General features: G+C 41.2%; 52 protein-coding genes and 2 pseudogenes (1 of these 54 only partly in view). 8 read left to right on the top strand and 46 right to left on the bottom strand.

The window, feature by feature from the left end; genetic code table 11:
* The 31 genes from flhF to sigK form a co-directional block, all read right to left on the bottom strand.
* Nucleotides 1-825, bottom strand: partial view of a flagellar biosynthesis protein FlhF gene (gene flhF / locus DWX96_RS10010; RefSeq protein ID WP_118057395.1) — the 5' portion only. The gene continues 411 nt to the left of window position 1, outside the view; the window shows 825 of its 1,236 coding nt (coding positions 1-825); its start codon is at nt 823-825; its stop codon lies off the left edge, out of view.
* Nucleotide 826: 1 nt separating this feature from the next.
* Complete coding sequence (gene flhA / locus DWX96_RS10015; protein ID WP_022243294.1) at nt 827-2,860, bottom strand: flagellar biosynthesis protein FlhA; 2,034 nt, start codon at nt 2,858-2,860, stop codon at nt 827-829.
* Between the two features lie 30 nt (nt 2,861-2,890).
* On the bottom strand, nt 2,891-4,018 hold the full coding sequence (gene flhB, locus DWX96_RS10020) for a flagellar biosynthesis protein FlhB (protein ID WP_118057396.1): 1,128 nt from the start codon (nt 4,016-4,018) through the stop codon (nt 2,891-2,893).
* 25 nt (nt 4,019-4,043) lie between these two features.
* Nucleotides 4,044-4,826, bottom strand: coding sequence for a flagellar biosynthetic protein FliR (gene fliR / locus DWX96_RS10025; RefSeq protein ID WP_118057397.1), 783 nt, complete (start codon nt 4,824-4,826; stop codon nt 4,044-4,046).
* A gap of 20 nt (nt 4,827-4,846) precedes the next feature.
* Nucleotides 4,847-5,116 (bottom strand): flagellar biosynthesis protein FliQ, encoded by a 270-nt coding sequence (fliQ, locus tag DWX96_RS10030; RefSeq protein WP_197420812.1) that lies wholly within the window; start codon nt 5,114-5,116, stop codon nt 4,847-4,849.
* A 20-nt stretch (nt 5,117-5,136) separates the two neighbouring features.
* Nucleotides 5,137-5,994: a flagellar type III secretion system pore protein FliP gene (gene fliP, locus DWX96_RS10035; protein ID WP_117841165.1), complete on the bottom strand. Its 858-nt coding sequence runs from the start codon at nt 5,992-5,994 to the stop codon at nt 5,137-5,139.
* A complete protein-coding gene (locus tag DWX96_RS10040; protein ID WP_118082998.1) occupies nt 5,987-6,385 on the bottom strand; it encodes a flagellar biosynthetic protein FliO in 399 nt (132 codons plus the stop codon). The genes fliP and DWX96_RS10040 overlap by 8 nt, the downstream gene beginning before the upstream one ends.
* A gap of 1 nt (nt 6,386) precedes the next feature.
* A complete protein-coding gene (locus DWX96_RS10045; protein WP_117699050.1) occupies nt 6,387-6,749 on the bottom strand; it encodes a response regulator in 363 nt (120 codons plus the stop codon).
* A 20-nt stretch (nt 6,750-6,769) separates the two neighbouring features.
* Nucleotides 6,770-7,924 (bottom strand): flagellar motor switch phosphatase FliY, encoded by a 1,155-nt coding sequence (fliY, locus tag DWX96_RS10050; RefSeq protein ID WP_117699051.1) that lies wholly within the window; start codon nt 7,922-7,924, stop codon nt 6,770-6,772.
* A 3-nt stretch (nt 7,925-7,927) separates the two neighbouring features.
* Nucleotides 7,928-8,908, bottom strand: a complete 981-nt coding sequence (gene fliM / locus DWX96_RS10055) for a flagellar motor switch protein FliM (RefSeq protein WP_117699052.1) — start codon at nt 8,906-8,908, stop codon at nt 7,928-7,930.
* Nucleotides 8,909-8,950: 42 nt separating this feature from the next.
* Entirely contained in the window at nt 8,951-9,463 is a 513-nt protein-coding gene (locus tag DWX96_RS10060; protein ID WP_117699053.1) for a flagellar basal body-associated FliL family protein, read from the bottom strand.
* Nucleotides 9,464-9,474: 11 nt separating this feature from the next.
* A complete protein-coding gene (locus tag DWX96_RS10065) occupies nt 9,475-10,308 on the bottom strand; it encodes an OmpA/MotB family protein (RefSeq protein WP_118057398.1) in 834 nt (277 codons plus the stop codon).
* On the bottom strand, nt 10,308-11,108 hold the full coding sequence (locus tag DWX96_RS10070) for a motility protein A (RefSeq protein ID WP_117841168.1): 801 nt from the start codon (nt 11,106-11,108) through the stop codon (nt 10,308-10,310). Before DWX96_RS10070 ends, DWX96_RS10065 begins: the two co-directional genes overlap by 1 nt.
* Nucleotides 11,109-11,362: 254 nt before the next feature.
* Nucleotides 11,363-13,069 (bottom strand): flagellar hook protein FlgE, encoded by a 1,707-nt coding sequence (locus DWX96_RS10075; RefSeq protein ID WP_118057399.1) that lies wholly within the window; start codon nt 13,067-13,069, stop codon nt 11,363-11,365.
* A gap of 81 nt (nt 13,070-13,150) precedes the next feature.
* Nucleotides 13,151-13,549 (bottom strand): TIGR02530 family flagellar biosynthesis protein, encoded by a 399-nt coding sequence (locus tag DWX96_RS10080; RefSeq protein ID WP_022243307.1) that lies wholly within the window; start codon nt 13,547-13,549, stop codon nt 13,151-13,153.
* 30 nt (nt 13,550-13,579) lie between these two features.
* Entirely contained in the window at nt 13,580-14,302 is a 723-nt protein-coding gene (locus tag DWX96_RS10085; protein WP_118057400.1) for a flagellar hook capping FlgD N-terminal domain-containing protein, read from the bottom strand.
* 13 nt (nt 14,303-14,315) lie between these two features.
* Nucleotides 14,316-15,791 carry a flagellar hook-length control protein FliK gene (locus DWX96_RS10090; RefSeq protein ID WP_118057401.1) on the bottom strand — a complete coding sequence of 492 codons (1,476 nt, stop codon included), beginning with the start codon at nt 15,789-15,791 and terminating at the stop codon, nt 14,316-14,318.
* Between the two features lie 35 nt (nt 15,792-15,826).
* Nucleotides 15,827-16,651 (bottom strand): MotE family protein, encoded by an 825-nt coding sequence (locus DWX96_RS10095; RefSeq protein WP_118057402.1) that lies wholly within the window; start codon nt 16,649-16,651, stop codon nt 15,827-15,829.
* Between the two features lie 15 nt (nt 16,652-16,666).
* Entirely contained in the window at nt 16,667-17,113 is a 447-nt protein-coding gene (gene fliJ / locus DWX96_RS10100; RefSeq protein WP_117698273.1) for a flagellar export protein FliJ, read from the bottom strand.
* Between the two features lie 9 nt (nt 17,114-17,122).
* Nucleotides 17,123-18,430, bottom strand: coding sequence for a flagellar protein export ATPase FliI (gene fliI / locus DWX96_RS10105; RefSeq protein WP_118057403.1), 1,308 nt, complete (start codon nt 18,428-18,430; stop codon nt 17,123-17,125).
* A gap of 10 nt (nt 18,431-18,440) precedes the next feature.
* Nucleotides 18,441-19,232, bottom strand: a complete 792-nt coding sequence (locus DWX96_RS10110) for a FliH/SctL family protein (RefSeq protein ID WP_158561847.1) — start codon at nt 19,230-19,232, stop codon at nt 18,441-18,443.
* Nucleotides 19,225-20,232 (bottom strand): flagellar motor switch protein FliG, encoded by a 1,008-nt coding sequence (fliG, locus tag DWX96_RS10115; RefSeq protein ID WP_022243314.1) that lies wholly within the window; start codon nt 20,230-20,232, stop codon nt 19,225-19,227. Before fliG ends, DWX96_RS10110 begins: the two co-directional genes overlap by 8 nt.
* Nucleotides 20,233-21,840, bottom strand: coding sequence for a flagellar M-ring protein FliF C-terminal domain-containing protein (locus DWX96_RS10120; RefSeq protein ID WP_022243315.1), 1,608 nt, complete (start codon nt 21,838-21,840; stop codon nt 20,233-20,235).
* Nucleotides 21,841-21,861: 21 nt separating this feature from the next.
* Entirely contained in the window at nt 21,862-22,173 is a 312-nt protein-coding gene (fliE, locus tag DWX96_RS10125; protein ID WP_022243316.1) for a flagellar hook-basal body complex protein FliE, read from the bottom strand.
* 27 nt (nt 22,174-22,200) lie between these two features.
* Nucleotides 22,201-22,644, bottom strand: coding sequence for a flagellar basal body rod protein FlgC (gene flgC / locus DWX96_RS10130; RefSeq protein WP_117698275.1), 444 nt, complete (start codon nt 22,642-22,644; stop codon nt 22,201-22,203).
* 22 nt (nt 22,645-22,666) lie between these two features.
* The gene (gene flgB, locus DWX96_RS10135; protein ID WP_117698276.1) at nt 22,667-23,056 is read right to left on the bottom strand and encodes a flagellar basal body rod protein FlgB; all 390 of its coding nucleotides are present in this window, start codon (nt 23,054-23,056) and stop codon (nt 22,667-22,669) included.
* Nucleotides 23,057-23,282: 226 nt separating this feature from the next.
* Nucleotides 23,283-24,056: a GTP-sensing pleiotropic transcriptional regulator CodY gene (codY, locus tag DWX96_RS10140; RefSeq protein ID WP_022243319.1), complete on the bottom strand. Its 774-nt coding sequence runs from the start codon at nt 24,054-24,056 to the stop codon at nt 23,283-23,285.
* Nucleotides 24,057-24,147: 91 nt separating this feature from the next.
* Nucleotides 24,148-26,238 (bottom strand): type I DNA topoisomerase, encoded by a 2,091-nt coding sequence (topA, locus tag DWX96_RS10145; RefSeq protein WP_118057405.1) that lies wholly within the window; start codon nt 26,236-26,238, stop codon nt 24,148-24,150.
* Nucleotides 26,239-26,272: 34 nt separating this feature from the next.
* Nucleotides 26,273-27,367 carry a DNA-processing protein DprA gene (gene dprA, locus DWX96_RS10150; protein ID WP_118057406.1) on the bottom strand — a complete coding sequence of 365 codons (1,095 nt, stop codon included), beginning with the start codon at nt 27,365-27,367 and terminating at the stop codon, nt 26,273-26,275.
* 5 nt (nt 27,368-27,372) lie between these two features.
* Nucleotides 27,373-28,911 carry a YifB family Mg chelatase-like AAA ATPase gene (locus DWX96_RS10155; RefSeq protein WP_118057407.1) on the bottom strand — a complete coding sequence of 513 codons (1,539 nt, stop codon included), beginning with the start codon at nt 28,909-28,911 and terminating at the stop codon, nt 27,373-27,375.
* Nucleotides 28,912-29,130: 219 nt separating this feature from the next.
* Nucleotides 29,131-29,766 carry an RNA polymerase sporulation sigma factor SigK gene (sigK, locus tag DWX96_RS10160; protein WP_118057408.1) on the bottom strand — a complete coding sequence of 212 codons (636 nt, stop codon included), beginning with the start codon at nt 29,764-29,766 and terminating at the stop codon, nt 29,131-29,133.
* A 119-nt stretch (nt 29,767-29,885) separates the two neighbouring features.
* Here sigK and DWX96_RS10165 point away from each other — a divergent pair, with 119 nt between their 5' ends.
* The gene (locus DWX96_RS10165; protein ID WP_118057409.1) at nt 29,886-30,854 is read left to right on the top strand and encodes an RluA family pseudouridine synthase; all 969 of its coding nucleotides are present in this window, start codon (nt 29,886-29,888) and stop codon (nt 30,852-30,854) included.
* Here the strand turns inward: DWX96_RS10165 and trpS are convergent.
* From trpS to DWX96_RS10180, 3 genes are read right to left on the bottom strand one after another with little or no spacing between them, the layout of a single operon-like run.
* The gene (trpS, locus tag DWX96_RS10170; RefSeq protein WP_118057410.1) at nt 30,851-31,855 is read right to left on the bottom strand and encodes a tryptophan--tRNA ligase; all 1,005 of its coding nucleotides are present in this window, start codon (nt 31,853-31,855) and stop codon (nt 30,851-30,853) included. The two genes, DWX96_RS10165 and trpS, sit on opposite strands and share 4 nt — an antisense overlap.
* Nucleotides 31,856-32,404, bottom strand: a complete 549-nt coding sequence (locus DWX96_RS10175) for a DUF5662 family protein (RefSeq protein WP_022243326.1) — start codon at nt 32,402-32,404, stop codon at nt 31,856-31,858.
* A gap of 6 nt (nt 32,405-32,410) precedes the next feature.
* On the bottom strand, nt 32,411-34,258 hold the full coding sequence (locus DWX96_RS10180; protein ID WP_118057411.1) for a glycogen operon protein GlgX: 1,848 nt from the start codon (nt 34,256-34,258) through the stop codon (nt 32,411-32,413).
* Nucleotides 34,259-34,389: 131 nt separating this feature from the next.
* Between DWX96_RS10180 and DWX96_RS10185 the strand changes: the two genes are divergently transcribed.
* Both DWX96_RS10185 and DWX96_RS10190 read left to right on the top strand, forming a co-directional pair.
* Nucleotides 34,390-35,484, top strand: a complete 1,095-nt coding sequence (locus DWX96_RS10185; protein ID WP_118057412.1) for an HD-GYP domain-containing protein — start codon at nt 34,390-34,392, stop codon at nt 35,482-35,484.
* A 15-nt stretch (nt 35,485-35,499) separates the two neighbouring features.
* Entirely contained in the window at nt 35,500-35,808 is a 309-nt protein-coding gene (locus tag DWX96_RS10190) for a DUF1292 domain-containing protein (protein WP_022243329.1), read from the top strand.
* A 7-nt stretch (nt 35,809-35,815) separates the two neighbouring features.
* On the opposite strand, the gene DWX96_RS10195 is transcribed toward DWX96_RS10190, so the two are convergent.
* The 5 genes and pseudogenes from DWX96_RS10195 to feoB form a co-directional block, all read right to left on the bottom strand.
* Nucleotides 35,816-37,651 (bottom strand): ATP-dependent helicase, encoded by a 1,836-nt coding sequence (locus DWX96_RS10195; RefSeq protein WP_118057413.1) that lies wholly within the window; start codon nt 37,649-37,651, stop codon nt 35,816-35,818.
* Nucleotides 37,652-37,668: 17 nt separating this feature from the next.
* Nucleotides 37,669-39,132, bottom strand: a complete 1,464-nt coding sequence (gene gltX / locus DWX96_RS10200) for a glutamate--tRNA ligase (RefSeq protein WP_118057414.1) — start codon at nt 39,130-39,132, stop codon at nt 37,669-37,671.
* A 23-nt stretch (nt 39,133-39,155) separates the two neighbouring features.
* The gene (locus tag DWX96_RS10205; RefSeq protein ID WP_118057415.1) at nt 39,156-40,664 is read right to left on the bottom strand and encodes a 4Fe-4S dicluster domain-containing protein; all 1,509 of its coding nucleotides are present in this window, start codon (nt 40,662-40,664) and stop codon (nt 39,156-39,158) included.
* A 147-nt stretch (nt 40,665-40,811) separates the two neighbouring features.
* Nucleotides 40,812-40,985, bottom strand: a complete 174-nt coding sequence (locus DWX96_RS10210; protein ID WP_117698287.1) for a FeoB-associated Cys-rich membrane protein — start codon at nt 40,983-40,985, stop codon at nt 40,812-40,814.
* 12 nt (nt 40,986-40,997) lie between these two features.
* Nucleotides 40,998-43,236, bottom strand: a pseudogene (feoB, locus tag DWX96_RS10215) (ferrous iron transport protein B).
* Nucleotides 43,237-43,377: 141 nt separating this feature from the next.
* Here feoB and DWX96_RS10225 point away from each other — a divergent pair.
* The 3 genes from DWX96_RS10225 to DWX96_RS10235 are packed head-to-tail and all read left to right on the top strand — an operon-like array spanning nt 43,378 to nt 44,471.
* Nucleotides 43,378-43,593 carry a spore coat associated protein CotJA gene (locus tag DWX96_RS10225; protein WP_022243335.1) on the top strand — a complete coding sequence of 72 codons (216 nt, stop codon included), beginning with the start codon at nt 43,378-43,380 and terminating at the stop codon, nt 43,591-43,593.
* Nucleotides 43,593-43,859 (top strand): spore coat protein CotJB, encoded by a 267-nt coding sequence (locus DWX96_RS10230; protein ID WP_117698289.1) that lies wholly within the window; start codon nt 43,593-43,595, stop codon nt 43,857-43,859. The genes DWX96_RS10225 and DWX96_RS10230 overlap by 1 nt, the downstream gene beginning before the upstream one ends.
* Nucleotides 43,860-44,471 (top strand): manganese catalase family protein, encoded by a 612-nt coding sequence (locus DWX96_RS10235; RefSeq protein ID WP_022243337.1) that lies wholly within the window; start codon nt 43,860-43,862, stop codon nt 44,469-44,471.
* Nucleotides 44,472-44,653: 182 nt separating this feature from the next.
* Here DWX96_RS10235 and DWX96_RS10240 read toward each other — a convergent pair whose 3' ends face one another.
* Genes DWX96_RS10240 through DWX96_RS10255 form a run of 4 tightly spaced genes read right to left on the bottom strand, consistent with a single transcriptional unit; the run spans nt 44,654 to nt 51,410 of the window.
* Nucleotides 44,654-45,832: a hypothetical protein gene (locus DWX96_RS10240; RefSeq protein WP_117698290.1), complete on the bottom strand. Its 1,179-nt coding sequence runs from the start codon at nt 45,830-45,832 to the stop codon at nt 44,654-44,656.
* A 2-nt stretch (nt 45,833-45,834) separates the two neighbouring features.
* On the bottom strand, nt 45,835-46,599 hold the full coding sequence (locus DWX96_RS10245; protein ID WP_118057416.1) for a hypothetical protein: 765 nt from the start codon (nt 46,597-46,599) through the stop codon (nt 45,835-45,837).
* Nucleotides 46,600-46,610: 11 nt separating this feature from the next.
* The gene (locus DWX96_RS10250; RefSeq protein ID WP_118057417.1) at nt 46,611-47,840 is read right to left on the bottom strand and encodes a DUF5716 family protein; all 1,230 of its coding nucleotides are present in this window, start codon (nt 47,838-47,840) and stop codon (nt 46,611-46,613) included.
* A 30-nt stretch (nt 47,841-47,870) separates the two neighbouring features.
* On the bottom strand, nt 47,871-51,410 hold the full coding sequence (locus DWX96_RS10255; protein WP_147337981.1) for a DUF5717 family protein: 3,540 nt from the start codon (nt 51,408-51,410) through the stop codon (nt 47,871-47,873).
* A 134-nt stretch (nt 51,411-51,544) separates the two neighbouring features.
* On the opposite strand from DWX96_RS10255, the gene DWX96_RS10260 reads away from it, so the two are divergent.
* Nucleotides 51,545-52,636 carry a pyridoxal phosphate-dependent aminotransferase gene (locus DWX96_RS10260; RefSeq protein WP_022243342.1) on the top strand — a complete coding sequence of 364 codons (1,092 nt, stop codon included), beginning with the start codon at nt 51,545-51,547 and terminating at the stop codon, nt 52,634-52,636.
* Nucleotides 52,637-52,776: 140 nt separating this feature from the next.
* On the opposite strand, the gene DWX96_RS10265 is transcribed toward DWX96_RS10260, so the two are convergent.
* The 3 genes from DWX96_RS10265 to DWX96_RS10275 are packed head-to-tail and all read right to left on the bottom strand — an operon-like array spanning nt 52,777 to nt 54,661.
* A complete protein-coding gene (locus DWX96_RS10265; RefSeq protein ID WP_118057419.1) occupies nt 52,777-53,601 on the bottom strand; it encodes a hypothetical protein in 825 nt (274 codons plus the stop codon).
* Entirely contained in the window at nt 53,595-54,293 is a 699-nt protein-coding gene (locus tag DWX96_RS10270; protein ID WP_022243344.1) for an ABC transporter ATP-binding protein, read from the bottom strand. Before DWX96_RS10270 ends, DWX96_RS10265 begins: the two co-directional genes overlap by 7 nt.
* Nucleotides 54,290-54,661, bottom strand: a complete 372-nt coding sequence (locus tag DWX96_RS10275) for a GntR family transcriptional regulator (RefSeq protein WP_022243345.1) — start codon at nt 54,659-54,661, stop codon at nt 54,290-54,292. Before DWX96_RS10275 ends, DWX96_RS10270 begins: the two co-directional genes overlap by 4 nt.
* 162 nt (nt 54,662-54,823) lie before the next feature.
* On the opposite strand from DWX96_RS10275, the pseudogene DWX96_RS14610 reads away from it, so the two are divergent.
* A pseudogene (locus DWX96_RS14610) lies at nt 54,824-55,283 on the top strand (transposase); the annotation flags it as partial.
* Between the last annotated feature and the right edge of the window lie 141 nt (nt 55,284-55,424).

Below are 55,424 nucleotides of genomic sequence, written 5' to 3' on the forward strand. Positions count from 1 at the left end.
TGTCAGCGGTGTATCTAAGATATTCGCATAAGTACGTAACTGTTCTGCCGCAGCAATCCGATAAGTATCTGCTGTTAAAAGTGCTACTTTTTTGCCATAATCCACTTTAAATCTGGAAGCCACTTTTGCAATGGTTGTTGTCTTGCCAACACCGGTTGGTCCAATAAAAAATACGATTTTAGGCTGTCCCGGTACCAGTTCAATCTTTTGAGGCTGTCCGAATTTTAATACCATTTTCTGGTAAACATTGGATAAGATAATGTCCATGCTTGCACTGCCTCTTAAATTCTTCTCCACATCATCTAATATCTGGTTGACATATCTTTCATTCACTTCATTATCCAGTAATGTTTCATAAATCATGCGGATACAACGGAAAGCCTCAGACTGCTGATGCTTCATATCCTTTGGAGCATCAGTTTCCTTTTCCGGCTTTTCCTCTTCTTTTGGTTCTTCTTCTTTTTCCGGTTTTAACTTCTTTTCTAATAAATTAGAAAGACTTTCTATCTTTTCTTCCAAATCATGACTGCTTTCCGGATGAATGGCTGCTGGTTCCGGTGCCGGAATTTCAATTTTTTCATTTGCTGCAAAATTTATGCTGTCATGCATCTTTAATGGAGCATGTAACGCAGGAAGAGGATTAACTGTCTGTTCCTTTTCCTCTAATGCTGCCGTCACTTCATAAGTTGTGCTCTTTAATGCCCGGAATAAACCCTTCGGTTTGATTTCCTTTACATTCATAATCACAACGGCTTCTCCCATTTCCTTTTTCGCCTTATCAACTGCCTCTTCTCTTGTTCTGCCCTGAAATTTATTAATCGTCATTTTATGCTGTCACCATCCCTACTGATTGTAATTCCACATTTGATTCCACTTCATTATAAGACACCACAATGAGGTCTTTGAAATAGTCCTCGGTGAGTTTCTTAAAATACATCCGCACAATTGGCGAAGTAATGACAATCGGATTCTTTCCAATATTCTCTAACTTCGCCACTTCCTGCTTCAAGGATTCCATAATATTCTTGGTCTTCTCCGGATCTAAAGTCAGATAAGCCCCCTGCTCAGTCTGTTTTACAGAACCCATGATTTCCTGTTCCACCTTCGGATCTAATGTTACCACGCTGGTTGTCTCATTTGCCGGAAAGTATTTACTTGAAATTGCACGTTTTAATCCCTGACGCACATATTCTGTCAATACATCGGTATCCCTGGTTGTTACCGCATGGTCTGCTAAATTTTCAAAAATCGTAAGCAGATCACGGATAGAGATGCCCTCCTGTAAAAGATTCTGTAAGACTTTCTGAATCTCACCAATACTAAGAAGCTTTGGTGTAAGCTCATCCACAAGTGCAGGATTGTTTTCCTTGATATTACTAATAAGATTAGATACATCCTGTCTGGTAAGAAGTTCTGCAATATGGGAACGGATTACCTCTGTCAGATGGGTGGCAATAATAGATGGCGGATCTACTACGGTATAGCCAAGACTCTCCGCACGCTCTCTCTGTCCCTCTGTAATCCAGATTGCCGGCAGATGGAAGGATGGCTCAAAGGTCGGAATACCGGTGATTTCCTCTTCCACATATCCCGGATTCATTGCCATATAGTGGTCAAAAAGGATTTCCCCTTCTGTTACCTGAATTCCCTTTATCTTAATAATATACTGGTTAGGATTTAACTGAATATTATCACGCAGACGAATAATCGGAACCACTGTTCCAAGTTCCAGTGCAATCTGTCTACGGATCATTACTACACGGTCCAAAAGGTCTCCACCCTGATTTACATCTGCCAGTGGAATAATACCATAACCAAACTCCAGTTCAATAGGATCAACCTGAAGCAGTGAAACCACATTCTCCGGCCGCCGGATTTCTTCTGCCGCCGTTTCATCTGCATTGGTTTCCTCTTCGATTTCTTCCACCTTTACATCCTTTTGTATCTTCCGTCCGGCAGCTAAAAATGCAATGCCAAGCGCACAGAAAAGTACCGGATTCAGCGGAGTTGCAATTCCAAGAAAGGTTATCGTTGCACCTACAATATACAATACCTTGGGAATTCCAAAAAGCTGTTTTACCAGCATGGATCCAAAATCCGCTTCACTGGATGCTTTTGTTACCAGAATACCTGTTGCCAGCGAAATCAAAAGAGACGGAACCTGGCTGACCAGTCCATCACCAATGGTTAATATACCATATTTCTGAAGTGCCTCCATGGCAGACAGTCCGCCATTCATGACTCCCATAATTGTTCCACCAATCAGGTTGATGAATGTAATAATAAGGCCGGCCGTTGCATCTCCTTTTACATACTTGGTTGCACCATCCATAGAACCAAAGAAGTTAGATTCCTGCTGAATCTTAGTTCTCCGTTCTCTTGCTTCCTTCTCTGTGATGGCACCAGTATTTAAATCTGCGTCAATTGCCATCTGTTTTCCAGGCATTGCATCCAATGTAAAACGTGCAGTTACCTCAGATACACGCTCAGAACCTTTATTGATAACGATAAACTGTATCAGAATCAGGACAATAAATACAATTGCTCCGATTACAAGATTACCACCACCTACAAAGCCCCCAAAGGTCTCTACTACATTTCCTGGTTCACCGGTAGATAAAATCAATCGGGTGGAAGAAACATTTAATGAGATTCGGAATATGGTGGTAAACAATAACAGTGTCGGGAAAAATGACATATCCAGCACTTCTTTTGCAAATAATGCATTAAAAAGAATAATCATTGCCAGTGAAATATTAATCGCCAGCATGACATCCAATAAAATAGAAGGAATCGGAATAATAAAGAATATGACTGCAGCAAGAAGATAGATTGCTACACCAAAATCCGCTTTTTTCATTCCGGTTTCCTCCTTTCATTTAAATTCGTATTAATTTCTGCCTTTTAGATTGTAAACCATCGCAAGCACTTCTGCAACTGCCTGATACAATTCTGGTGGAATTTCTGCTCCGACATTTACATTTGCATAAAGCATACGCGCCAACGGTTTATTCTCTACAATTTCCACCTGATTTTCTCTTGCCACTTCCTTAATCTTTGCAGCCAGAAAATCTTCACCCTTTGCAACCACAACCGGTGCTTTGGATACTTCCGCATCATACCTTATCGCAACTGCATAATGGGTCGGGTTCGTAATGACTACGTCTGCCTTCGGCACATCCTGCATCATTCGGCGCTGCGATGCCTCACGCATTCTCTGACGCTGTCTTCCCTTAATCTGTGGGTCTCCTTCAGTATTTTTATACTCGTCCTTTACCTCCTGTTTGGTCATCTTCATTTCTTCTTTGAATTTATGTTTCTGATAAATCAAATCAGCGATTCCGACAATCAGGTAAACCAGGCTTGTTTTTAAACCCACATCCACAATAAGTCCGGCAATCAATGCAACTGCCTGCAACAGTTCCATATCATAGATAACAAATAATTCTCCCTGCCTGTCCTTAATCTCGGAATACGCCACATACATGACCAGCGCCACTTTGACAATAGACTTTACAAGTTCAAACAGAGAATCTTTGGAAAACATCCGTTTAAAACCATTGATAGGATTAAACTTTGATAATTCCGGTTTTAATGGCTTCCCGCTTATTTTCCAGCCCACCTGAAGCACGCTGACTAAAAACGTTACCACCATTCCGATTAAAAGAAACGGTATCATGGCCTTTATCATTTCAATCACAGCCTGCGACATTAGCATATGGCTGGATTTTACTGTCATGCCCGTCTTATTTTCTAATAAAATATCCGGGATTTTCCGATAGAAACCTGAAAACTCATTCATTAAGTTTTCTGAAACATAGCTTCCAAAAATCTTCAATCCCAGGAATAAAACAATTAAATCTACTGCTCCGGAAAATTCCTTGCTTTTTGCAACTTTTCCTTCTTCTCTTGCATCTTTTAATTTTTTTGCAGTTGCCGGCTCTGTCTTTTCGCCGCCAGGTCCCTCTTTTGCGAACCACTGCAGATTATATTTCAGAAGTAAATCTCTTTCCTCCATATAAATCTCCTATTCATGTACCAGCTTATCCATGCATTCCTGATGCAATTCCGGTAACCATCCGTTTCATCTCAGTAAACACAAAATCGGATACATACGGAAGCAGCTGTATCGTCAAAAACAAAACCAGAAATCCAAGCAATATCTTAAGCTGGATACCAACAGAAAACATATTCATCTGTGGTGCAATCTTTGCCATGATTCCAAGAATACAGTTCAATATCATTAACACTGCAAAAACAGGAAGTGCCACCCGGAAACCAAGCACCATGGAATTCGTCATATAAGAAACCATGGTCTGAAGCAGGGAATCCCACATAAAATTCTGACCATTTACCGGAATCAGAGTGAAAGAATCAACAATTGCCTGTAAGATATACTGATACATTCCACTGGACATGAGCAATAACATGACCAGATAATTATAAAAATTACCTGTTATCGGAGAATTTGTTTTACTTACCGGATCATACTCGGTCGCCATGGACAAGCCCATATTTAAATCCATAATATTACCCGCAAATAAAACAATGGAATTACAAATATTTGCTCCAAAACCAATCAGCAATCCTGTAATTCCCTCTTTCACGACAATTGTGGCATATTCAATTACTCCTCCATATTCTATCGTGCTTTCAGGTAATACTCCAATCAACAGGATGGATACAAATACTGAGAAACCAATTTTGACTCTTCCCGGAGTATTCGACATGCTAAAAAATGGAGCCGAAAAAACAAAAGAAGTAATCCTCACCAGAACCAGCAAAAAATATTCAAATGTAAGCAGTGAGAAACTATAATTAACCATGTTTTATCTCTACCTGTATATCAACTGATATATAAACTAAAATCAGACCACAATCTCGTCATAAAATCAGTCATATTATTCAGCATCCACGCTCCAAAGAGAAGCATTCCTGCAAATACAGCCAGAATCTTCGGTACAAAGGTAAGCGTCTGTTCCTGAATAGATGTAACCGTCTGAAAAATACTAATAATCAAGCCTACGATAAGTGATATTAAAAGCAATGGAGCCGAAGTTAAAATAATATTATAAATAGCGTCCCTTGCAATATCTAAAACTTCTCCCTGTGTGATCAATTTCTACACCTCTTTCATCAGTAAAATGTCTCTACCAGTTCCCTGATAACAAGATTCCATCCATCAGCAAGCACAAACAGCAGAATCTTAAACGGAAGAGAAATCGTAGTTGGCGGAAGCATCATCATACCCATCGACATAAGGACAGATGCTACTACCATGTCAATTACAATAAACGGAATATATATAACAAATCCAATAATAAATGCCTGTCTCAGCTCACTTAAAATAAAGCTCGGAATCAGCACAGTATTGGATATATCATCCTGTGTCTCATAAGTCACGCCGGCAATGTCACAAAATGTATTGATATCCTTTGCCTGTGTCTGTTTAAACATAAATTCACGGATTGGCTCCATTCCTGCCTCAAAGGCCTGTTCCTGCGTGATTTCACCGGCATCCAACGGTTTCAATGCATTTTCATTAATCTGTGAGAAAACCGGGTTCATAATAAACAGGGTAAGGAACAACGCCAGTCCAATCAACACCTGATTTGGCGGAACAGTCTGCGTTCCAATTGCTGCTCTTACAAAATGAAGCACAATAATAATTCTGGTAAAGGAAGTCAGCATAATAAGAATAGATGGTGCTAACGCAATTACAGTCAGTACCAGAAAAATCCGAACTGTCCCGGATAAATTTCCCTCTCCATTATTAATATTAACAGAAAGTCCATTATTACCAGAGGATGCTGTTCCATCTGGACCATTGCCATTTTCAGTTGACTGATTACTATTACTGCTGTCAGTTACCCCAGGTATATTTACAGATGCCGCATACGCTTTCTGTGGTACAAATGCCACCAGTGTAACAACAACTGCAATAACCGCAAATATAAAAGATACCAGACAGTATTTCTTCTTAAAATTACTCATCCTTATGCCTGCTCTTCGGTAAATGTTCTTTGAACTGTTTCATAATGTTAGAGAAACTTTCTCCTGTATTCTGATATTTCACCGTATCTTCCAGCGAAACATCATTTAACTGTTCCCTTGTAAGCTGTGCTAACATCGTCACTTCATCTTTTCCGATTCCGATTACGAGATAGGTCTCTCCCACCTCTATAATCTGAATATACTTATTTGTAGTGAGTTTCATAATCTCCACTACCCGCATATTCTTCTGAAAATTATGTTGCTTCTGATATCCGGCAATCCATTTTGTTACATAATATGTAATTGCAAGCACAAAAACAAATATCAGCAATACACCTATCAATTGGAAAAAGCTTTGTACACCCGATGTTCTGCTACTCAGTAATATCATATTAACCCACTACTTTTTTTACTGCTTCAAGAACACGTTCTGCCTGAAATGGTTTTACAATAAAATCCTTTGCACCAGACTGGATTGCTTCAATAACCATTGCCTGCTGGCCCATTGCAGAACACATAATTACACATGCACTTGCATCTGCTTCTTTAATCTTTTTTAATGCCTGAATTCCGTCCATCTCCGGCATGGTAATATCCATCAGTACCAGGTCTGGATGTACTTCATTATATTTTTCGATTGCCTTTACTCCATTTTCTGCTTCTCCGGCAACTGTATATCCATTTTTGGTAAGGATATCCTTAATCATCATTCTCATAAAAGCTGCATCATCACAAATTAAAATACTCTTTGCCATATTAGTTATCTCCTTGCTAATTATTTAATAATCTCTGTAATTCTTACACCAAAGCTTTCTTCAATTACAACTACTTCACCTTTTGCAACGTACTTTCCATTTACCAGTACATCAATTGGTTCTCCAGCAATCTTATTCAATTCAATGATTGTTCCCGGAGCAAAATCCAATATATCATGAATGGATTTACTGGTTCTTCCCAGTTCCACGGTTACTTCCAATGGTACATCCATAATAAGATCAATATTTTCCTTTGGAAATACCCCATTCATATCTCCAGTAAAATTTTGGAACTGAGCCGGCTGTACATTTACCTGCTGGTTTGCATACATTGCCGACATATCTACAGGTTGTCCCATCATTGGCTGCCCCATCATCGGCTGTCCCATCATTGGCTGCTGATTTATCATTGGCTGAGGCTGTGGTGCTGGCTGGCTTGCCTGTGGTTGTGGTGCAGGAGCCGGTGCCGGCTGTGGTGTTGCTTCCTGTATTGGTTCATTTCCACCTGTCATGGTCTCCGTAATACTTTTACACATCTCTCTCGCAAAAGATACCGGATACAGCTGCATGATTTCACTGTCCACAAGATCACCAATTTCCATTTTAAAAGAGATTTTCACAAATGGCTGTGTCAGGAAATCATCAATTGCTCCCTCATCAATATTTCCTGTCAGATCAATCAAATCTGCAACAGGCGGGCTGATATCAATCTTTTTATTCAGCATGGATGATAATGATGTAGCTGCAGAACCCATCATCTGATTCATTGCTTCACTGATTGCGCTTAAATGAAGCTCTCCCAGTTCCACGTCTGTATTGGTTCCGTCTCCTCCCATCATAAGATCTGTAATGACCTTAACATCATGCTCCTTTAATATCAGGATATTGCTTCCATCCAATCCAACGGTGAATCCGATTCGTATAAATACACACGGACGCTCATACGCCTTTACCACGTCGTCCCAGTTTGCCATGGTAACAACCGGTGTGGATATTTCCACTTTACGGTTCACCAGCGAAAACAATGTCGTTGCTGCGGTACCCATACTGATATTAGCAATTTCACCGATTGTGTCTTTTTCTGAATCACTCAGCTGTCCATCTGCCGTATCTGATGATGCACCCGGATTATTTAGCAGGGCATTGATTTCTTCTTGCGATAGTACTCCATCCATCACTTACTGCTCCTCTCTAATTACTGACATTACTCTTACTGCATAGTCATCACCCGAAGCTCCCGGCAATGCAGTAAACTTACGAATGTTTCCAACGTAAACATCCAGCTCCTGGTCCACTTTCGTGTCCAATCTAACTATATCACCCACCTGTAAATTCATGAAGTCGTTTACCGATATGGTGCTGTTACCTAAAATTGCTTTTACAGGTATCGGTGCTTTTGAAATCAAAGTTTCAATTGCTTCCGTATAACGCTGTTCATCTTTTTCCTGCATGGTAGAATACCAGTATTTTGTATTCAACTTGTCCATAACAGGTTCCAAAGTAAGATACGGAAGGCAGATATTCATCAGACCTTCAACATCTCCTATTTTTACATTAATTGTAACAATTGCAATCATTTCACTCGGAGAAATAATCTGGGCAAACTGCGAATTTGTTTCAATACGTTCCAGTCTTGGATGTAAATCCACAACATTTTCCCACGGTTCCCGGAGCAGGTCGACGCAGACTCCCATAATTCTTTCTATAATCAGCAACTCTATTTCTGAAAAGTCACGGACTTTCGCTAATGGTTCTCCGCTTCCACCAAGCATACGATCCACCATGGCATATGCAAGATTTGAAGCAATCTCCAGAATAACCGAACCTTTCAATGGAGAAAAATTAACAATACCAAGAACCACCGGATTAGAAAGTGCATTTGAAAACTCAGAATAGGTAACTGCTTCAGAGTTCATCACCTCAACCTGAATATTTTTTCTTAGATAAACCGGAAGATTTGTGGATATCAGTCTGCCATAATGTTCAAACACAATCTCCAGTGTTCTTAAGTGTTCTTTTGAAAACTTGGAAGGTCTGGCGAAATCATAATTCTTAATCTGCTTCTCGCCATTGTCCTTCATTTCTTCTACATCCAGCTCGCCGCTGCTCAATGCCTGAAGCAGGTTATCTATCTCATTCTGAGATAAAACTTCGCTCACGGACTCTCACCACCTTATATTTCATGCTTACTATTTTTAATCCTATACTACAGTTACTTCCGAGAAGTTGACTGCAATGATAAAATCTGAACCAAACTGCTTCTGTAGTTCTGCCAGTATAGCGTCTTTAACCGCCTGCCGATCCGCATTAAATTCATCCATTGTATAGGTATTAATTACGCTATTAATGGTATCTTTTAAAATTGTTTCACGATCAGCCATATCTTCGCCATAGGTTTTATATCCATCGTTCTTGCTGTCCATGGAAATGGATGCTGTAAGCTTTACATAATGAGTTTCGCCATCTGCACCTGTTTTTAAATTGATTGTCATGGCATCTTCAATTTTATAGGTCACAATCTGGTCCATTGGAATGCTGGCAGACTCAGTTCCATCCCCACTCTCCAGCTCCAGATCAATTGCACTGCATACCTTGTTTACCAGCTCATTGGATTTCTTTGTTTGCGGCAGGATTGTTATTGTAAGTATTCCTGTCAAAATCAGGTTCACCAGAACCAGTGCCAAAATAAGCACTGACATAAGGTTCTTCTTCATCTCATTTCCTCCTATTCTGTAGCGCCGCCGGAATTATATGAATTATATACCTTAATTTCAACACGACGGTTTCTTGCTCTGCCTTCCTCTGTAGTATTATCTGCTACAGGAACATATTCCCCTCTTCCTGAGGATTTAATCAGTGCCGGATCCAATGTGGTATTATCCCGGATAAAATCCGCCACAGAAAGTGCCCGGTACATGGACAGTACATTATTGTTTTCATATTTTGACGAATGGATTGGCACATTGTCGGTATGTCCTTCAATTTCAATCACATTGCTGTCATAGTTTTCCAGGATAGTTCCTATTTTAGCAATCAGCGGCTGGGCATCTTCCCGGATATTTGCCTTTGCCGAATCAAATAATATTGCTCCATTTAATGTAAGTTTTACATACTCAGCATTAAAATCTACTTCCACCTGATTCTGTAATCCCCCCGCCTCTATCTGCTGCTCGATTTGTTCTGCCATTTGTTCTGATTCCGACAATGCCTGTTCTTTATACTGCTCTGCTACATCTGTCTCAGTCTCAGTCTCTTCTGTTTTGCCACCCTGGGAATCCCCATCCTCTCCTGAGGACGTTTCAAAAAAAACATCAATATTCGGCAACTGGCTGATTCCGTTGCCCACCATTTCTCCCTCGCCAATACTCATACTGCCTGCCGGCATAATACTTAAGCTGCTCTGCAGCGAGGCTATCACCATCTGAAACTTCTCTGCATCAACGGTAGACATGGAAAAAAGCAACACGAAAAAGCACAGCAACAGATTCATCAAATCACTAAAGGTGGTTATCCAGCCAGCCGCCGGCTTTGCTTCCGGTTCCCGCTTCTTTCTCGCCATTATTCTTCACCTCCGGCTTCATCTTGTGCATTATAAGCCTCTCTTGCCTGTGGTGACAGGAATGATTTCAGTTTTTCTTCTATTACACGAGGGTTTTCTCCTGCCTGAATAGACAAAAGTCCCTCAACGGTAACCTCTTTCATTATAATTTCTCTGGCATTATTATCTGACATCTTTGATGCAATTGGATTACAGATCCAGTTAGATATCAGCGAACCATACAATGTTGTAATCAGGGCAACTGCCATATTAGGTCCGATGGAAGATGCATCCTGTAAATCCTTCAACATATTAATCAGACCAATCAGGGTACCAATCATACCCCAGGCCGGAGCTAATTCTCCCCACTTTTCCCAGAAGCCGATTACTTTCTTATGCCGGTCCTCAATGCAGCCCAAATCTGTTTCCAGAATTCCACGCACCAGTTCCGGGTCAGTTCCATCTACTACCAGCATAACTCCTTTTTTCAGAAAGTCATCATCAATATCATTCGCTGCTTCTTCCAATGCAAGAAGCCCCTCTTTTCTGGCAATATTTGAAAGATTAATGATATTTCCAATAATCTCACTCGGGTCATTCTTATGTAACTTAAAAGCATTTCCCGCTGACTTAAAGCCATTAATGAAATCTGCCATACTGTTACATGCCAGAACACCAGCAATAGATCCTCCAATCGTAATAACAGCGGATGGGAAGTCCATATATGTATTCCATATTGCCGATACACCTGCACTTTGAATAATTCCAAATAAAACCATTGCAAGTCCCATCAAGGTACCAATAAGTGATGCTATATCCAATTTATCCACCTACATTTCTATAAAATTATGGGAACACCATTCTTTTGAAAATGGTCCTTGTTACCCACCTTTTTGTATTTTCATTTTCATTTCTATATAATCTTACTAAACTTTCAGCAAAATGTCTACTTTTTTTACAATTATTTTAGAAACAATTCCATTTTCTATTATACCATATATAGGGGAACTATCAAATATAGTCCCCCTATATGTACTGTTTTTATATTATTTTTCGCTATATCTGACTATTTTTATTATCGTTTCAGATTAATCAACTCCTCAAGAAGCGTATCGGATGTAGTAATTACTCTTGAGTTTGCCTGGAAACCTCTCTGCGTGGTAATCATCTCGGTAAATTCAGAAGCCAGGTCTACGTTGGACATTTCCAGTTCTCCGGAATTCATGGTACTTCCGTTTGAAGTAATTTCGACACCAATTCCATCAAATTCACCGGAGTTTAAAGTAGTACGGTAGCAGTTATCTCCTACTTTTTCAAGTCCGGCTGCATTTGCAAAGCGGGCAGATGCAATCTGGCCCAAAAGAACAGTATTACCATTATCGTAAGAACCGTAAATTTTACCCTTGGTATCTACAGATACACCGGTTAATGCTCCAAGCTTCTTACCTGTTCCGGTTGTTCCATCAATTGCTCCCGCATCCATTCCAACAGTAGATGTTCCACCATGATTAGAATTCTTACACTGTGTAAAATCAATGGAAATATTTTCAAACTGGTCGCCTAACTGTTTCATGTTCAATGTGACTGATCCGTTAGTGCTGTCACCCACGGAAACAAATTTACCTTTTCCAGTACCAGTATCAAACTTCAGTTCGTAATTTACTGCTGTTGCTTCAATAGTAGGTGGATTACCATCAGTAATGCTGTTGATGGTTGCACCAGGCTGTAACCCGGTATAAATATCAGAAAGTGATACGTCCGTTACTGCTTCGTATCCTTTTACTACACCACCGGCTGAAGTAATTGCACGATATACTTTGCTGTCATACTGTCCGGTAGCGGCATTCTGTGTTGTATTGATATAGTACATTTCACCACTGCTGTTACGGAACTGATGATATGTATTTCCGCCAAAGGAATTAGATGCTCCGGTATCTGTCCACTCTGTACTGATTGCATTGTAAGCAGTCTGTGCATTAGTAATTCCACCGCTGGCATTTGCTCCGAATACATCAGAAAGATTTCCACCATTTGCCAAAAACTCTTCTAAGATATTCTTATTGGAAGAATCATAAATAGCACTCAACTCAACGGTATAAGTTCCGGCATCGGTATCTACACCTTTGACTGCAAATTTTGCGGTATAGGAATATCCCAATGCATCGAAGAAATTCAAATTCATGGCATATCCACTTTCACTGGTTATTTCTGTACTGTTTTTATCTACAATACCACCACAAACTGCATTCGTTGTTGCTTCTGCCGGAGAAGTAAGATTGCTTTCCTGCATGATACGAAGTGCAGATACCTGGTCTTTTTTAATCTGTCCGGTGGTCGGGTCTACCTGCCATCCCATAACATTGTATCCGGTAGATGTCATGGCAAGATTTCCTGAGCCATCGATATAGAAAGAACCTGCTCTGGTAAAAAGATTTTCAGTACCGTTGCTTACAACAAAGAAACTTGTTGTATTACCCTTATCTGTAATTCTTAAGTCAAATGCTTTTCCGGTTGTCTGGGCTGCTCCACCGGAAGTAATGTCGACGGAAGTAGAACCTGTTGTTACACCAAGACCTATCTGCTTGGCATTAATTCCACCGGTTCCGGTTGTTGCATTTGCTCCGGATGCACCGGAAATTGTCTGATACATAATCTCGCTGAATGTTACACTGGACTCTTTAAATGCCACGGTATTTACATTGGCAATATTGTTACCGATAACATCCATCTTTGTCTGATGTGTCTTAAGTCCTGACACAGCAGAATACATTGCTCTCATCATAATGAAATGACCTCCTAAATTTGATGTCTGACGCAGAACCCATCTGTCAGTCAGGGTTCTCACAGCCTCCATAAGGTCCGGCTATGCTATTACTGCACCATCAATATTTGTAAAAACATTATTTTCTGATTCATTCTGGTCCATTGCTGTTACAACTGTCCTGCTCGGTACATTTACAATGAATGCCAGCGAATCAACTACTACTAAGGATTCTTTGATTCCTTTCTTCTCAGCCATCTCCACACCCGCTTCCAAGCGTTCACTCTGCTGGTCTGAAAGACTGATATTCCGGGTAGACAACCGCATGCTTGCATGCTTCGAAAATTTCACTTCGGAAACATCTGCTGCTTTTTGCTTTTCTTTTAATACCTCCGCAAAAGAAGCTCCCTGCTCCGGCTGCGTTTTATTACTCTTCGAAGGATTGAGATACTGGTCTGCTACCTGTTCAATGGAAGTGAATTGATTTGCTATCTTATTCATGCTTTCATCTCCCTAATAACCTTCCGTGGTTTACTCTGCTTTCCCTGTTTCTTCTGTATCTTTTTTGTCTTCTGTACCACCGTTACCTTCTGTCTTATCACCGTTTTCTCCTGCGGCAGCCTGTAACTGTTTCATTTTCTCTTCCAGTTTTACAAGTTTATCGATATCACTCTGTTTAATGAATGACTTCTGATAACTGGTCATGCTGTCATATGCTTTCCGAAGGTTGGTCAGTGTACCTGCATTATCCAGTGTAAGTTCATCTGCTGAAGGTAATGATGCAATTGCAAGTGAAAATGATTTTGCAAGGCTGATTGCATCCATGTAACTGTCGTCCATAACAGAATATAAATCGTCAATGGAGTAAAGGTTGTTATTTACCATAAGATAAGTCTTATTGTTCTCATGGATTACACTGTCTACTGTTCCGGTAACATCAGATGTCTCGCCTGTTGCAGAAGATGTAACGCGGAGTACTACCTGTTTTCCCACCAGTGAATTTGCTTCCATCTCCTGTAAGGATGCCTGCATATTCTGGGTTTCCTCTAACTGTGAGAATGTTGCCAGCTGCGAAATATACTCTGTATTATCTGTTGGTTCCAATGGATCCTGATATTTCATCTGTGCTACTAACAGTTGTAAAAATGCATCTTTATCCAGACTACCCCCGGATTTTTTGGAAGTAGAGGATGAGGAATTTGATTCTGCACTGGTATCCACAACCTCACCGTTTTTTATAAGCTGTGTTATCATTTTGTGCTCCTTTCTACGCTGTTACATCCATGGTATTTCCATGGTCTTTCATAATCTGGGCTGCCAATGCTTCTTCTTCATTCATAAGCCCGGATAACTCGTCCAATTCTCCACGGAACAATCTTCTTCCGGCTGTTCTTCCAGATTCTTCTCTCTGACTGCCCTGCTGTTCTTCTCCAGCTGCATTCTGCTCTAAGTTCCGTTCAAATTCATGACTTGCTATTGTAACTTCGACTGCATCTACTTTGATTCCCTGCTGGTTTAAACTGGTTCGAAGGTCTGCAATCTGTGCTTCCAAAGCGGTCTTTACTGTTTCGCTGCTTACTGCCAGTTCTGCAGTTATGTTTCCTTCTTTGGTTGCTGCAATGTGTAAATATACTTTTCCGAGATTTTCCGGATTCAGCTGCATCTCAATGGATGAATTTTCCGAAGAGAGATTCACTTTTGCGAATTCTGTAATCTGGTTCATAATATCCTGCACATCAATGGTTGTACGGGATGCCACCTTATTTACCTCTTCCGGTGCTACAGTCTGCTGTTCTGCTCTTACCTGAAATTCCATATTCTGCGCATGTTCATTTACACTGCTCTCTTTCGTTTTCTGTGACTGGGCTGCTGGCTCGCCCATTTCACCGGACGCATTCTCTGATACATTGTTTTCAGTCTGTGCATCCTCTGACGCATTCACCTGAATTACCGGCGCTGCATCTTCTGTCTCTTCTTCCGGCTGTACATTCTGTGTTTCTTCTGTAGTATGGGTCATCTGAACTGTAGCTGCCATTACTGTTGTATCCTGTGAAGTAATTGTCGCATCAGTCTGTGGAGCAATTTCCTGCACGCCGCCATCTGCCATATCCACTGTTTCGTTAAAATCCGCTGTCAGTTCTGCCAACTGATTCTGTAATGCTACCCACTCATCCTTAGAAATTCCAAGTGTCTCACTTAAGCTCTGAACCAACGCATCTGTATTCTGCATAATATTTGTGAATTCTTCACTCATAAGCAGTGAACAGGCATCCTCAGTTCCTGTCAGTTGTGTCACAAGCTGTGAAAGGCTTGCCGGGTTCAGTAAATCCATCCACTGCAATCCCAGTATAGACATAGCATCTTCTACCTGCTCATCCGAAACGCCAAGTTCATCTTTCAGAATTTCTTTTACACCAGTTTCAAATGCATCCTTTGTGTCTTCCAGTTGATTCTGCAGCTCTTCCACTTTCTGTGTAGGAGAATTCTCCTTTACATTCAGTTTCTTTGCGCTGTCTGCTACAGCTGCCGGCTGTGTGGTTGTTGCTGCAGGTTCTTTTCCTACCGGATTTCCACTGGTAAGCTGCTGGTTTCCATAACCGGATGTTTTCTGTTCCATCACAGAAGCAAAGCTTGCCTGTGCAGTTGCACATAACCCTTTTTCCACAGTGCCCGTCACTTTGGAAAGTCCTGTGTCTAAAGTTCCAGGGGTTGATACCATTCCCGAAATCTTTGCACTCGTCATGTATTCTTCCTCCTTTCTTCTTTATTCAATTTTATTTATTCTGAAGGATTCATGATTTCTGTCACCTTTGCGGCTGTATCAGAATTCATTTTCCCTAGAATATCAGCTCTTGACTGCGCATCCATATTTTCCAATATCTGTGCCACCAGATTCAGATTATCTGTCATGGTGTCAAATATGGCTGCTGCTTCCTTCGGTTTCATCTGGGAATAGCCCTTAACATAATCAGATATCTTACTGTCTGTCTGCTGCTGTTCCACTACCTGTTTATACAAAAGTTCCGCATTATCCGGATCAATGCTCTCATAATATTCCTTATATTGTTCTATATCGGGTGCCTGGTCCGAAAAAACAACCTCATTATAAAATTTTTCTTTTTCTTCTTCAAAAGCAGCCTCATTTGCTTCATATTCTTTCAGCTTCTGGGACTGTGCTTCCAAATCCGCGATATAAGCACTGTTTTCACTGCTCCCCTGCTGTGCCTGTGCCAGTTCCTGCTCCAGTTCTTTTATGTAAGCTACCGCTTCATCCATGTTCTTATATGGATAATCCTCTTCCGTAGAAAGATCGTCCTCAGAGTCCGGTAAAATCCGGTTGACATACGGAATATCTTTTAATAGTGGACGCATTACCGTAGAGCCAAATCCTCCAACATCCCATTTAATCAGCAGTGCCAGTATTGCCAGCCATACAATAATGATGACCAATGTTACCAGAGCAACTGCCAGTTTTGAAGAACTGCCTTCCTCTTCTTCTGTATTTTCCAAATCAGTTTCCATGTTCTTTGCAGCCTTTTTTTCTGCCTTCTTTCTTGCCTTCTCCGCTTTCTTTGCTGCTTTCTTATCCATTTCTTCTGCCATCGTTACACCACCTGTCTATTTTTTCGGTCTGCCATAGCTATAGCTTACCAGTTCGTCTACTACCTTGTTATCTTCCTGCGCCAGTTGCTGTTTGAAATCTTCAAAATCCTTTTCCCGTAGTTTTTCCTGCGTCTTTCGCTCTTTCATAACTTCTTCCAGTTTCTGCCTGGCGGCTTCCACATTTTTCTCTGCTACCTGCACCTGCATCATCTGTCTTCGAATCAACACCTTCATGCTTTCAATTGCCTGTCTGCATTTTTTTATTTCCAGCAAATCTATTTTGCCTTCAACCAACTCTTTTGCCCGGTTATCATATGCATTCTTCCGCTCAAAGAGTTTTAAAAGCTTTGCCTCTTCTTCCCGGAGTGCTGCATTTGCCTGGCTGTATGCAATCTTTGCCTGACTTTCCAGTTTTAATTTAATATCTAAAATATTCTGCATCCGGTAAATAAATTTTGCCATATCTCATTCCTACTTGAATACATCTTCCAACAATGTCAATTCTTCTTCAAATGTAAATTTTTCATCAGTCCTCTGACACAGAAACTCATTGACCGCTTTTATCTTAGAAACCGCATAATCAATTTCTTCATTGGAGCCGCTCTTATAAGCGCCAATATTAATCAAATCTTCTGCTTCCTGATAGGTTGCCAGTACATTTTTCAGCTTTCCTGCCACCGCCTTATGCTCCGCCGAAACAATGGAACTCATTACACGGGAAATACTCTGCAAAATATCGATTGCCGGATAATGATTCTTATGTCCTAATTTTCTGGATAACATAATATGTCCATCTAGAATACTTCTTGCTGTATCGGTAATCGGCTCATTAAAATCGTCACCGTCTACCAGCACCGTATAAAGTCCGGTAATAGAACCTCTTTCTGCTGTTCCTGCCCGCTCTAATAATTTCGGCATTTCCGAATACACGCTTGGCGGATATCCACGGGTAACCGGTGGTTCCCCGGTAGCAAGTCCGATTTCTCTTTGTGCCATGGAGAATCGGGTCAGTGAATCCATCATCAGCAGTACATCTTTTCCCTGATCCCTGAAATATTCCGCTACAGCTGTTGCAGTTTTGGCTGCTTTATTACGAATCAATGCCGGTTTATCTGAAGTTGCCACAATTACCACCGAACGGCGCATACCTTCTTCGCCAAGGTCCCGTTCAATAAATTCTCTCACCTCTCTGCCCCGCTCTCCAATCAGGGCAATTACATTGATATCCGCTTTGGTATTTCTTGCAAACATACCAAGCAGGGTACTCTTACCAACTCCGGAACCCGCAAAAATTCCAATACGCTGTCCCTTTCCAATGGTAATTAATCCATCCACCGCTTTAACTCCCAATGGTAATACCTCACTGATGATTTCACGCTTCATCGGATCTGGTGGTGGGGCTTCAATCGGATATTCCTTATCGGTATGAATCTCATCCACATCTGTCGGTCGTCCAATTCCATCCAGAATATGGCCTAAAACCTCATCTCCCACCAAAACAGACAAAGGATGTCCCGTATTTGCTACGATACATCCAACACCCAGACCTTCAATACTGTCAAAAGGCATCAATAACAGCCGGTTATCCTTAAAACCGACTACCTCTGCCATGACATATTCTTTTTGCTCTCTATCCCGATATATTTTACACAAGTCATTCAGTTTTGCTTCCGGTCCGATAGATTCAATGGTAAGACCTACTACCTTAGACACTCTTCCCAGGCAGGTATAATATGTCTTATCCGAAAGTAACTGATATTTTTCCAAATCACATGTCACTCTTTTTTCCTCACATACACAATGACTGTATATCACGAATCAGATTATCCATCTGTACATCCATTCCACACTCAAACACTCCTGTATCTGTCTCTATGATACATTCTCCTTCAGTCATGGAATGAATGGTAACTAAATCCAAAGTTGCATTCTGTCCCACGCATTCTAACAGCTCCTGTTTATGTTCTTCCAGATATGCTGCCTGTTTCGGACCTGCTTTGATTGTAAATTCCTTCGGTCCGTCAATGGATTCCATTGCCCGTTTTACAAGATAAAGTACAATCTCATCCTTATCATGGAACTGCACATGGAAAACATGGGAAACCACATCTGTAATTGTATGTACAAGCTTCGGTTCCAGTTCCCGCATCTGTTCCAGATAAGAATCCTGCAGCTGCTGTTCCCTTTTTCCAATGCTCTCTAACTTTGCATCATAAACCGCAGCACCTTCCTGCATTCCCTGTTCCAAACCTTCTGCCTGTCCCTGTTCCTGTGCCTGCTTACGAATTTCGTCTGCTTCCTCCCGGGCTGCTTTTCGGATTTCGTCTGCTTCGGCATTTGCCTGTGCTAAAATTTCTTCTGCTTTTTCCTTTGCCTCTGCTTCATAATCAATTGTTTCCACCTGTGGTGCAGCAATTCCTTCTACAAATCCACCTGACTCTGCCTGTGGCTGTTCCGGTTCTCTTGTCTTTGCAAGAGCCCGGGACTGTTCTTCTAAAATACGATACGCCAGCGTATTGGAATTAATCACGCGGCTCTCAGATTCATTCGTGATAAAACGCTGTTTATATAAATTAGACAATAATCTCATCACCTCCGCCACGGGAAATTACAATTTCTGCGGAGTCTTCCAGTTTACGAATAATACCAACAATCTTCTGCTGTGCTTCTTCTACATCCTTCATTCTTACCGGACCCATGAATTCCATATCTTCACGTATCATGGCAGCAAGACGTTTGGACAGGTTCTTAAAGATAACATTCTGAACCTCTTCATTGGCACCCTTCAGTGCAACAGCAAGGTCATTGTTGTCCACATCACGTAGCACACGCTGGATTGCACGGTCGTCCAGTAACAGGATGTCTTCGAACACAAACATCTTCTTGCGGATTTCGTCTGCAAGTTCCGGCTCTTCGATTTCTAAGGATTCCATAATATGTTTCTCTGTTCCACGGTCTACCGTATTCAAAATACCAACAATAGCATCTACACCACCCACAATTGTGTAATCCTGATTGATCAGGGAAGAAAGTTTTCTCTCTAACACACGCTCTACCTCTTTGATTACATCTGGTGAAGTCCTGTCCATCTTGGCAATACGTTTTGCAACATCTGCCTGTTTCTCCGGTGTCAGAGCTCCTAAAATCATTGCAGACTGTGCCGGTGACAGATATGACAAAATCATGGCTATGGTCTGTGGATGCTCGTCCTGAATAAAGTTCAACACCTGACTTGGATCTGTCTTTCGTACAAATTCGAACGGACGAACCTGAAGGGATGCTGTCAGTTTTGTAATAACCTCCTGTGCCTTGTCGCTGCCTAATGCCTTATCCAGGAGTTCTTTGGCATAGCCAATACCACCTTCTGCAATATACTGCTGTGCAAGGCATACCTGATAGAATTCGTTTAATACGCTTTCTTTGGTCTGTGGTGACACGCTTCTGGTATTTGCAATCTCCAGTGTCAGTTCTTCTATTTCATCTTCTTTTAAATGTTTGAAAATACTGGCCGACTTCTCCGGTCCTAATGCTATCAGCAATATCGCCGCTTTCTGAATGCCATTATATTCTTCTGTTCCCATTTATTCCCACTCCTCATTCAGCCAGTTACGAAGTAACGACGCAACAGCCTCCGGATTTTCATCTACGAATTTTTCAATCAGGACACGAATCTCTGACTTCTCATTGTAACCAATATCTTCCAAATCTTCCTGTTCTGCCTGCTTGGTAGTCTCAAGCAACGATTCTACAGAAAGCTCCGGTTCAATCTCAGTTTCTTTTTCTTTTCTGGTACTGCGGAATACCACATATCCTAACAGTGCAAAAATCAGAACCGCGAGAATAATCTGCAGGTAATCCTGAAAGCCCCTGCCGCTGCCCTTAGAATATTCAAACATCGGAATATCATAGCTGACAATCGAAATATTAGATGCCGGGATACCGGTTGCATTGGATACCATAGTATAAAGATCCTGATCTACCGTTCCCTTTACCCGGTTGTTATTCTGTGTTACAAATTCATCAAAGGTCATATTATCCAGAGTACCATCTGCTTTTAAGGTATCCTCATTATAAGTCACATAACGGGCTACCGTTACAGATATGGATGACTGGTCATATTCTATATCTCCTACAGAGCCAATGGTCTGGGTGTTCTTTTCATCCAGTGCACGGTCAATGGAATCATCTGTAACAGAGCTTTCTGATGTGCTTCCATCCGGAAGTACATAAGTTGTTCCATCTCCATTAGAGTCTGTTCCCGGTGTTCCCGACGTACCACCTGTTGAGTCTGACTGATAACGGTCCTCATGGGTAATCAGTCCTTCATCCCTGTCTCCCTGCGCAGAATAATTTGTCTCATTAGTCGTAACCTGATCAAAATTCAGCTTTAAATTTAATCCTACATCAATCGTATCATAAAGGTCTGTTCCCTTAATCACATCTGTAACAGCCTTCTTCACCTGTGTTTCTTTCTTTGTCTGATAACTGAGCTGTGTGCTGGCAGTTCCGATTGCTGTACTCTCTTCTCCACCCGCAAATAAAAGGTTGGAATTAGAGTCAATAATCGTAATATTATCCGTGGAAGAATTGCCAATCTCAGTTGCTATATATCTTGCTAAAGATGCCGCCTGGTCTTCGGACATCTCTCCGTTCAGTTCCAGCTTAACGCTGGCATAGGACTCCTGATTTCTTGTAACTAAGGTTCCATCATCTTCCGGAATATTTAAGTTAACATCTGCCGACTTAATCAAATCCATATTTTCCAGTTCTTTTGCAAATTTATCTTCCAAAAAAACCTGATACCGTTTACTCTTATCAGCTTCCGTTGTGCTGATACTGCCGCTTAATGCATCATCAATGGTAAATCCGTTGGTCGGAATACTGTTTGAACCAAGCAAAATATTTGCATCTGCCTGATTCTTTGCATTTACCGAAAAAGTCATTCCATCAGAAGAAACCTCATAATCTATGCTGTTTCCATCCAAAAGGTCTTTTACAGACGATGCCTGCGTTGCATCCTCACAGGTTATCAGCTGAACCATCGTAGGTTTCGTCATCACGACAGCCAGTATCACCAATGCAAGAATTACTACAGCCGTAATACTGATAAGAAGCGTCTTCTGCTTTGTTGTAAACTTCAGCCACCACTCTTTTATTTTTTCTAATATTGCTTTCAATCTGTCTGGCATAATCTACTCATCCTACCTATACTAAATCTGCATGTTCATAATTTCTTTGTAAGCATCTATTACTTTATCCCTTACTGCAACTGTATACGATAATGCAATGTTTGCCTTTTCCTGTGCCACAAGCAATTCATGGGTATTGGTTGATTCTCCCAATGCAAATTTAATTTCCTCTTCCTCTGCATTGTTCTGATAATTATTTGTTTCCTTCACCATGTTCATTGCCGTTGCAAGAATATTATCAAAGCTTTCCGCACTGTTTGACTGCTGTGTTGCAGCTGCATTCTGTGTATTAAAAACATCTGACGAAACTCCTGTTAATACATTAACATTCATCGTTTATCTCACCTTTCCAAATATCTTTTATAATTTACCAATCTGTAATCCTGCCTGTGCAATCTGTTTGCTTGCATCAAAAGCTGTTACGTTCGCCTCATATGCTCTGCTGGCATCAATAAGATTCGTCATTTCTGTTACTATATTCACATTCGGATATGACACATAACCATTTTCATCCGCATCTGGATTGGATGGGTCATATTCCATAGTAAAATCAGTAGAATAATCTTCTGTCACTGAAGAAACCTTTACTCCGTTTCCCACATAGCCTTCCCGGGAATCAGAAAGCACTTTGCTGAACGGAGTTACACCTTTTTCCGAAAAAGTTACAATTTTTCTGCGGTATGGTGTTCCATTCTCTGTACTGGTTGTATTTACATTTGCTACGTTCTCAGAAATGGTATCCATACGAAAACGCTGCGCCGTCATACCGGACGCACTGATATCAAACGACTGAAATAATGCCATTCTTTATTCCTCCCACACAATTTTATTTAATAACGGTTTTATACCGTGATATTTCCTGACTGATACTGTTGGTCAATCCCAGATAACGGATTGTTTCTGAGGCAAGCTCTACATTCTCCTGCTCCGGGTCAACATTGTTGCCGTCCAGACGGTAAGAATAAGAGGCATTGTCGATATATGTCTTTGCATTCAGATGGTCCATATGGATATTTGCCACCTTGTCATCCAGTGAAACATATTTGCTTTTGCCCAGTTCGGATTCCAATGTACTTTCAAAATCCAAATCCCGGCGTTTATATCCAGGTGTATCAGCATTTGCAATATTATTTGATATTAACTGTTCTCTTTCCCAGCTCGCACTTGCGGCCTTATTCAGCACATTCATATAGTCAAACGCATTTGAACTTATCATACTGCACCTCCATAGTTATCCATATTGTTATCGCATCATATTTTATTATAAATAATCTTGTAAAAAACACAAGTATTTTTTTCTTATTTTTACATTATCTAGTGTTTTTTTCCAATTGGCCACACAATATAAAAGGGATTTACAGCTTTTTCCCACTATAAATCCCTTTATCCGATGCACCATCCGTGTGCTCTTCTTTATATTCTGTTTGTTTATATTTCTATGGTTAATCTGCCTTTCGTATTCTGGCAAGTTCATCAAACACCACATCATTTACAACTTTGATATAAGTTCCCTTCATTCCGGAAGAACGGGATTCGATGACTCCTGCACTTTCGAACTTACGCAATGCATTTACAATAACGGAACGTGTAATTCCTACACGATCTGCAATCTTGCTGGCTACAAGAATACCTTCTGTTCCGTTTAACTCATCAAAAATATGAGTAATTGCCTCTAACTCTGAAAAAGAAAGTGTGCTGATTGCTGAACGCACAATCTGTACTTTTCTGGTCTCTTCCGCATTTTCCTCATTCACAGAACGCATCATTTCCAGTCCGACAACTGTTGTTCCATATTCACTGAGAATAATATCATCAATGTCATACTGGTTATCATAACGATATACAAACAATGTTCCTAACCGCTCACCAGCAATATCAATCGGTGTAATAATTGCAGAATATTTCTTAATATCTGATTCAAATCCTAATGTTTCCAGATTGACGTTTTCCTTTGTGGAAAGAATTCCAAGCAGTCTTTCATTCAGCATAGAATCAATAAACCCGCCTACTTCATCAACAATCAGTTCATGAATCTCATCAATTCCACGGCACTGGCTGCTTCCGAGTACCTTTCCTTTTTTACTGATAACAAGGATATTGGAATCCAATATCTCTGTCAAAACCTCACAGATATCATTGAACACAACCTTTGACGAATTATTATTGTGCAAAAGCTTATTTATTTTTCTTGTTTTATCCAACAGCTGAACGCTCATACTTATATCCTCCACGCTATATTCAGAATAACTAGACTGTTTAATATTTTATCATGTTTATTCTGATAATTCAAGGATTTGAATTGTACTTTTAATTCTTTTCATCCTTTTTTGGTTTTTCCTCTGAAAAGCCACACTGCTCATTGGCACAGGCAAGCTTATTGCCCTTTTCTACCATATAACTTCCGCACTTCGGACATTTCTCAGATGACGGCTTTGCCCATGACATGAAATCACATTCCGGATTATTCTCACATCCGTAATATCTTCTGCCTTTCTTGGTTTTACGTAGTACAATATCTTTGCCGCATTTCGGGCAGGCAACACCAATCTTCTCAAAATACGGTTTGGTATTACGGCACTCCGGGAATCCCGGACAGGCTAAAAATTTACCATGTGGACCGTATTTAATTACCATATTTCTGCCGCACTCTTCACAAATTACATCGGTCACTTCATCCGCTATCTGCACTTTTTCCAGATCTTTTTCTGCCTGCTTTACTGCCTCATCCAAATCCGGATAGAAATTGCTTACTACAGTCTTCCAGTTTACGGTTCCTTCTTCCACGCTATCCAGCAGCGACTCCATATTAGCGGTAAAATGTTCGTCCACGATACTGGAAAATGCTTCTGTCATAATGGAATTTACTGCTTCACCAAGCTCGGTAACATAAAGGTTTTTATTTTCCTTAATCACATATCTTCTGGCAAGAATGGTGGTTATGGTCGGAGAATAGGTACTTGGTCTTCCAATTCCACGTTCCTCCAATGCCTTTACCAAAGATGCCTCGGTATAATGAGCAGGCGGCTGTGTAAAATGCTGTTTTTCATCCCATGCATCAAAACTTAATTCTGTATCCTTATCAATGGACTTAAGCATTACATTCTGTGTGCCCTTTTCTTCATCTTCATTGGTGTATACAGACATAAATCCTTCAAATACAAGCTTGGATGCTGCTACGGTAAAACAGTATTTTCCAGCACCGATTTTTACGGATGTTGTCTCATATTTTGCATCACTCATACGGCTTGCGGTAAAACGGTTCCATATTAACTGGTACAGGCGGAACTGGTCTCTGGATAATGATTCCTTTACCATTACCGGTGTTCTTGTAATATCAGACGGACGAATCGCTTCATGGGCATCCTGGATCTTGTTACTGCTCTTCTTTTCCTGTACATGGGAAGAAACATAATTCTCGCCATACTGTGCTGCGATAAAACTGCGTGCCATAGCATCTGCTTCTTCTGAAATACGGACAGAATCTGTTCTCAGGTAAGTAATCAGACCGACCGTTCCGATTCCCTTTACATCCACACCTTCGTATAACTGCTGTGCCAAACGCATGGTTTTCTGTGTGGAGAAATTCAATACCTTGGATGCTTCCTGCTGTAAGGTACTGGTGATAAACGGCTGTGGAGCCTTTTTATTACGTTCACCTTTTTTCACATCTGTTACGGCGAATTTTTCTTTTTCAAGCTCTGCCATAATAGCATCTGCCTGTTCTCTTGAGGTGATATTCATTTTTTCTTTTTCTGTTCCGTAAAACTTCGCAGTTAGTGGTTTCTTCTCACCTTTTACTTTCAGGCTTGCATCTAAGGTCCAGTATTCTTCCGGTATAAATGCATTGATTTCACTTTCACGATCGCAGATCAAACGCAATGCCACAGACTGTACACGTCCTGCACTTAAGCCTCTTTTTACCTTTGCCCATAATAACGGGCTGATCCGGTAACCCACCATACGGTCTAACATGCGGCGCGCCTGCTGGGCATTCACTAAATCCATATCGATGTCTCTCGGTTTTTTTAAAGAAGTTTTTACTGCATTCTTGGTAATCTCATTGAAACTAATCCGGTAAACCTTTTTATCAGAATTTGCCAGATTCAGTGCCTGATATAAATGCCAGGAAATTGCTTCTCCCTCACGGTCAGGGTCTGTTGCAAGATAAATGACATCTGCTTTTTTTACTTCTTTTCTTAATTTTGCAAGTACATCACCTTTTCCCCTGATGGTAATATACTTTGGTTCAAATCCATGCTCTGCATCAAATCCTAAGGTACTCTTCGGTAAATCACGCACATGTCCATTGGATGCATCCACTTCATAATTTTTCCCAAGAAATTTTTTAATTGTTTTAACTTTTGCCGGTGACTCAACAATAACAAGATATTTAGCCATAACCCTGCTCCTTTATTTTGTTCTCTTTATGCGGTTATTCATATATTTTTATATAATAATTCTTATATACTTCCCTGATAAAACCTGCATTTTCCAGTATCAGCAGTATCTCACACATCCGGTCTACCGGAAGCTTTGTTTCTTCCAAAATCTGCTGGGCACTTTTCGGTTGCAAATCGAGAACACTATACACCACCCCTTCATCTTTTTCAAGTACCTTTTTTGAAAAAGCATTGGGAACTACTATATTGGCAAGGTCAATTTCAAGATCCTTAAGCCATTCCTCCGGAGACACAATGATGCCCGCCCCCTGCCGTATCAGGCGGTTACAGCCTCCACTTAACACATCTCCAACACGCCCCGGAAGTGCATAAATATCTTTTCCCTGCTCTAAGGCAAAGTCTGCCGTAATCAATGAACCGCTCCGCTCCTTTGCTTCTATTACAACTACCACATCTGAAAGCCCGCTGATTAACCGGTTCCGTTGCGGGAACAACTTTCCCAAAGGTTTTGTCTGTGGCATATATTCAGATAGAATTCCGCCTTTTTGTGTCATAGTCTGATAAAGACTCTGATTCTGTCTGGGATAACAGTAATCTGCCCCGCATCCCATAACAGCATAAGTTTCTCCCTCTGCCGCCATGGCACCACTGTGGGCTGCTCCATCAATTCCTGCAGCCAGTCCACTGATTATAATGCAGCCTGCTTTTACTGCCAGTTCCGCCAGATGTTTTGCATAGTAACGACCGTATTCACTGCATCTTCTTGCTCCCACAATAGCAATACTTTTCTTATCTTCCGGTGGCAGACTGCCCCTATAAAAAATTCCATAAGGTGGCTTATTGATATATAAAAGACGTTTCGGATAGTTTTCATCCTCTCTTGTTACAAGATACAGTCCGCTTCTTTTTAAATTCTCCCATGCTTCTTCTAAGTTCCATGCTTTTTTATAGGTAAGAACAGACTTCACATCTGCTTCGGTAATGCCCGGAATCTGCATTAATTCCTTTTCTGACATGTCATATAAGACTCCTGCACTTCCGGCAAAACGAAACAGTTTTTCCACTTTTCCGGTTCCAATGTTTTCTGCCATCTGTGCCATACACGCCAGCCAGTATTTATATTTCATTCCATTTATCCCTCCCAGAATTTCTTATCTACATTCCGATAACAGACCGCCTCACTTAAATGTCTGGTTAGGATTTCATCTGAACCGTCCATATCTGCAATGGTTCTCGCCACCCGCAAAATCCTATGATAAGATCTGGCTGTCAATTCCAGCTTCTGATAAATGCTTTCCATATACTGTTTTTGTTTTGTCGATAATCTGCAATATTTTGTCAGTAATGCCGCCGGAATTCTACTGTTATAGCGAATGTTAGTTCCGGTAAACCTTTGCTGCTGCCGCTCCATAGCTGCAACCACCCTTTTTCTAATTTCTGCCGAAGTCTCCTGATGCGGATTTTCTTTAATTAAATCCTGATATTCCACACGCTTTGTCTCTACACAGATATCAATTCTGTCCAATAAAGGCTGACTGATTTTCTTTAAATACTGTTCCACCATTCCTTTCGTGCAATGACAGCGGTTCAAATCCGGATAATATCCACACCGGCAGGGATTCATGGCAGCCACCAGCATAAAATCCGACGGAAATTCATAATTTCCGGCAAGCCTTGCAAGCTTTACACAGTGTTCTTCCATAGGCTGTCTTAAAATTTCCAAGGTTTCCCGCCGGAACTCCGCCAGCTCATCTAAAAAGAGTACACCATGGTGGGCGAGACTGATTTCTCCCGGTCCCGGAACCATTCCACCACCTGCCAGTCCCTGTGGTGTTATGGTATGATGTGGATTACGGAAAGGACGTTCTGCCATCCATGCTTCACTTTCCGTCAGAAGTCCCCTTACACTGTATATTTTTGTTACCTCCAGGGCCTCATCTTCCGTCATCTCCGGTAAAATACCCGGAATTCTCCTTGCAATCATTGTCTTTCCTGCGCCTGGTGGTCCAATCATCAGGAGATTATGTCTGCCGCTTACCGCAATCTCACAGGCTCTTTTCACAAACTGTTGTCCATTAATTTCTGAAAAATCCGGTACTTCTTTTCTCTTAACCTTTTTCTCATGCCCGATTTCTTCTTTCTCAGGCTCCCAGAATTTTATTTCATCATTAAAGCCTTTTATCACTTCTTCCAGTGTGTTTACACCAAACAGACGGATTCCTTTTACCAATGCAGCTTCTTTGGCATTTTCCACCGGCACCATACAGGCGTCCATCCGCTCCTGTGCAGCCTTTGTCACGATGGGCAATACTCCATGAATCGGTTTTATTCTTCCATCCAGTCCTACTTCTCCTACAATCAGAAGCTGTTCCAGCCTGTCTTTCGGAATAATCCCCATTGCAGCAAGCACTGCCACTGCTACCGGCAAATCAAAGGACGAACCGCATTTTCTTACATATGCCGGCGAGAGATTAATCGTAATCCGTTTTGGTGGGAGACGGTATCCACAATTTTTAAGGGCTGTCCGCACCCGCTCTCTTGCCTCCCGCACTTCTGCCGATAAAAATCCTACCATTTCAAACACTGGCATACCATCCGTCACATCTGCTTCCACGCGGATAGGAATGCTCTCAATGCCACGCACGATTGCCGTTGATACAATACTGTACATTAAATTTCACCTTTCTGTTTTGCAATTATTCTGTTTTTTGTAATTATTTCATTTTCTCTGTTCATTTTGTTTGTCCGGGATTTTTCTGCAGAAGAACTCTGCAATTTACATGAGTAGCCCCAAGATGGGTTATTCATCATTTATTTCGATAAAAAAGATGGACTCATCATATCATGAAATCCATCCTTTTCAAATACCAATTTAACACATTATAAAAATTTAATAATTGTAACCTTTTTCAAAATAAGCCTTCAGCTTCTCCAATGCCCTTTTTTCAATTCGTGAAACATAGGATCTCGAGATATTTAAATTTTTTGCAATCTCCTTTTGTGTCACCGGACAGTCCGTTTTCAAACCATAGCGCAGGTTTATGATAATCTGTTCCCGCCTGTTTAGTACCTGGGGCAGTATTTCATATAATGTCTTCACATTTCTGTCATACTCCATCTGCTCCACCACATCCGGTTCGTTATGCTCTACAATATCCAGTAAATGTATCTGGTTTCCCTCTTTATCTGTTCCGATTGGCTCATAAAGAGACACTTCCCTGGCAATTTTACGCTTACTGCGCAGATACATCAGAAGTTCATTTTCAATGCATCTCGCTGCATAAGTTGCCAGCTTATTTCCTTTTTCTACCCGGAAGGTATCGATTGCTTTAATCAATCCAATGGTTCCAATCGATATCAGATCTTCCATATCCTCTTCCACATTCTGATATTTTTTTACCACATGCGCTACCAGACGCATATTATGTTCTATCAGAATATGTTTTGCTTCAAGGCTGCCTTCCCCAAGCTGTTTTAAATATTGCTTCTCTTCCTGTATAGTCAATGGAGATAAAAATGTTTTCAATACAGCACCCTTAAAAAGCGATTTATTATATTCTATGCGTCTGCCAGATTCTTCGTGCCTTTCCTCTTTTTTTATCTCTATCCTTTTCTTCTGTGTCTTTTTCCTTTATAATTATCCTTATGAAGCGAATATTAGACTATACCATAACAAATGAATACAAAAACTATACGATAAGAGAATTTCTTACGGAAAAAGGATACCCGAAAGGGCTCCGGGCACATCTTTTCCGCACCGAAAATGTTCTTTTCCGAAACGGTGATACCGGGCACAGCAGTGACCGGCTGAAGGTTTCTGATAAATTAAAGATTATTTTAGAAGAATCTATGCCGGAAAACTATCCTGCACCGGAAAACATTCCCCTTTCCATCCTCTATGAAGACGAAGATATTCTTGTTATCAATAAACCGGCACACATGCCTGTCCACCCATCCATGACACATTACGAACATACCCTCGCCAATGCTGTCTTTTATTATCTGGGCAGCAAAAACGAAGCCGGTCCTTTCCGCTGCATCAACCGGCTGGATAAGGATACTACCGGTATCACAATCCTTGCAAAGAACAGTCTCAGCGGCGGTATCTTAGGCAGACAGATGAACGAACGGAAAATCCACCGCACCTATCTTGCCATTGTCCGTGGTATTACCCCGGAATCCGGTACCATTACTGCGCCAATCGGCAGAAAGGAAGGTTCTGTATTAGAGCGTCAGGTAGATTTTGGGCAAGGTGAATACGCCTGCACCCATTACCGCAGACTAGCTGTGAAAGAAATTTTTTCAAAAAATACTTTTTCAGGGGAGCCTCTTTCACCGGATGCACTCTCCCTTATTGCTTTGCGGCTTGACACCGGCAGAACCCACCAGATCCGTGTCCATATGAGCTACCTCGGCTACCCTTTAATCGGAGATTTTCTTTATTATCCGGATTTTTCCATGTTAAAAAGGCAGGCTCTTCATGCCTGCCAGTTAAAATTCGAACATCCAATCACAAAGGAACAGCTCTGCTTTACGGCTCCACTTCCTGCCGATATGCAAATGCTGTTCCCTGAATTTCATGTTCCAAATCTGGACAATCTATTTTCGGATTAACGGATTCTTTCGGTAAGTCCGACTTTCTTCTGCACCTTACGCAAGGTCTTATTAGAATAATAAGCTGCTTTTTCGTCATTCTTTTTAATCATACTGTCAAGATAGGTCTTGTCTGCCATCAGTTCCCCATAACGTTTCTGCAATGGCTCTAACTCTGCAGCAACTGCTTCTCCTACTGCCAGTTTGAAATCACCGTAGCCTTTTCCGTCAAATTCTTTTTCGGTTTCTTCTCTTGTCTTACCGGTTACACAACCATAAATATCAATCAGATTACTAATGCCCGGTTTATCTTCACGATATACAATTTCACTGCCGGAGTCGGTTACTGCACGTTTAAATTTGCGGATAACGGTATCTTTATCATCTAAAAGGCGGATGGTTGCATTTGGATTCTCATCGGACTTTGACATCTTTTTCTCCGGCTCCTGCAGACTCATAATCTTTGCACCTGCTTTTCCGATATATGCCTCCGGAATTGTAAATACATCTCCGTAAATAGCATTAAAACGCTGTGCAATATCTCTGGTAATCTCAAGATGCTGTTTCTGGTCTACGCCAACCGGAACCACATCTGCCTGATACAATAAAATATCAGCCGCCATTAATACAGGATAGGTATAAAGACCTGCATTGATATTATCTGCATGTTTTGCAGCCTTATCCTTAAACTGTGTCATTCGGTTCAATTCCCCCATATAGGTAAAGCAGCCTAATATCCAGCTTAATTCTGCATGTCCGGATACATGGGACTGATAATAAATACAGTTTTTCTCCGGGTCTAATCCTGCCGCTACATATAATGCATAAAGAGAACGGGCATTTTTACGGAACTCTGCCGGCACCTGTCTTAAGGTAAGGGAATGTAAATCCATAACACCATAGATACATTCATATTCATTTGTAAGATTTACCCAGTTTTTCAATGCTCCCAAATAATTTCCAAGGGTAAGGGTTCCTGTTGCCTGCATTCCACTATATAAAATCTTCTTTCCGTCTAACATTTATTTATCCTTCTTTCTTTTATTTTTCAATACTTCATATCGAATATATGCATAAGTCTCTTCTTCGCCGCATTCTGCCAGCATATGAAGAAGGCACTCTAAAAGTTCTCTTGATTCCTCATGAATAATATGATACTGCTTTCCATGTTCGTAATAAGCCAGAGGACTTTCGTCGGTATATTTTTCTCTCTGGTAATTCCTGCTTGCTGCCACCCGGTCAATAAACATCTCAACAACATATTTTGTTGGCATCTTCATTCCAGTAATTCCGGTGCATTTATCCGGTCCGTAATCAATCCAGTATTCCATATGATGCTTGTTTCTGCCCTTATGGTGCAGCCAGGCTGCGGAATACCCCTTATCCTCACGTTCGGCATTGTTGGGACTCATATTTCCCTGAAAATACTTACAGCCCACTAAAAATTCCGTTGGTGAATATTTCGACAAATCATGCAATAAGCCCTGGCGGTAAAGTCCAACTTTAAAACAGCCTTTCATGACTAACATCTTGTGATGATTAATTGTGCAAAAATGTTTCCATGCTTTCATCTTACTTTATTTCCCTATTAATATCTGAATGGACATCCCGGCAATTTCTACCTGGACTGCATCCATTATCATTTCTTTCTCCAGAAAACCATTTTCATTTCCTGTATCCATTACTTTATACCATTTTTTGCTTTTTGGCAATTTCGGAAGTGCAAGGAACTGTTTTCCGGTGTGAAAATTATATGCCACATAAATCATTTCCTCACAATCCGCATAGGGTCCGCAATAAAGCATCCCAACCGACTGGCGGTTCGGGCTAAATCCCACAGTCCATGCACTATCGCAATGAAAAGAAAGATCCGGATATCCCAGTCCCTTATAATCATTCATCCGCATCGGCTCTTCCATCCGAAGAACCGGGTGTGCCTTACGAAAGGCTGCCATTTTCTTTACAAACTGTTGTAAGGAAGCATATTTCTTATCATTTTTCCAGTTTACCCAGCCAACTGCATTATCCTGGCAATAAGCATTATTATTTCCCCTCTGGGAATTACCAATCTCATCACCGGCAGCAAGCAGTGGAATACCCTGTGCTAAAAATACTGCCGTAACCGCATTTCGAAGCTGTTTTTTACGCAGGCTTTCTATATATTTTTTGCGGGTTGGTCCTTCAATGCCATAGTTGTCACTGTAATTCCAGTCATTTCCATCCGCATTGTTTTCCCCATTTGCTTCATTATGTTTCTCACTGTACATAAATACATCTGCCAGTGTAAAACCATCATTAGATGCTGCATAATTCACAAATCCGGCATATTTCTTCTGCTTACGCATCTGGTTTACAAAATCGGTAAGACAGATTTCCTTATGATTTAACATTTTCCGCAACGGATAATAAAATTCATCCCGGTAAACAAATAAATGCGGATATGCATAATCCTGTTCCAGCAAATCCTCCGGAATCGTATCTGCAAACAGCTTACTGCGGCACAAAATCAAATCCTGTGCCATAGCACGAACCGGAAGATTTGCTCCCATCAGACGGAATCCATCCACATGATATTCCATCACCCAGAAGCGCAGGGCTTCTAACATCAGATTCTGATTGATGGTATCAGGAAAATAAATTTCCATAATACATTCCATGTCATTTTTATGCAATGCCTTAATTAATGATTTCAAGGCATGCTCCGGCTGTCTGCTTCTGGTAAATGCAGCCTTCGGCGCAAAATAATTGCCTTCGGTATAGCCCCAGCAATTTATCTTCTCAACTTCCGGCAGCTTCTTTGTATCTGTCTTCTGTTCTTCCTTCCAGGTCACATAATCCGGCAGTTCACAGGTTTCCGGTATCATCAGCTCTTCAAATTCATAAAAAGGCATAAATTCAACGGTTGTAACGCCCATATCACGAAGATATCCTATCCGGTTCTCTACTGCTTCAAAAGTTCCTTTTCTTGCTCCGCCATTACTACCCTCCATGGTAAAATTTCTCACATGAAGTTTGTACATGACCATATCCTTTTTGGCAATTTCCGGTGCCACATCCTCTTCCCAGTCAAAAACATCTGTGGAGAAACCGCTTTTCACCTGATAATCCATACCAAAGCGTTCCTTTTCTCCCCACTTTTCCCTGCCTACAATTCTTCTGGCATATGGATCTGTCATAACCTTACCGTCTATTTCAAAATTATAATCAAAAGAAGCCGGTTCAATGCCCATTACCATAATTGAGCGCAGTGCACCCACATAGTAAGTATCCGGAACCGGTATTTTTCCAATTTTCCCTGTTTTCTTTTCATACAGTACAATACTACATTTCTGCTCTTTTCTCCCCTCAAAGGTAAATACAACCCCATCACTATGCACAACTGCTCCCATGGTTCTGTAATCGCCTTCCCGAACATTGTATTTCATTTCATCATCCTGCACTTTCCTATATTCAAGTCTCTTGAAAAGATTATAACACGATTCATTGACAATTGATATGTAAATTTTTATAATTATAGTGTAGTGTATTGTTAATTAGTGATATAAGAGGTATATTCATGCATACAGTTGCAACAAAGGATTTACAACCTGGCATGGTGACTGCCACTCCTGTCATGAGCAGGCATGGGCAGATGATTGTAGAAGCACACAAAATGCTGACAACTCAGATGATTGCACACCTTGAGTTTTATGGAATTGAGAGTGCCAGAATAATAGACGGTGCTCTGCCTGTTGATGCCATTCAGTCAATGGCTGAAGAAAAGGAAGCGGTTGACCGGTATTCTGAACGGGTAAGAAACAGTAAAGAATTCAAAGTTTTTAAAGCAAATTACGAAAAAAAAGTACCTTTTTTAGAAAAATCCATCAATGATTTTGTCACAAAAAACATTCCTTTTGATCAGGAGGCTCTTTTATCCTGCGCTTTAGATCTTTTTGCCAGACATTCCACTACAATTTCCATGTTCGATATGCTGCACAATATGCGCAAAATTACCGATTCCACTTATGCCCACAGTCTGAATGTTTCTTTAATCAGCCGAATGATTGGTATGTGGCAGAATTATAATGCAGATGATTTAGAAACTCTGACTCTGGGTGGTCTCTTACACGATATAGGAAAAAGTAAAATTCCACCGGAAATCATTAACAAGCCAGGGCGCCTGACCCCGGAAGAATATGAACTGGTGAAAAAACATTCCGAATATGGTTATGAACTGCTGAAAAATCAGAATGTATCTGTCCGCATCAAAAAAATTGCTCTCACCCATCATGAACGCTGTGATGGAAGCGGCTATCCAATCGGACTTATCGGAGATGATATTGATGATTTTGCCAATATCGTTGCTATTGCAGATGTCTACGATGCCATGACTGCTGACCGCTGTTATCGCCGCGGCGTCTGCCCGTTTGAGGTCATTGCCACTTTTGAGCGGGAGGGTCTGGGTAAATACAAACCCCAGTTTATTACCAGCTTCCTGGAGCATATTGCCAATACATATATTAACAATGATGTCATGTTAAGTAATGGCATGACCGGTAAAATTGTGCTGATTAACAAGCATCGCCTGACTCGTCCGGTGGTTCGGTTAGAAGACAGTATATTTATCAATCTGGAAAAACGTCCGGAACTCTACGTTCAGACAATTATATAAAGAAAGAGGTATTTTATGGAAAACAAACAGTTAAAAGATGAAGACGATATCATGGTGACATTGAATTTAGACAATGGGCAGGATGTGGAATGCAAAATTCTTACTATCTTTGAAGCAGGAAAACAGGATTATATTGCGCTGATGCCCTTAGATGAAAAGGGAAATGAAAATGCAGATGGTGAAGTATATATCTATCGTTACTCCGAGGATGAGGATGGAAATCCTTCTTTAGATAATATTGACAGTGACGAAGAATACGAAGTTGTCTCCGACCGTTTTGATGAATTATTAGATGAAGCAGAATTTGACGCAATGGACAACTAATCATCCATTACGTTTCCTGCAATTCTTTTAAGAACCGGGATGGTTCTGCACTGTGATTATTCAACAGCTCTACCGAGAAGAGGTAGAGCTGTTTTTTTGCTCTGGTCATCCCAACATAGAACATTCTGCGTTCCTCTTCCAGATCCGCATCTAAAACAGCTTTCTTATAGGGCATGATTTTCTCATTTACATCAATCAAAAATACCACATCATACTCTAATCCCTTCGAGCTATGTAAGGTTGATAAGACAACGCCCTCTCCCTTCGTCCGCTGCTTCTCCATGGCACGCTGTAATTCTTTTAAATATTTCTCTTTCTGTTTCTGCCAGTCATCAAAGCTATCGAACTCTTTGGTCATATCGGTAAGCTGTTCTAGAATATCCAAAAGTTCTTCCTCATTCATACCTCTCTGATCTGCATATTCTTTGATATAGTCATCGTAGCCGATTCCCTTGCGGATATAATTCACCGCTGCAAAAGGCTTCATTCCGGCTAACATTTTGCAGTCATGATAAAGCCGGTCGATTCTTCGTGCAATCCAGGACTGCTCCATTTTATCATAATAATCTGCCCAGACATCAAATGCTACGGTATCCTCTTCCAGGCTGTCCCGCCCAATATAACGGTTCGGCCGGTTCATAATCTGTAAGAAGTCTGCCCTTCTTCTGCTTCCATGGGCAATCCGAAGATAACTTTCCATATCTTTTGCAATCCAATGCTCATAAATATTAGGAATATTATCCCTTGTACGGAAAGGAATATTATATTCCATCAACTGCTGCATCAGAAGTCTTGGCTGTGTATTAGTGCGAAACAGCACCGCTGCGTCCGACCAGTCACCACCAGCTGCGGTATATTCCTTAAGTGCATGAATCAATCCTAAATTTTCTTCCCGCTGCGTCCGGTAAGTCTTACATACCACCGCTTCCTTTGCCGGATGAAATGCCTTAATATCCTTTGCAAACCGCCCTGTATTGTGGGCAATCAGTCTTCCTGCCGCTGCCACAATATTTCCATCGGAACGATAATTATAATTTAATACAATCCGCTTTGCATCAGCATAATCCTTCTCAAAGTTCAGCATAATCTCCGGTCTTGCCTGGCGGAACCTGTAAATAGACTGGTCATCATCCCCTACCACAAAGAGATTATTTTCCGGTGCTGCAAGCATCCTTATAATCTCATATTGCAATCCATTGATATCCTGAAACTCATCAATCAAAATATACCGGAACTTCTTCTGCCAGAGTGCTAAGATATCCTTCCGCTGGCTGAAAAGTTCATAGGTATAAACTAACATATCATCAAAATCAATCAGCCGGTTCTTCTGTAGCATCTTCTGATAATTCATAAATACATCCCGGAATGTATGCTCTGGAAAATTAGAAGAATAATAATGTTCAATGGGAATGTTCGAATTCTTTACACCGCCGATTTCAGATAACAGAGTCTGGATGCATTCATTTTCATCTTCATAGTCAATCGGAAAATGACGTAAAAGATTCCGGATAAATACCACCTTCTGCTCATCTCTTATAATATTTTCTGCCCGATAATGATAAGCATACTTTAATACCGTAAAAAACACCGCATGAAAAGTACCAAAAGTAGCCGTTGTGGATGTCTGATTCGTTAGCGAAAGAAAACGCTCCTTCATCTCCATAGCGGCTGCTTTTGTAAATGTCACCACCAGAATCTCTGATGGTGACACCCCATATTTTTCTATTAAATTTTTCGTTCGATGGGTAATTACGGCAGTTTTGCCTGAACCGGGCCCCGCCAGTGTAAGGCAGGGACCCTGATAAAAATCAACAGCTTCCTGTTGTGCTTCATTAAATTGCATGAAATGCCTCGTAACTTTTATTTCTCAAGTGCTTTCGTAAGAAGTGTAATTCCGGTACGGATACGTTTTAAGGACTCCTCCTTACCAATAATTTCCATAATCTCAGTTGCACCTGCCGGTGTCATCTGTTTACCGGAAACCGCTGTACGAACCGGCCATAATACATAACCATTCTTGCAGCCCTTCTCTGCCACAAAATCACAAAGTGTCTGATACAGTGCATCATTACTGTAATCCTGTTGAGCCTCTAATACCGGAAGAATCTCTGTCAAGACTTCCAAAGAGCTCTCTTCTGTGGTCTTCATCTTCTTATGGGTATACATTGCGGTATCATACTCCGGAAGTTCCTCAAAGAAGTCAATCAGATTCTCAATATCCGGGAAGATTTCAATTCTGGTCTTCACCATCTCTGCAATCTTGCGGATATCATAATCCCTGGTAATTACTTTCCGGATATATGGCTCTGCCATTTCAAAGTACGAATCAAAATCCATTGCCTTGATGTATTCGCCATTCATCCATTTCAGCTTTGTATAGTCAAATACAGCCGGTGATTTGCTCATATGATGATAATCAAAGGCTTTTACCAGCTCTTCCAGGGAAAAGATTTCCCGGTTATCTGCCGGACTCCACCCCAGTAATGCCACAAAGTTTACAACTGCTTCTGTTAAAAATCCCTGTTCAATCAAATCTTCGTAGGAAGAATGCCCGCAACGTTTACTTAACTTCTGATGCTCTTCGTTGGTGATTAGCGGACAGTGTACATACACCGGCACATCCCAGCCAAAAGCTTCATACAGACGGTTATACTTTGGAGAAGAAGAAAGATATTCATTTCCTCTTACTACATGTGTAATTCCCATCAAATGGTCATCTACTACGTTGGCAAAGTTATAAGTCGGATATCCGTCTGATTTAATCAGAATCATATCGTCCAGCTCCGCATTATCAACGGTAATATCTCCATAGATTTCATCATGGAAGGTTGTTGTTCCTGTCTGAGGATTATTCTGACGGATAACGTATGGAATACCTGAAGCAAGCTTTTCTTCTATTTCTTCCTTGCTTAAATGCAGGCAATGCTTATCGTAAACAATAATCTCTTTACCTGCAACAGTCTGACGCAGACTCTCTAAACGCTCCTTATCACAGAAACAATAGTATGCTTCTCCTTTTTCAATCAGTTTCTTCGCATACTCCAGATAAATTCCCTGTGCCTGACGTTCACTCTGCACATATGGGCCAACACCGCCATCCTTGTCCGGACCTTCATCATGCAACAATCCAGTCTTCTCAAGGGTACGGTAGATAATATCTACCGCTCCCTCAACATAACGTTCCTGGTCTGTATCTTCAATTCTTAAAATAAAATCTCCGCCCTCATGCTTTGCAATTAAATATGCATAAAGTGCTGTACGCAGATTTCCTACATGCATTCTTCCTGTAGGACTTGGTGCAAATCTGGTTCTAACCTTGCTCATTCTATTAACCCGCTTTCTTACTATTAATTTAATTCGATTTCCCGTAATTCCTTTGGAGGAAGCTGCTTGGTAGAAGCTTTCTTAATCTTCTCGATTTCCTGTTTTGCCTTCGGAATCGGAAGAATAGTTCCTGCTCCGGCGATACATCCGCCAGGACATCCCATTCCCTCAATCATATATCCATTCATCTTACCGGCCTTGGCAAGCATCAGCATCTTCTTACATTCAGCAAGACCTTCTGCATGTTCAATCTTAACATCCACATCCGGATAATACTCATGTATACATTTTTCAATGGCATCTGCAACACCACCGGCACATGCATATCCACGACCTGCAGCAGTTGCATCATGCATGGAGCTTTCACCATCTGTCTGGTTCGGATCAATTCCTTTTGCTGCAAACATAGCGTCTAACTCTTCAAATGTAATTACAAAATCAACATCACTTCGGACAGTTCTTCTACTTGCTTCCAGTTTCTTAGCAGCACACGGTCCGATAAATACTACTTTTGCATCCGGATGCTCTTTCTTAATGCTTCTCGCTGTAGCAACCATAGGTGTAAGCTCAGAAGATACGCTCTCGATCAAATCCGGAAACTGTGTCTTTGCAAGCATAGACCATGCAGGACAGCAGGATGTAAGTAAGAATGGAAGCTCACCTGTTGCAACATGATTTGCATAATGATGTGCCTCTGCTACTGCACCGATATCAGCTCCAAGTGCAACTTCAACAACCTCTGAGAAACCAAGTTCTAATAAAGCTGCTTTTACATGCTTTGGAGTAGCTCCAGGTCCGAACTGACCTACAAATGCAGGTGCAATTTCAGCAATAACTTCTCCGCCTTCTTTCATACAACGGATCAACTGGAAAATCTGTGATTTATCTGCAATTGCTCCGAATGGGCAGCTTACCATACACTGACCACAGGATACACATTTATCTGCATCAATCTTTGCTCTTCCGTATTCATCTGTTCCAATTGCTCCAATTCCACAAGCCATGGAACAAGGTCTTTCTTTCTTGGAAATCGCATCATATGGGCAGGCTGCTTTACATCTACCACATTTGATACATTTTTCCTGGTCGATTACGGATTTGCCATCTACCTGGGAGATTGCTCCCTTTGGACATACCTCCATACATGGATGTGCAATACATCCCTGACACATATTGGATACTTCATATTTCTTTTCTTCGCACAGATTACATGCAGATGGAATTACCTGCATAAGAGGTGGCTCATAATATTTTTCTGCCACATTGCTCTCTTCGAGGCCACTGGTAACATGTACCGGTTTATCCTGTGGCCGTAAAGACATACCCATAGCAAGTCTTACTCTTTCTGCTGCAATCGCACGTTCTCTATAAATACTTTCACGGTATGTAGGAACATCTCCAGGGCAAACTGTATATGGAACTGCCTCAACGGCATCGTTCAGGTTTGCACTGTCTGCTTCATAAGCAATTTTTGCTACCTCCGTAAAAATGCTTTTTCTCAAATCTGATACTGGTGTACGTAGTCCTCTCATCGTTTCCTCCTAGAAAAAAATTGTATTATATCATTGTTCATAACCACGCACAGTATTATCAATATATAACACTATGCTAACAATAATCTAGCACACCACTTTCAATAATACAAGTAGCCTGCTCTTATGTTCTAAAATAAATACTTTTTACAACTTTTTCCTCTGGGAACATTCTTTGCAGACCGCATCCGTATCTGTCCTTCCACTACATCCGCTGCAGCCAATGCAACCTCCCTCTTTTTTCTTTTTCATCATAGCATATACTGCAAAGGCGCACCAGCAAAGAATCAGTAATAGCAAAATAATATCATTAACGCCCATACTATCTGCCTCCTAAAAAATCAGGCTGCCAATCTGAAAGACAACAAATGCTGCAATCCATGCAACCACGCACTGCATTACCACAACACCAAGTGCCTGAAGCTTTGAACCCATCTCCCGTCTGATTGCTGCAATCGCTGCTACACATGGTGTATAAAGTAACGTAAATACCAGGAAGCTGACTGCTGATACCGGCGTAAACAGAGTTCCAAGGCTGTTGCCCAAAGCAGTCACACTGGTTCCAAGAAGTACACTCATGGTACTGATTACTGCTTCTTTGGCAGTAAATCCGGTAATCAAAGAAGTGGATACTCTCCAGTCCCCAAATCCAAGCGGAGCAAAAACCGGTGCAATCACACGGCCGATTAATGCCAGCAGGCTGTCTGCGCTGTCAGATACTACATTCAGTCTGGTATCAAAAGACTGTAAGAACCAGATAATAATCGTTGCAAGGAAAATAACGGTAAATGCCCTCTCTAAGAAATCCTTTGCCTTGTCCCACATCAGGAGTACCACGCTCTTAAAAGATGGCAGCCGGTAATTCGGAAGCTCCATGACAAAAGGCATCGGTTTTCCACGGAATGCGGAATGCTTGAATAAAAGTGCCACCAGAATTCCCATTACCATTCCACCAACATAAAGTGCAATCATAACAAGTGCCTGATACTTTTTAAAAAATGCTGCTGTAAACACCGCATAAATCGGTATTTTCGCCGAACAGCTGATAAATGGGGTCAGCATAATGGTCATTTTCCGGTCTCTTTCGGATGCTAAAGTTCTGCTTGACATTACTGCCGGAACCGTGCAACCAAATCCAATCAGCATTGGAACAAAGCTTCGTCCGGAAAGTCCAATCTTACGCAGCAGTTTATCCATAACAAAGGCAACTCTTGCCATATAACCGGAATCTTCCAGAATAGACAGGAAGAAAAATAAAACCACAATAATCGGCAGGAAGCTTAACACACTTCCTACTCCGGCAAATACACCATCAATAATCAGGCTGTGAACCACCGGGTTAATTCCATAAGCAGTCAGCCCCTTGTCTGCAAGATTCGTTATGTATGCAATAAAAACAGCCAGATAATCGCTCAAAAATGCTCCGATCACACCGAAGGTCAGCCAGAATACAAGCAGCATAATCAGAAGAAACAACGGAATAGCAAGATATTTATTCGTTAATACATTGTCTATCTTCACACTACGAATATGTTCTTTGCTCTCATGGCACTTTGTTACTGATTTACTGCACACCTTTTCAATAAAGGTATATCTCATATCCGCCAGAGCGGCATTTCTGTCCATATGATGGTCTGTTTCCATTTCTTCAATACTGTGTTCCATCATATCCAGTTCGTTCTGGCTCAGCTTCAGTCTGTCAATAATGTCTGTATCCTGTTCTACAATCTTCGTTGCTGCAAAACGTGGTGACATTCCGATATTCTGTGCATGGTCTTCTACCTGATGGGATACCGCATGAATGCAGCGGTGCACAGGACCTTTCTCGCAAAAATCCGTTACCTTTGGATATATCTTCTGTCCTGCCACCTTCATGGCGCTGTGTACCAGATCTTCCACTCCCTCTCCCTTTACCGCACTAATTGGAATAACCGGAATTCCCAGTTCTAAAGACATCTGTTTTACATCAATACTTCCGCCGTTGTTACGCACCTCATCCATCATATTCAGAGCTAATACCATCGGAATATGCATTTCTAATAACTGCAGGGTCAGATAGAGATTTCGCTCAATATTTGTTGCATCTACAATATTGATAATTCCATCCGGCTTTTCATTTAAAATAAAGTCTCTTGTTACAATCTCCTCGCTGGTATACGGACGCAGTGAATAGATTCCCGGCAGGTCAACTACCGATGCATCCTTATGCTCTCTGATTTCTCCCATTTTCTGGTCAACCGTTACACCCGGAAAATTTCCAACATGCTGGTTGGAACCGGTGAGCTGATTAAATAATGTGGTCTTACCACAGTTCTGGTTTCCTACTAATGCAAATATCATTCTAGTTCTCCTCCGGTTCTACTTCAATTTTTCCGGCATCTTCTTTTCGTATGGTCAGTTCATATCCACGAATCCGGAGTTCAATCGGGTCTCCCATAGGTGCTACTTTACGCACCTGCACCTTTGTCTTTGGAATCAGCCCCATATCTAAAAATCTACACCGCAGTGCTCCTTCTCCCCCTACTTTGGTTATTACCGCTTCTCTTCCAATTTCAAGTTCATCCAGTGTCATCTATTTTCCTCTTCTCTTGTTATTGATATTTTTTCTCAATTAAGTATTTTACCGCAGGATTCTTTTTTTCACAATATAAAATCTCACATTCCTTTTCATCTGCACATATATTAATATGAATATTTTTATTGAGGTCAGCATATGAACAACTGTAATTGTCAGCCACAAAGCAGCCGTCCGGCTGTTCCGACACCTTATACGAAACAGTTTGCCTGTAATCAGGAACTTGCCATGGCTTATGTTCCATGGCAGCAGTTCGGCAATCTGTACGAACCTGACCAGGCTCTGCGTAATGGCACAGTCTTTCAGGATTTAAATAAACCTTTCCATGGTTCCATGAAAGGAGGCAGATTCTGATGAACAATATGCCAATGAACCAGTCCCAGCTTTTAGACTGGATTAATCAGGTCAGCTTTGTAGCTTATGATACTGCCCTTTACCTTGACACCCATCCTTATGATGAAGAAGCACTTTCCTTCTATAACCACTACCGTACCCTGCGGTTAAAAGCAGTGAAAATGTATGAAGAAAAATATGGTCCCCTGACTTTAGACGGTGCCGACACAGACGGTCACTGGAGCTGGGGAAGCATGAGAAATCCATGGGAAGGGGGAAATTGTTAAATGTGGCAGTATGAAAAAAGACTGGAATATCCGGTCAACATCAAACAGACCGATCCGAAAACCGCACAGTATATCTTAAGCCAGTACGGAGGTCCTGACGGAGAAATCAACGCATCCTTACGTTATCTCTCCCAGCGCTATTCCATTCCTTACCGTGAAGTAGCCGGACTGCTTACCGATATTGCGACAGAAGAAATTGCCCATTTTGAGATGATTGCAACCATCGTACACCAGCTTACCAGAGACCTGACTCCGGAGGAAATCAAAGCCTCTAACTTCGGTCCTTACTATATTGACCACACCCTTGCCGTATGGCCACAGGCTGCCGGTGGTGTTCCACAGAATGCCTGTGAATTCCAGTCCAAAGGCGATCCGATTACTGACCTTATGGAAGATATGGCTGCAGAGCAGAAAGCCCGCACCACTTACGATAACATTCTTCGTGTCGTAAAAGACCCGGACGTTGTAGATCCGATTCGTTTCCTGCGTGCCAGGGAGGTCGTACACTTCCAGCGTTTTGGCGAAGCACTCCGGATGGTACAGGAACACCTTGACTCCAAGAACTTCTATGCATGTAACCCGGCTTTCGATAAGAGCTGTGGCTGCAAATAAAACTGTGATAGAAAAGAATGTGTCTTGGCACATTCTCGCGCCTGCGGCGGTTGCTTGCGACATCTACCTTATACGCCGCAGTGTGCATCCTCGCGGAGCGTTTTTTACTTTACAGGAAAGCAATTTCCTGTAAAGTAAAAAATAGCGTATCACCGATATTTTCTATCGATGATACGCTATTTTCATTCTCCGGTTCCGCAGAGCCGGTCCACAGAATTAATAATCTCACGGACTTCCGGGATTTCCTCATGATACTCTTTCATGAGTTTTTCAATTTCTTCCTTCTGTTCTAATACTACATCCATGTTATATTCAATGGATGCCCGGATTTTCTGCCGCCGGCTCAATAATTCATGCTTGATTTCCACCATTTCACGCTTATCTACCAGTGCATTGGGTTGACTAATCCAGACCTTTGCATCATAAAGTTCATATTTTTGCAGCATGCGTACCAACTTTCCATTAAAATATTCCAAGTCATCACTGTTCCGCTCAAATTTCTCTCTTTCCCGTTTGGCTTCTAAGTACTGCTCCCAGAGATAGGTCAGTTCATAGGAATTATGCACATGGTATTTCTCACAGGCATAATCCACCGCATTCGTAGAATTTACGTACTTTATTTTAGTACGGTTCAAAAGAGTAATGGCATGATTCATGTTCACTTCTGCCCGCTTGATTTCTCTTGTATTATTCTGATTCCGGAACAGCATAAAGAATCCACTGGCTGCCGCAGCTACCATCAGAATCGTAAATAGAATCCGTACATCCATTTCCAATGCCACATGAAGAACCAATATAACTGCAAGGAATGCCAGTACCATGCCAAATACTACATAGGATGCCTTCCGCAGAATCTTCTGTTCTTCCATTAACTCTTCCCGGTAATAGGCCCATTCATTCTTCTCCCCTTCCAGGTAATTCATATCACGCTTTACGGCCGCCTGATACATCTCATTTGCCTGCAGGGTCCGGATGGATTCCGTCAGAGTCTCCTCTTCCTGTTCCATCTGTGCATACTGCGTATCTGTCAGCTTCTTGGTTGCTTTCAGATAATCGGAACGGGACTGATCCAGTGTAAGAATACTGTTTGCAGTATCTCTTAAAGCAGCTGCCTCATCTTCCGGCAGTTCTTCAATAATCTGGATATCCTTTAAATAAGAAGTCACCACACGATATTCAGACTTTTCATTTTCCAGGGTCTTTGTGGTGTCAATCATCTGTTCACAGTGACCCAGAACATAATGTTGTACTTTATGTTCATCCTTCCGGTCTTCTTCCGATAACGTATCCTCTGTGATACATTCTAAGACCTCTTCGATTGTTTTCTTTGGTTTCCTTTTTCTTCTAAAAAATTTTATCAATGTTATGCCCACCGTCCATTGCTTTCGTAAATATATTTTTTCTTATCCAGCACATCTCGAAATGCTTCCAGTACTTCTTCCTCATCATTCCATTGCTTATGAATATCCTCTAATGTCTTTTGCAGTTCTTCTGATACTTCATAAACCTGTTCCTTTTCATCCGGTGCTACCATCCGCCATGCTTCTTCCATCTCCCGCATGCATGCCGGATTGTTATTATAGTCATAAGCTTTCTTAAAGCATCGTGCCGCATCCCGGTACAGGAATAACCCGGTATTTGCAACACCAATATTATTCCATATATTTCCTATGACAGAAGCATCAAGCTTCCCCGCCTCTTCCTTCTGCAGCAGACGCATATATTCCCTGATAGCCATGACATACCGATGATTCATAAGGCTTCTGTCTGCCCGGATTTTCATACATTCAATTTCTGATTTATTTTCTACTTCTGCCAGTGCATATTCGATTTCATCTTTTTCTTTCTTTGTGCAAAAGCCGCAGGCATCCATCAGAAGCCGGACTTTCTTTGCCAGCGTTATTTTCTTTCGGACAGCCTCTTTTAACTGCCCGGCTAACTCCAGGTCTTTTAACTCCTCTGCAATCCAGCTGATTAAATCATCCGACACAAAAGAATCGTCAAGATATTCCGTGTGGTTTAAAATATACCAGTTCAATTCCTCCAGGGAATAGATATTTATCATATTCTGTTCTAAATAATATGGCACATCGGTTTCTTTCCGATTGCATAAAATCAATTCTCCCATGAAGTCTCCTCCTATAGTTCCATTTTATATTCCCACACTTTTTCAGAGCTTTTATAAATCTCTCCAAATCCAAGGTCCCGTATCGTAACTTTTACCGCTGAATCAGACAGTGCTTCTGTCATAACAGAAAGTCTGGTCATGCGCTCCGGACGTTTTGGAATATCCGTAAGCTCTAAGGATTCTATCTTTGCTTCCCTGCTGTCCGGAAGCTGCAGCCAGAAATCAACGGTATTCGTACCTGCCAGTAAAATCTCGCACCGATTCTTTGCTTCATACCAGTTTTCTCCTGCACTTACCAGTGTATGGAAAATAAGTTCTTCCCGGTCTTTTACTTTAAGGCTGATATTTACCTTCATCTCATTCTCGCCAATATAGACAAACTGCCATGGCTGCATTCCGGTATGGATGCAGGATGCATAACAGGCTCCCTTAGCATAAAGATTTTTGCCCAAGAAAACATGCCTTCCGTTGCAGAGAAATTTTAAGGATTCTCTCATCCATTCTCCATCAAAACCATCCCCTGTCAGATATACCGAAGAATAGATTTTACGGGAAACGGCATCTGTTACTACATCTAAAAACGCAGTGTCTTTATTGCCAATCAAAGGACCATAATCTTTCAGATAAATATGAACCAGCTGTGGTGTGGAATTCAGATTACGCTCCATGTAATAAAAACACATACTGTTCTTGGAATAATCAAAGAGAACTGCATCATGCAGCCACAGTTCTTCCTTCTGGCTTAAAGCATAATAATAAAAGCTTTCTGCATAATCGATGACATGACACTGCTCTTTTGTCCACTTCATCCGTCCGGCTATTTTTTCAATCAGTTCCATCTTCTCCCGGTTTAAAGTATCCATGGTAATGGTAATTCTTGCCAGCTTCATGGATGTGCCGAATTTCTGCGGTACCGTAAGAATTTTACGGACAAAGAGACTTAACAGTTCTACCGTATCATAAGTTTCCCCTTCCACGGTAACCTGTTCGCCTGCCAGTGCCCGGCTGAAGAGCCGGTCACAGCCGCTTCCTTCGCCATTTTTCATGACAGTCTCTGCTTCTTTTCCGTAATACCACTGTCCGATTCCTCTCCGCTTACAAAGGCTTAATGGAATCTGGTACAGTTCACTGCCTGCCACGGTACTGATGGTATCCGGCTCTGACATATCGGATGTACAATATGATACTAATGCGTATTTTTTTCCAAAATCAAGTCCTATTGAAAGGCTTTTTTCCTTCATACCATCACCCTGTTATTGTTTTCCCTGTTATTACATCAGTTGAAAACGTTCTTCATTCCTTTTCTTCATGCTGTCATATTTCCGTAAAAGCCGCTCTAACTTCTCATAATCCTTTAAGGTATATTCTAATTCCATTTCATTCAACATATCGTAGGTGCTTCCGTTTTCCCTGCCGCAGACATCCTTACAGGAAAGCCGTCCACTCTCAGTCACAACGGACTCCCGTGGTGCTTCCTCTGAAATATAATACGGAATTTCTTCTCCAAAGAATACGATAAATTCTTTTACGAAAATGCCCTCATACATCTCATTCATATCTTCATCCACATAGGATTCACCCTTCTGGTAGTGAATCACCACACGCTTGCTCGGATTTGTCCGGTATTCCACAAACTGCCGGTCGTAAAAATGAAATCGATAGCGAATCTCCTCCGGCATCTGCTGATAAAATGCAAAATAAAGATTCTGTGCCAGCTGCTCCTGTAGAAGCTGCTCTGTCATCTCCATTACACCTTTTTCTTCTATGGACAAATCCCTCTTCGCCACTGCATAAAGCAGTGCCAGCTTCATCACCTGGCTTAATTCTTCCTGTTCCTCATAATTTTTCTTTAAGCCTCTAATGACATTTTCCGGTACAATGCCCTGATGCACAAAATAGAAATGTGCGAAATAATTTACATATGCTTTCTGCAGAAGATGCGGTGCTCCGTGTGACACAAAGCTTTCATAAATGCTCTGCACCTGTTCTACAAATTCTGCTGTATATAACATCTGCATCAATAACCGTTCTTCCAAGTCTCTGGTATCTATATCAAAGGTCTGCGCTGCTGACCAGACCGCCGCCATTACACGGGTCGGACCGCAGTAGAACTGTGCTAAATACTGCAGCATCTCTTTACTGTATTTCTTCGCCTGAAAAGTCACTGCACACAGTGCCAGCAGGAAGTCATCACTTTCATAATCCACTTCTTCTATTTCATAAGTCAGAAGTGCTGTCAGTTTCTCCAGCCGGATGCCTTCCCAGCCAAATTCCCGGATATCCGGATATGCAATCTCATATAGCCGGTATTCCAACATCAGATTCAAAAGATAGGCTCTGTCATCCCGCTTCATAGAAGAAAGCGGTGCATGACGCAGACACTCTTCCACCAGTTCCTGATTATCTTCCTGCTCATAGAAATGTACTGCCTTTGCATAAAGCTCCGCCCGGTAACTTTCCCGCAATGCTTCCTCTTTTAAAAAGATGCGTAAATACTCACTGTCCTCCGGCATAAACGCACGGTGGGTATCCCTGGATGTAAAATGATACAAAAGATACGAAATCTCATATGGTGCATATTCCATGCAGGTACGGTAAAAGGCACCAGGTCTCATCAGCTTTTCCAGCTGGTATGAAATCTCACTGCCATACCGGTATCCCTTCGTATCCTCAAATACAATGACATAGTCCTTGCTGTATAACTCAAAATAAGCACTGCCATTTACAATCGGCACACACTGCACTTTTCGCAGCTGGTCATGCAAAACATACATCCGCACAATATTCGGTGCAAAGCAGTTCATTTTATGGGTAAAGAGAATCTTCGCCAGTGGTCCTGCCATCTCTTTTTGTATCATGCCTTTATTTAATAAATCAGAATAGATAATCGCCAGATTATCATCGATATGACCTTCTTCTATCTGGGCAATTGCGAATTCTTCCATCCGCTTCCGGTAACTGGAATATACCTCCGGCTCTTTCTCCTTTAACGCTACTACATTTGCAAGCAGAGCCGCCTTCTGTTTGTATGGAATGCTGCTGTTATACTGAAAATACATCTGTATCATCCGTGGAATTTTCTTAATGGCAAGTAAATCCATGGACATTAAATATGCTTCATTTAATCCTGCCAGCCGCAAATCTTCTTCCACGCCACGTTCAAACCAGATATGATAATGCAATCCAAAACGCTGTCCTCTTATCAGGTAAGCACAGATTGCTGACAACATCTGATTATTCTGAAATTTATCATATGCCACGCACATAGTCTTATAAAGCAGCGGATGAAATACCCGTTTTTCCGATACCAGCGTCGTAATCTGCATGGCAAGGTCACTAGTCAACACACCTTTTTTTGCCGCCCAGTAAAGAATGCGGATTTCAAAATCAGTAAGTCTCGTTAAAAGATACGGATTCTGCCAGTATAAATAGAATCCTTCGATATAGAGAAACGGACTGTTACAGCCGTCTAACATCTGGCTCTCAATTGCCCGGATTTTCCTGGTATCATTTTCGCAATATTCTTTCTTTAAGAAAAGCAGCATCCAGAACACCCGGATATCATCTGTTTTCTGATAAATTTCTTCAATCTCTGCAGTCAGCCGGTTCACATAGGATTCTTCCCGCTCCCACAACGTACGGAGATAGAGGAAATATGCATAAAGCGGTGTATCTTTTGCTTCCTCTTTCCGCCGGAACTCATCAAATAACCACTCTGCCTCCTGCCTCTGTCCGCTTACCAGTAATGCCTGTATTTTCATCAGAAGATACCAGTCATTTTCCGGCCGCATTGCAATCAGATGATTCAGTGCATCTAACATTCCTGATGCAAAAAGTCCTGCACCAATCTTTTTCATACGATAATTGAGATAGATTCCGGTGATATGTGCAAGTGTTCTCTGCTCTTCCAGATAATCGATATGCTCCTGTTCTCTGCGCTCCGGCGTCCTGATTATGGTAATCTCATAAGTAAGATGCTGATAAATATTTTCTAAAGTAATTCTTCCATAATTTTTTCCGGTATGAAGTTCTGCCGGGTCAATATAATAAATAAGGTCGCAGATACTTCCGGTAAAATCATCTGAAGTATAAACATTCTTTTCCAGTTTTAAGAAGCTGCTGTCTGTCTGTGCTTCAAAGCTTATATACCCCCAGCCATTCTTCTGCACAAAAAGCGTTTCCTTCTGCTCCTCTTTGATATCCTGATAGGTAATTTCCTGTTCTTTTAACGCAAGCTCAATGCGTGGCTTGGCATTGATCGTAACCAAGAACTCCTCCATACCGGAAATCAATGCTCCCGGTCCGCCAAAGCCGGCATACCATAATAGTTCTTTTCCTTTTTCTTCTTTTAATACATGTTGAAAGCCCTGGGAAGCAAACAGGCGGTAAGCTTCCATATAATCCGTCTGTGCCAGTTTGATAAAATCACTGAGATTTCGGATTCTTCCGGTAGACGCATTCCCATAAGGCCGGATTATAGACACAACAAAAGAAAGGCTATATTCCAACTGATTACAAATAATACAGAATTCACCCTTTTGTATATCACCAACCCGGAAACCCTCACTATGGAACTGAAATCCGATTCGGACTTCTTCCCCTTCAAATTCCGGTGTCAGACATTCCATATATGGATTAGAGGAATAAATCAGCCCCTTTACCGGAACATGGTTGGATACTTCAATCACAAATTCTCCCGTATAATCCTGTCCCTCTAATACCTCAATTTCAATCTTCTCTTCCGAAAGAGATAAAACCGGCTGTTCCTGTTCAAATTTTCCTGCTGCAAGTCTCTGAATCCGTCTACGCAAAATGTCACCTGCTTTTCCTTCTCCGATATGAGATTTTGTTGCTTTTTCTCTCATTACAGTTATAATAGATTATAAACTATTTAAAACACACATGCAACTTTCTTTCCGTTGTATTTTAACAGGAGGTCTTTTTCATGATAACACCAAAAGAACATTTTCACGGAAGTGATTTAGAAAAAATAGAAGCCGTTTACGGTATCAAAAAAGAGGATATTACAAGCTTTTCCGCCAATGTCAATCCCTTAGGCGTATCTCCGCTGCTGCGAAGTACTTTGGCTTCCCATATTGATGCCATTACATCCTACCCGGACCGGGAATATACTTCTTTAAGAGAATGTATTGCTGCCTATACCGGCACCGATGCCAGCCAGGTCATTGTAGGAAATGGCTCCACGGAATTAATCTCTCTTTTTATTCAGATTGAGCATCCGAAAAAAGCCATGATTCTCGGTCCGACTTATTCGGAATATGAGCGCGAAATTTCCTTAGGCGGTGGTACTACACTCTACTATCCACTCCGTGAAAAGGACGATTTCGTCCTTGATGTGGATGATTTTACCGCTCACTTAAATGAAAGCATCGACCTTTTAGTACTCTGCAATCCCAATAACCCTACCTCATCCTGCATCAACCGGACGGATATGCGCCGGATTTTAGATATCTGCAAGCAATATGATATCTTTGTCATGGTGGATGAGACTTATGTGGAATTTGCCGATAACATGGATGAAATTACCGCAGTTCCACTGACCCACTACTATAACAATATTATTATCCTGCGTGGAACATCCAAATTCTTTGCTGCTCCTGGGCTCCGCCTTGGCTACGCTATCAGCGGCAATCAGGATTTAATCAAATCCATCAATACCAGAAAAAATCCATGGACCATTAACTCTCTTGCCGTAATTGCCGGAGAATTGATGTTTACCGATGAGGAATACATCCAGCAGACAAAATCTCTTATTTCTTCAGAGCGTGCCCGGATTTATGAAATCTTTAAAAATCACCCGGATTTCAAACCATACAAGCCATCCGGCAACTTCATGCTTCTTAAAATCTTAAGAGAGGACATTACTTCTGCGGATTTATTTGATAAAGCAATCCGGAAGAATATGATGATTCGCGACTGCTCTACTTTTCCTTTCTTAGATAACAAATACATCCGCTTCTGCTTTATGATGCCGGAGATGAATGATAAGCTGATTGACTGTCTTCTTTCGAAGTAATTTCTTATTTTTCTCCGCTAATCTGTGCCAGCCGGAACTGCCACTAACAGTTTCTATGGAATTCATGACGACGTAAAAAGGCGAAACCAGTCTATTTTTGATTGGTTCCGCCTTTTCTTATATACAAATAGTTTTCTCATTTACTCCAGATTTAATTTCTTATGGGTAATCAATGCTGTTATGATATAGCATACAATTGATACACCCACAGACAATATCATGCTTCTGGAAAATATATTTCCATACATATTTGCAATGGCCAGGGTAAAGAAGCTGTCATCTCCCATTGCAGCCTGTTTCTCAACAAATCCATTTGCTGAATTAATGGATATCACAAAATATATAATCTGAAGAATCGCATAAAGCACACCATACATCACAATCGACATTGCAACTTTGTGGCGGAACAACTGACCGATTGCCATGCTGGCATATACCATAAGCATAGCGGAAAACGCAGAAATCACACTATATAATATTGCCCAGCCAAAGAGTGCCGGAATCGAAATTCCTATCATATCTCCCAGCTGCTGCAGCAATTCTCCCAGTTTAATTCTTTCCCCTTCATTACCCAGATTCAATCCTGCTGTCACTATTAATGAAAATGCCGAAACATAAACAAGTATTGTCGTAATTGCATCCCAGAATACCGCCACCAAAAGCTTTCCGTTAATCAAGGAAAAAGTGGTTACCGGAAGAGTATGTGACAAATAACCTTCTGCACCATACATGCTGTGGTAAAATCGAACCAGCAGAAAAATAAATGCCGTAACGCTCAATGCAATCAGCCCAATGATATACAAAAGAAGCATTGCCAGCCCAACTAAGGCTCCCATATCTGTTTCGAAAACCTGCATATTCATCATCAGCATGCCAATTAACGTAACGCCGACCAAAACCATTGCCAGTGGAAATAATACTTTCCAGGTTGCTTTCATTTCATGTTTCATTACTTTTCCTAACATCTAAACACCTCCCGGAACAAAGCATCCACCGATTTGCCCTGATTAATTCTAATATCATCTACTGATGAAGTCAGGCTGATTGTTCCATTCTGAATAAAGACTACCTCATCTAATACATTCTCAACATCTGCAATCAGATGGGTTGAAATCAGAATCGTTGCATTCTCATCATAGTTGGTAAGAATCGTCCGCAATATATAATCTCTTGCCGCCGGGTCTACTCCCGCAATCGGCTCATCCAGAACATATAAGTCCGCACGACGGCTCATTACTAAAATAAGCTGCACCTTTTCTTTGGTTCCCTTGGACATGGATTTTAATTTATCATTGGGATTAATAGATAATTTTGCCAGCATATCATAAGCTCTTACCACATCAAAATCCTGATAAAAATCTTCAAAATAATCTAAAATATCACGTACCCGCATCCCCATGTTAAGATACGTATGATCTGGCAGATAAGAAACCACCTTCTTTGTCTCTACACCAATCTTCATTCCTTCCACCAAAATCTCGCCCTCATCCGGAGTAAGGATTCCGTTAATCAGCTTAATCAGTGTTGTCTTTCCACTTCCGTTCGGTCCTAAGAGGCCAACAATATGTCCGCTCTCTAAAGTCAGGTTCAGATGGTCAAGCGCAGTTTTCTTTCCATATCGCTTGCATACATCTTTTACTTCCAATAATGTACTCATGCCTGCTCTCCCTCCAAAATCTCCTGAATCAAAGATAAGGTTTCTGATTTCTTATAGCCAAGCTTGCTCATATTTTCCAAAAATTCCTTAATCTGTTCCTGTGCCAGATTATTCTTCAACTCCTCAATCATTTTTGCATCCTCCGTTATAAATCTCCCGCTTGTACGCTGGGAATACACAAGTCCTGTCCGCTCTAACTCTGTCAGTGCTTTCTGCATCGTATTCGGATTTACTGCAGCTACCGCCGCCAGATCCCTGACAGAAGGTAACTTATCTCCCGGACTGTATTTACCGGATATTATTTCCATCTGAATCCGCTCCACAATCTGAATAAAAATAGGACGATCCGAATCCAATTCCCATGCCATGCAATCACCCCTTTCCGTATTTTTGTACTATATAAATAATACAATATATTCTTACGACGGATTTGTCAAGAGGATTTTCATTACCAATCCTTAATTTATTCCTCATGTCAGAAATAGTGGTCACCAGGTGGACACCAGTAACCAATAAGGTGGTCACTTAGCAACCAGCTTCGTTCTTTTCATATATCCTGTAAGCTTGTTTCTTGTGTTCATCGCCATTGTGAAATGGAATCCTCATATCCACGCTCTCATCTCCGAGGGTGGGGCTGGTAACATCACTCCCTGGCGTCCTGTCAAACACTTTGATTACAATTTCCTTCGTAATGCCTTCCGTAAAGTTCTCCTTGAACAGCTTACTTCCCGCATTGGTCCATCTTTTCGTAAAGTTAAAAATGAAATGTACACCAGACACGAAGACAACAAAACTGTTACTGAAACTATTCCTGCTTTGGACTTCATCCAGAAACTGATTGTCCACATCCCTGAAAAACATTTCAAAATGCTTCGCTACTATGGGGTATATGCAAAACATCACAAACAGGAAAAGAAACTTCTGGTTTTAGAAGTTTACCACAAAAAACGTCATAAACAACGTCATGGCGAATCCAACATTCTCTCTTTTGTCATGTCATTTTTTATTTCCAGTTTATTATACACTATTTCTGACGATTTGAGAAATTTCCTATAAAGTAAAAAAGGGACGTAGGAAAATGTACCGACCCCTAAAAGTTAGACCAAAAAATCTAACGATTGGAGGTCGGTA

It is taken from the genome of Roseburia sp. AF22-2LB (assembly GCF_003461125.1).
GTDB classification, from domain to species: domain Bacteria; phylum Bacillota; class Clostridia; order Lachnospirales; family Lachnospiraceae; genus Roseburia_C; species Roseburia_C amylophila.

Bases quoted from the DNA above. Each gene is read 5' to 3' on its own strand.
- flhA (WP_022243294.1), bottom strand. From the start codon at position 2,860: ATGAAAAAAGCGGATTTTGGTGTAGCAATCTATCTTCTTGCTGCAGTC.
- flhB (WP_118057396.1), bottom strand. From the start codon at position 4,018: ATGGAGGAAAGAGATTTACTTCTGAAATATAATCTGCAGTGGTTCGCA.
- fliR (WP_118057397.1), bottom strand. From the start codon at position 4,826: ATGGTTAATTATAGTTTCTCACTGCTTACATTTGAATATTTTTTGCTG.
- fliP (WP_117841165.1), bottom strand. From the start codon at position 5,994: ATGAGTAATTTTAAGAAGAAATACTGTCTGGTATCTTTTATATTTGCG.
- DWX96_RS10040 (WP_118082998.1), bottom strand. From the start codon at position 6,385: ATGATATTACTGAGTAGCAGAACATCGGGTGTACAAAGCTTTTTCCAA.
- DWX96_RS10045 (WP_117699050.1), bottom strand. From the start codon at position 6,749: ATGGCAAAGAGTATTTTAATTTGTGATGATGCAGCTTTTATGAGAATG.
- fliY (WP_117699051.1), bottom strand. From the start codon at position 7,924: ATGGATGGAGTACTATCGCAAGAAGAAATCAATGCCCTGCTAAATAAT.
- DWX96_RS10060 (WP_117699053.1), bottom strand. From the start codon at position 9,463: ATGAAGAAGAACCTTATGTCAGTGCTTATTTTGGCACTGGTTCTGGTG.
- DWX96_RS10065 (WP_118057398.1), bottom strand. From the start codon at position 10,308: ATGGCGAGAAAGAAGCGGGAACCGGAAGCAAAGCCGGCGGCTGGCTGG.
- DWX96_RS10075 (WP_118057399.1), bottom strand. From the start codon at position 13,069: ATGATGAGAGCAATGTATTCTGCTGTGTCAGGACTTAAGACACATCAG.
- DWX96_RS10080 (WP_022243307.1), bottom strand. From the start codon at position 13,549: ATGAATAAGATAGCAAATCAATTCACTTCCATTGAACAGGTAGCAGAC.
- DWX96_RS10085 (WP_118057400.1), bottom strand. From the start codon at position 14,302: ATGATAACACAGCTTATAAAAAACGGTGAGGTTGTGGATACCAGTGCA.
- DWX96_RS10090 (WP_118057401.1), bottom strand. From the start codon at position 15,791: ATGACGAGTGCAAAGATTTCGGGAATGGTATCAACCCCTGGAACTTTA.
- DWX96_RS10095 (WP_118057402.1), bottom strand. From the start codon at position 16,651: ATGGCAGAAGAAATGGATAAGAAAGCAGCAAAGAAAGCGGAGAAGGCA.
- fliJ (WP_117698273.1), bottom strand. From the start codon at position 17,113: ATGGCAAAATTTATTTACCGGATGCAGAATATTTTAGATATTAAATTA.
- fliG (WP_022243314.1), bottom strand. From the start codon at position 20,232: ATGGGAACAGAAGAATATAATGGCATTCAGAAAGCGGCGATATTGCTG.
- DWX96_RS10120 (WP_022243315.1), bottom strand. From the start codon at position 21,840: ATGCCAGACAGATTGAAAGCAATATTAGAAAAAATAAAAGAGTGGTGG.
- fliE (WP_022243316.1), bottom strand. From the start codon at position 22,173: ATGAATGTTAATGTATTAACAGGAGTTTCGTCAGATGTTTTTAATACA.
- flgC (WP_117698275.1), bottom strand. From the start codon at position 22,644: ATGGCATTATTTCAGTCGTTTGATATCAGTGCGTCCGGTATGACGGCG.
- flgB (WP_117698276.1), bottom strand. From the start codon at position 23,056: ATGATAAGTTCAAATGCGTTTGACTATATGAATGTGCTGAATAAGGCC.
- codY (WP_022243319.1), bottom strand. From the start codon at position 24,056: ATGAGCGTTCAGCTGTTGGATAAAACAAGAAAAATAAATAAGCTTTTG.
- topA (WP_118057405.1), bottom strand. From the start codon at position 26,238: ATGGCTAAATATCTTGTTATTGTTGAGTCACCGGCAAAAGTTAAAACA.
- dprA (WP_118057406.1), bottom strand. From the start codon at position 27,367: ATGAAATATAAATACTGGCTGGCGTGTATGGCACAGATGGCAGAAAAC.
- DWX96_RS10155 (WP_118057407.1), bottom strand. From the start codon at position 28,911: ATGTACAGTATTGTATCAACGGCAATCGTGCGTGGCATTGAGAGCATT.
- DWX96_RS10165 (WP_118057409.1), top strand. From the start codon at position 29,886: ATGAAGCGAATATTAGACTATACCATAACAAATGAATACAAAAACTAT.
- trpS (WP_118057410.1), bottom strand. From the start codon at position 31,855: ATGTTAGACGGAAAGAAGATTTTATATAGTGGAATGCAGGCAACAGGA.
- DWX96_RS10175 (WP_022243326.1), bottom strand. From the start codon at position 32,404: ATGAAAGCATGGAAACATTTTTGCACAATTAATCATCACAAGATGTTA.
- DWX96_RS10180 (WP_118057411.1), bottom strand. From the start codon at position 34,258: ATGAAATACAATGTTCGGGAAGGCGATTACAGAACCATGGGAGCAGTT.
- DWX96_RS10185 (WP_118057412.1), top strand. From the start codon at position 34,390: ATGCATACAGTTGCAACAAAGGATTTACAACCTGGCATGGTGACTGCC.
- DWX96_RS10190 (WP_022243329.1), top strand. From the start codon at position 35,500: ATGGAAAACAAACAGTTAAAAGATGAAGACGATATCATGGTGACATTG.
- DWX96_RS10195 (WP_118057413.1), bottom strand. From the start codon at position 37,651: ATGCAATTTAATGAAGCACAACAGGAAGCTGTTGATTTTTATCAGGGT.
- gltX (WP_118057414.1), bottom strand. From the start codon at position 39,132: ATGAGCAAGGTTAGAACCAGATTTGCACCAAGTCCTACAGGAAGAATG.
- DWX96_RS10205 (WP_118057415.1), bottom strand. From the start codon at position 40,664: ATGAGAGGACTACGTACACCAGTATCAGATTTGAGAAAAAGCATTTTT.
- DWX96_RS10210 (WP_117698287.1), bottom strand. From the start codon at position 40,985: ATGGGCGTTAATGATATTATTTTGCTATTACTGATTCTTTGCTGGTGC.
- DWX96_RS10225 (WP_022243335.1), top strand. From the start codon at position 43,378: ATGAACAACTGTAATTGTCAGCCACAAAGCAGCCGTCCGGCTGTTCCG.
- DWX96_RS10230 (WP_117698289.1), top strand. From the start codon at position 43,593: ATGAACAATATGCCAATGAACCAGTCCCAGCTTTTAGACTGGATTAAT.
- DWX96_RS10235 (WP_022243337.1), top strand. From the start codon at position 43,860: ATGTGGCAGTATGAAAAAAGACTGGAATATCCGGTCAACATCAAACAG.
- DWX96_RS10245 (WP_118057416.1), bottom strand. From the start codon at position 46,599: ATGGGAGAATTGATTTTATGCAATCGGAAAGAAACCGATGTGCCATAT.
- DWX96_RS10250 (WP_118057417.1), bottom strand. From the start codon at position 47,840: ATGAAGGAAAAAAGCCTTTCAATAGGACTTGATTTTGGAAAAAAATAC.
- DWX96_RS10260 (WP_022243342.1), top strand. From the start codon at position 51,545: ATGATAACACCAAAAGAACATTTTCACGGAAGTGATTTAGAAAAAATA.
- DWX96_RS10265 (WP_118057419.1), bottom strand. From the start codon at position 53,601: ATGTTAGGAAAAGTAATGAAACATGAAATGAAAGCAACCTGGAAAGTA.
- DWX96_RS10270 (WP_022243344.1), bottom strand. From the start codon at position 54,293: ATGAGTACATTATTGGAAGTAAAAGATGTATGCAAGCGATATGGAAAG.
- DWX96_RS10275 (WP_022243345.1), bottom strand. From the start codon at position 54,661: ATGGCATGGGAATTGGATTCGGATCGTCCTATTTTTATTCAGATTGTG.